Source organism: Actinophytocola algeriensis (assembly GCF_014203735.1).
In the GTDB taxonomy this organism is placed as follows: domain Bacteria; phylum Actinomycetota; class Actinomycetes; order Mycobacteriales; family Pseudonocardiaceae; genus Actinophytocola; species Actinophytocola algeriensis.
The window spans coordinates 1-57,671 of record NZ_JACHJQ010000008.1; the positions used below are offsets into that span (position 1 = coordinate 1).

At 71.1% G+C, this 57,671-nt stretch carries 21 protein-coding genes and 4 pseudogenes (1 of these 25 running past the window's edge); 10 read left to right on the top strand and 15 right to left on the bottom strand.

All coding sequences use genetic code 11. The annotated features are described in order from the left end of the window. Window positions 1-194: 194 nt before the first annotated feature. Together FHR82_RS33820 and FHR82_RS33825 are read right to left on the bottom strand one after the other, a co-directional pair. Window positions 195-700, bottom strand: a pseudogene (locus FHR82_RS33820) (transposase family protein); the annotation flags it as partial. Window positions 701-1,086: 386 nt separating this feature from the next. Beyond that, window positions 1,087-2,046 carry an aldo/keto reductase family protein gene (locus FHR82_RS33825; protein ID WP_184814703.1) on the bottom strand — a complete coding sequence of 320 codons (960 nt, stop codon included), beginning with the start codon at window positions 2,044-2,046 and terminating at the stop codon, window positions 1,087-1,089. A gap of 535 nt (window positions 2,047-2,581) precedes the next feature. On the opposite strand from FHR82_RS33825, the gene FHR82_RS47715 reads away from it, so the two are divergent. Next, entirely contained in the window at window positions 2,582-2,977 is a 396-nt protein-coding gene (locus FHR82_RS47715) for a hypothetical protein (RefSeq protein ID WP_184814704.1), read from the top strand. Here the strand turns inward: FHR82_RS47715 and FHR82_RS33835 are convergent. From FHR82_RS33835 to FHR82_RS33895, 13 genes and pseudogenes are all read right to left on the bottom strand, one after another. Further along, window positions 2,951-4,243: pseudogene (locus FHR82_RS33835) on the bottom strand (IS256 family transposase). The gene FHR82_RS47715 and the pseudogene FHR82_RS33835 sit on opposite strands and share 27 nt — an antisense overlap. Window positions 4,244-4,788: 545 nt before the next feature. Then, the gene (locus tag FHR82_RS33840) at window positions 4,789-5,835 is read right to left on the bottom strand and encodes a type I glyceraldehyde-3-phosphate dehydrogenase (RefSeq protein ID WP_311771405.1); all 1,047 of its coding nucleotides are present in this window, start codon (window positions 5,833-5,835) and stop codon (window positions 4,789-4,791) included. Next, a complete protein-coding gene (locus FHR82_RS33845; protein ID WP_184814706.1) occupies window positions 5,832-6,887 on the bottom strand; it encodes a glycosyltransferase family 4 protein in 1,056 nt (351 codons plus the stop codon). Before FHR82_RS33845 ends, FHR82_RS33840 begins: the two co-directional genes overlap by 4 nt. Then, a complete protein-coding gene (locus FHR82_RS33850) occupies window positions 6,884-7,879 on the bottom strand; it encodes a glucosyl-3-phosphoglycerate synthase (RefSeq protein WP_221464647.1) in 996 nt (331 codons plus the stop codon). The genes FHR82_RS33845 and FHR82_RS33850 overlap by 4 nt, the downstream gene beginning before the upstream one ends. Then, window positions 7,876-9,108: an MFS transporter gene (locus FHR82_RS33855; RefSeq protein ID WP_184814707.1), complete on the bottom strand. Its 1,233-nt coding sequence runs from the start codon at window positions 9,106-9,108 to the stop codon at window positions 7,876-7,878. Before FHR82_RS33855 ends, FHR82_RS33850 begins: the two co-directional genes overlap by 4 nt. Beyond that, window positions 9,098-10,276 carry an LLM class flavin-dependent oxidoreductase gene (locus FHR82_RS33860; RefSeq protein ID WP_184814708.1) on the bottom strand — a complete coding sequence of 393 codons (1,179 nt, stop codon included), beginning with the start codon at window positions 10,274-10,276 and terminating at the stop codon, window positions 9,098-9,100. Before FHR82_RS33860 ends, FHR82_RS33855 begins: the two co-directional genes overlap by 11 nt. Then, complete coding sequence (locus FHR82_RS33865; RefSeq protein ID WP_184814709.1) at window positions 10,277-11,410, bottom strand: acyl-CoA dehydrogenase family protein; 1,134 nt, start codon at window positions 11,408-11,410, stop codon at window positions 10,277-10,279. It abuts the gene before it with no gap. Beyond that, complete coding sequence (locus FHR82_RS33870; protein WP_184814710.1) at window positions 11,407-12,120, bottom strand: dihydrodipicolinate reductase C-terminal domain-containing protein; 714 nt, start codon at window positions 12,118-12,120, stop codon at window positions 11,407-11,409. Before FHR82_RS33870 ends, FHR82_RS33865 begins: the two co-directional genes overlap by 4 nt. Further along, window positions 12,113-12,361 (bottom strand): acyl carrier protein, encoded by a 249-nt coding sequence (locus FHR82_RS33875; RefSeq protein WP_184814711.1) that lies wholly within the window; start codon window positions 12,359-12,361, stop codon window positions 12,113-12,115. The genes FHR82_RS33870 and FHR82_RS33875 overlap by 8 nt, the downstream gene beginning before the upstream one ends. Further along, on the bottom strand, window positions 12,354-13,823 hold the full coding sequence (locus FHR82_RS33880) for a class I adenylate-forming enzyme family protein (protein ID WP_184814712.1): 1,470 nt from the start codon (window positions 13,821-13,823) through the stop codon (window positions 12,354-12,356). Before FHR82_RS33880 ends, FHR82_RS33875 begins: the two co-directional genes overlap by 8 nt. Continuing rightward, a complete protein-coding gene (locus tag FHR82_RS33885) occupies window positions 13,820-15,082 on the bottom strand; it encodes a condensation domain-containing protein (RefSeq protein ID WP_184814713.1) in 1,263 nt (420 codons plus the stop codon). The genes FHR82_RS33880 and FHR82_RS33885 overlap by 4 nt, the downstream gene beginning before the upstream one ends. Beyond that, the gene (locus FHR82_RS33890) at window positions 15,075-16,283 is read right to left on the bottom strand and encodes a nitroreductase family protein (RefSeq protein WP_184814714.1); all 1,209 of its coding nucleotides are present in this window, start codon (window positions 16,281-16,283) and stop codon (window positions 15,075-15,077) included. Before FHR82_RS33890 ends, FHR82_RS33885 begins: the two co-directional genes overlap by 8 nt. A gap of 30 nt (window positions 16,284-16,313) precedes the next feature. Next, window positions 16,314-17,057: a class II aldolase/adducin family protein gene (locus tag FHR82_RS33895; protein ID WP_184814715.1), complete on the bottom strand. Its 744-nt coding sequence runs from the start codon at window positions 17,055-17,057 to the stop codon at window positions 16,314-16,316. 279 nt (window positions 17,058-17,336) lie between these two features. Between FHR82_RS33895 and FHR82_RS33900 the strand changes: the two genes are divergently transcribed. The 9 genes and pseudogenes from FHR82_RS33900 to FHR82_RS45360 form a co-directional block, all read left to right on the top strand. Beyond that, window positions 17,337-19,727: an AfsR/SARP family transcriptional regulator gene (locus FHR82_RS33900; RefSeq protein ID WP_184814716.1), complete on the top strand. Its 2,391-nt coding sequence runs from the start codon at window positions 17,337-17,339 to the stop codon at window positions 19,725-19,727. Window positions 19,728-19,856: 129 nt separating this feature from the next. Continuing rightward, on the top strand, window positions 19,857-21,113 hold the full coding sequence (locus FHR82_RS33905; RefSeq protein ID WP_184814717.1) for a cysteine desulfurase-like protein: 1,257 nt from the start codon (window positions 19,857-19,859) through the stop codon (window positions 21,111-21,113). A gap of 52 nt (window positions 21,114-21,165) precedes the next feature. Beyond that, window positions 21,166-21,924: a thioesterase II family protein gene (locus tag FHR82_RS33910; protein WP_184814718.1), complete on the top strand. Its 759-nt coding sequence runs from the start codon at window positions 21,166-21,168 to the stop codon at window positions 21,922-21,924. Between the two features lie 62 nt (window positions 21,925-21,986). Then, window positions 21,987-27,521: pseudogene (locus FHR82_RS33915) on the top strand (type I polyketide synthase); the annotation flags it as partial. Between the two features lie 55 nt (window positions 27,522-27,576). After that, window positions 27,577-36,501, top strand: coding sequence for a non-ribosomal peptide synthetase/type I polyketide synthase (locus tag FHR82_RS33920; protein WP_311771406.1), 8,925 nt, complete (start codon window positions 27,577-27,579; stop codon window positions 36,499-36,501). 92 nt (window positions 36,502-36,593) lie between these two features. After that, window positions 36,594-36,902 (top strand): helix-turn-helix domain-containing protein, encoded by a 309-nt coding sequence (locus FHR82_RS33925; protein ID WP_311771436.1) that lies wholly within the window; start codon window positions 36,594-36,596, stop codon window positions 36,900-36,902. A gap of 22 nt (window positions 36,903-36,924) precedes the next feature. Further along, window positions 36,925-42,429, top strand: a pseudogene (locus FHR82_RS33930) (type I polyketide synthase); the annotation flags it as partial. A gap of 69 nt (window positions 42,430-42,498) precedes the next feature. Continuing rightward, window positions 42,499-44,700, top strand: a complete 2,202-nt coding sequence (locus tag FHR82_RS46680; protein WP_184814722.1) for an FkbO/Hyg5 family chorismatase — start codon at window positions 42,499-42,501, stop codon at window positions 44,698-44,700. A gap of 36 nt (window positions 44,701-44,736) precedes the next feature. Next, a protein-coding gene (locus tag FHR82_RS45360; protein WP_221464648.1) for a type I polyketide synthase crosses the window boundary here: on the top strand, window positions 44,737-57,671 show its 5' portion. It continues 379 nt past the right edge of the window; only the first 12,935 of its 13,314 coding nucleotides appear in the window; the start codon lies at window positions 44,737-44,739; the stop codon falls past the right edge of the window.

The window sequence follows — 57,671 nt, forward strand, 5'->3', positions numbered from 1 at the left end:
GCACCGGCCACGTGAGACATCACACCTAGAACAGTGCCCAGTCGCGTCGCGACGCTCCCGTACGCAGGGTCTGGACTCTCTTCTCAACCTCGGCCACGGCGCGCGAATCTGTCCCCGCGTTCTGAGACAGCCACGTGACCCATCAGCTCGCGAACCCTCCGCAGAACCGAGTAGGCCGCGGACTCTATCTGGTCTTTGATGCCGGAGTCCCGGTAGACGGTGCAGTCGTTGCGGTTGCCTGGTTGCGGGTCGCCGGTGGCGATCACCAGGCGGGTGTCGGCGTCGATCGCGATCTGCACGTTGGTGGAGTAGCGGTAGTTCTTCGACGGTGCCGCCAGGCGGTGGTCGCGGGTCGGGACGAGGGTGCCGTCCACGATCGCCACCGAGTCGACGCGGCGTTTACGCACTGGTGCCAGTGTCAGCAGCGGCTGACCTTGTCGATCACCCGATGCGCCGCGGAGTGCGACACCCCGAACAGTGCTCCGATCTGCCGCATGGTCAGGTTCGTCCGCCAGTACACCGCGACCAGCAGGACGCGGTCAGCCAGCGGCAACGCCCACTGCCGGCCCGGACGACCGTCCGCGATCTCATCCCCGCCGCGTTGGGCCACCACCCGGACCAGCTTGCGGAACTGGCCTGGTTCCAGCCCGGTGAACGGGGCAATCCACTCCGGCCTCGACGCTGTGATCACCCGCACCACAACAACATGATCAACTATCGACTGAGCACGCCGACACCGGGGTTACGAGACATCGCTGAGCGACGCCGGCGAACTCGGCCCCTTCGAACTCCGTGTCGCCGGTGAACTGGGCTTTGACGAGTACGGCGTTGTGCACGCGGCATCCGTTCAGGTCATCGAGGTGGCTGGTGTTCCTGCCAGCTGGTCAGGGGGATGGTGAGGGAGACCGTGTACTGATCGGGGTCGGCGGGGCCCGCGGAGACCAGGCCGCCGACCGCGCGCGCGTTCGCGCATGCCGATCAGCCCGTACCCTCCCGATCCCGCCGGGCCGGGGCGGGCTCCGGTGTTCACCACGCGGGCGGAGAAGGTGTCCTCGGCGTAGGTCAGGGTGATCGTGACGACCCGGGTTACGGGTCGTACACGACGATCCAGTCGAGCACCTGGTCGATCCGGCGCAACACTTCGGTGTCGAGCCTGACGCCGACGGCCTCGATGTTCTCGCTCAGCTGCTCAGGACGGGACGCGCCGACGATGGCCGCCGCGACGTGTGGGTTCCGCAGCACCCAGGCGATGGCCAACTGCGCAAGGGAAAGCCCGACATCGGCGGCGATCGGCTTGAGCCGCTGCACTCGTTCGAGGACTTCCTCCCGCAGGAACCGGGCCAGTACGTCCTTGCCCTCCGCGCCGGCGGCCCGAGAGCCGGTCGGCAGTGGCCGACCTGGTAGGTACTTGCCGGTCAGCAGACCTTGACCGAGCGGCGCCCAGGCGATCTGGCCCATGCCCTCCCGCTCTGCGGCCGGGATCACCTCGGCTTCGACAACGCGCCAGAACATCGAGTACTGCGGCTGGTTGGAGATCAGCGGAACCCCGAGCTCCCTCGCCAACGCGGCGCCGCGTCGGATCTGGTCGGCATTCCATTCCGAGACCCCGAGGTAGCGCACCTTGCCCGCACGGACCAGGTCGGCGAACGCGACCATCGTCTCCTCGAGCGGCACGGTCTGGTCGTACCGGTGAGCCTGGTACACGTCGATGTAGTCGGTTCGCAGCCGTTCGAGCGAGGCGTGCGCCGACTCGACCACGTGCTTGCGCCCCAAGCCCTGGTCATTGGGGCCGGGCCCGGTCGGCCAGTACAGCTTCGTGAGGATCTCGAGACTTTCCCTGCGCTGTCCGGCGAGTGTCCGCCCGAGCGTTGCCTCGGCCCGCGTGTGCGCGTACACGTCAGCGGTGTCGAACGTCGTGACACCCGCGTCGAGCGCAGCATGCAGGCAGGCCCGCACCTGCTCGTCGTCCACAGTGGAGCCGTGCCAGTTGCCGTACGCGATCGCACTGACGGTCAGACCGCTCCGGCCGAGCCGACGAAATTCCATGGCATTCAGGAACGGAGCACCTGCCCTGTGTTCCCGTCCTCCTCATCCTCGGCGCCGCCCCCGTTGCGCCACCGCGCTGGAGGTTCAGCATGAGACCGACCGCGACCGAGGTCAAGCCGGAGCAGCTGGAGCTGCTCGGTCTGGGGGCGCCCGAACCCCGGAGCCACCTCCGCAGGACTTCGCGATCGGGCTGCCGCGAACCGACCTCGCCGAGTGGGACCGGGTGCCCGGCGAGAGACGGCAGTGGTGAAGCCGAACGGCGCACCGAAGACGGCAACGTTCTCAGTGAGAGTCGTGAGATATCGCGATGAGTGGTGTCCGAGGGGGGATTAGAACACCTGTTCGAGGGCAATCTCCCGGATTCCGGGAGGTTTCTCATGCTTCCATGGTACCAGCGAGGCGCCGCCGGCCGCGACTTCAAGCCGCCCTGTGTCGAGGCGACGGATGGGTGGGGGCTGGCCCGCTGTGTCGGTGTGTCCGGCGTAGGCGCGGGCGACTCCGTATCCGAAGTGTCGTTCGACCCAGGTGAGGTGGTGTGGCGCAGCCAGTGGGTGCAGATGTCCTGTGCGGCGACCCGCAGAAGTCGTTCGCCGGGGCATTTCCAGAGGTGGTCGTAGCGGCGGCTTGTGAGCGGACGCCCGTCGCGGTAACGCAGCAGCGGGTCGGTGGGAGAATGGCGCCGCGGGCTGCGGCGTGGTCGACAGCCGCGCGTCTCTGCGACTGCCAGCCGGCACGCGACACACTGAACACCACCGCCGCCGACTTCGTCTTCACCGTGTCGGGCAGCCTGTACCGGGACGTGTTCAGCGAACGTGGACTGACTCCTCCCGCCGAGTCCTTCACCCGCCACGAGGTGCGCATTCCGGAGAAGAAGTTCAGCGCGGTCGCGTGGATCTCGGGTGTGTCAAACGAGCGGTGTAACTCTGGTTGAAGGGGGACTACTTGCGTCCGGCGGCCAGGCGGCGTCGAAGGTGATCTCGAACGCGTTCAGGGCGGGTTTCCAGCGCATGGTCCAGCGTTTGCGGCCTGCTCCGGTGGGGTCGAGGCTCATGATGGCCGGCCATGTAGACGCATTTGAGCGCGGCTTGCTCGTCGGGGAAGTGCCCACGAGCTTTCACCGCCCGTCGGATGCGGGCGTTCACGGACTCGATCGCGTTGGTGGAGCAGATGACGCGCCGGATCTCGGGGTCGAACGCGAGGAAGGGCACGAACTCGGCCCAGGCCTGGTTCCAGAGCCGGACGATAGCCGGGTAACGGGTGCCCCAAGCCTCGGCGAACTCGTCGAAGCGCTCACGCGCGGCGGCTTCGGTCGGGGCGGTGTAGACGAGTTTGAGGGCCTTGGCGATGGCGTCTCAGTGCTGGCGGCTGGCATAGCGGAAGCTGTTGCGGAGCAGGTGAACGATGCAGGTCTGGGTGATCGTGGCCGGCCAGACGGTGGTGATCGCGTCCGGCAGTCCGGCTAGCCCGTCGCAGACCACCATCAGCACATCGGCGACGCCGCGGTTCTTGAGCTCGGTGAGGACATGCAGCCAATACTTGGCGCCCTCGCCACCATCACCGGCCCAGAGTCCGAGGATGTCTCGGCGGCCTTCGCAGGTCGCCGCCAGCGCGACATAGATGGGCCTGTTGGCGACCTGGCCGTCGCGGATCTTTACGTGGATCGCGTCCACAAAGATCACCGAATACACCGTGTCGAGGGGTCGGTTCTGCCACTCGGCCATGCTCTCGACCACTTTATCGGTGATCGTGGAGATGGTCTGCCGGGACACTTCGGCGCCATAGACCTCAGCCAGGTGCGCGGAGATCTCGCCGGTCGTCAACCCTTTGGCCGCCAGCGAGATCACCATCTCGTCCACACCGGTGAGACGCTTCTGCCGCTTGGCGACGATCTTGGGTTCGAAGCTGGCATCCCGATCGCGGGGCACGTCGACCCGCACAGGGCCGATGTCGGTGAGCACAGTCTTCGCCCAGGTCCCGTTGCGGGAGTTGCCCGTCCCACGGCCAGCCGGGTCGTGTTGTCATAACCGAGGTGGTCAGTGATCTCGCCGTCCAGCGCGGACTCCAGCAGCCGTTTGGTCAACTGCTGGAGCACACCGCCCTCACCGGTCAGCTTTAACCCACCGGCCTTCGCACGGCTCACCAGCTGCTCAACAAGCTGCTCATCCAGACCGTCTAGACCAGCCTCGGGACTGCCCAGGGTTTGGTTGACATCTGAGATGTGAGGGGTGTGGCGGAGCCAGTGAGTGGAGATGCCCTGGGCGGCGACCCAGGGGAGTCGTTCGCCGAGGCGTTTCCACAGGTGGTCGTACCGTCGGCTGGTGAGTGGGTGTCCGTCGCGGTAGCGGAGCAGGGGATAGGCGTGGTCGACCTGAGCGGCGTAGGTGCCGAAGCTGGCGGACATGAAGTCGGGTGGTCGGGTTGGGGATAGGGGTCGAGGTATTTCGTGCGGAGTGTGTGGCCGTCGGGCATTCGCGGTCGAGTTGCTGTGTGGCGAGGCATGTGAAGTAGTCCGTGCTCCTGAGGTGTAGGCGGGCCCCTGGTGACTCATCGATTCCGTTGCGGTCGATCGACAGACCCGTGACCGCGTACGACGGCCCGTTCCAGTGGGCCTGCAGGCACGTCACAAGAAGGCTTCCGGACCGTCCTGCGGGACCGCGTCGGGGTGTTCCAACATCGGTGTCGTTTCGGGCACGCCTTCCACCCACGTCTCCGGCCGTGCCAGGGCATGAGCACTCAGCCACGTCACGACCTCGGCGTGCGGCCACTGGCGGCGAGGGCGCTGGCGGTCTCGGCCAACCGCATCGCATAGCCGTATTCGTTGTCGTACCACGCGGCGACCGACAGCAGCTCACCGTCCTGTGTCTGTGTCAGTGGGAGGTCCACGATGGAGGAGCGTTGCTCGCCGATGATGCGCGCTGACGTCCACTCATCCTCGAGCACACCGAGGATCGAGGACAGTGGCCCTCCCTCGGATGCCGCCCGGAACGCGTCGTTCACCTCGGCCACGGAGACCGGGCGGCTGGGAACGATGTTGAGCTCGACGATGCTGCCGGTGCGAACGGGGACGCGGTAGGCCTTTCCGGTGATCCTGAGGTCGGGCCAGACGAAGCGGAGTGCCTTGGAGGCGCCGGAGGGTGAGGGGATGATGTTCTCCGCCGCGGACCAGGAATCGCGGCGGTCGCGCATCGGTTGGTCGGTCAGCGACTGCGTGTTGGTGTAGGCGTGCACGGTCGAGAACAGCCCCACGTCGATGCCCGCCAGGTCGCGGAGCACCTTGACCACCGGTGCCAGCGCGTTGGTGGTGCAGCTGGCCATGCTCACGATCCGGTGCCGGTCCGAGTCGAACGAGTCGAGGTTGATGCCGGGCAGCAGGACCGCGTCACAGTCGTCGAGGGACTTGCTCGGCGCACTGACCAGGACACGTTTCGCGCCCCGCTCGAGGTGCTGTTCGGCGACGGCGCGGGTGACCGCGCGACCGGTGCAGTCCACCACCAGGTCGATTCCGAGCTCACCCCAGTCCGGCACCGACTCGCTCGAGTTCCGGTAAGCGATCGGCTCGCCGGCCACGACGATGCTGTCGTCCTTCACCTCGACGGGCCGCCAGCGACCGTAGTTGGTGTCGACTTCGAGCAGCGGGGCCAGGCGTTCCACCGGCACGATGTCGCAGATGACCTGGGGACGGATCAGCCCACTCGACAGACTCGCCCGCAGCACCGACCGGCCGATTCGACCGAAACCGTAAATCGCTGTATTCGACAACCGATTCTCTCCCAAAGTGTTGTCATTCACACTACGAACCTGTTCGGTGTCCGCGTCTTCTCCGCAACCTCGCGAACAACGTCCATCAGCAACGGCGCGACCGCCCCTACGGAGAAGTTCCGCACGGCGATCTCCCGGTTGTGGTCGAGGAGCCGGTGGTCCGGCCGAGCCAGCCACGCTCGTAGCTCTCCCACCTCACTCGTCCGGAACCAGCGCAGTCCTCGGGCGGCGAACTCGGCGGCGACGGGGTAGTCCCCGCCGATCAACGGTTTCCGCCACAGCGCGGCCTCGACGAGTGGATTCCCGAACCCCTCGATGGAGGACGGGTACACGATCACGTCGGCGGCCGCGTAGGCCTCCGCCATGGTGAGCCGGCCGAGCCCATGCCGCACCCTGGTCGACGCCGAAGCCAGCACGCGCCGGAGCCGGCCGTCGTAACCGTCCTCCGCCGGGCCGGCCAACCAGTACACACCGCCGAGCTCCTCGGCGATCCGGACCGCCGTCGGCACCTCCTTGCGCGGGATCGCTCTCGTCGGGTGCAACACCAGCAGGTCCGCGTCGTCGAGGCCAAGCTGACGCCGGGCACCGTGCCGGTCGCCGGCCACCGGGTCGGGCTCGAAGAGGTTCGGCACCACGGCGGCACGGATGCCGTGTTCGGCGAAGGCGGCCATCGCTCGGTGACTGTTGACGACGTGGCACCAGCGGTCGTCGTCCGGTGGGAACCCCGGCGGCACCGGCCTGGGGCGGTCCCACGGTATGTCGTGGTGGTGAACGATCACAGCGCGACCGGCGAGGGTGCCGACCAGGTACGGCAGCGCGGGCAGGTCGAGCGGGAGGGTCAGGATGTTGTGCACGATGACCAGGTCGGCGCCGTCGAGGAGCACTTCCCAGCGGCGCGGTGTTCCCGGGTCGGCCGGGCGGGGCCCCAGCAGGTCGATCCGGACGTCGGGCGTGCCGGTCGCCGCGACGACGACCACGTCCATCGCGTGGTCGCGCAACACGGCAGCCCACTTGGCGACCTCGACGGAGACCCCGTCCGGTCCACCGGCGGACCGGGCGACCAGCAGTACGCGTTCCGTCATCGTGTCGCCCCGCTCGTCGTGACCGTGATCATCGGGGGTCGCTCGGCCGCGGCGACGTTCGCCCGCGTCGGCAGGAACACCTCGCCGTCCCTGGCGAACTGCACCAACTCGGCGGGCAGTGCACCGTGCAGCGTCAACCGCCCGTCCTGCGCCGCCCGCGCCAACGCGACCTGGACGATCTCGCCGGCCATGCGGCCGAGCCGGCCGATGCCGCTGTTGCGGTGCTTGCGCTCCACGAGGTCGACCTGGGCCAGCCCGTCCAGGCCGACAGCGCGCAGCGCGTCGACGAGCAGACCCAGCTCGACGCCGTAACCCGTCGAGAAGGGCAGGCGTTCCAGCACCGAGCGGCGCACCGCGTACTCGCCGGCGAGCGGCTGCACGAACCCGGCCAGCTCCGGCCAGAACACGTTGATCAACGGGCGGACGAGGATCTCCGTCACCCGGCCGCCGCCGTGTGGTTCCGTCGATCCGCCGGTCCGAAGTGGACGATTGTAGGCGGCCTTCACGAACTGTACCTTTGGGTCCCGCAGCAGCGGCCCGACCAACCCGGTGACGAAGGCAGGATCGAAGTCGTACAGATCGCTGTCGACGAACACGACGATGTCGCCCGTGGTTGCCGCGACGGAGCGCCACAGCACCTCACCCTTGCCCGGCAGGGGATCGAACCCGGGCAGCACCTCCTCGCGGTGAACCACCCTGGCCCCGGCCGCCCGCGCGACGGCGGCGGTGTCGTCGGTGGAGCCGGAGTCCATCACCACGAGTTCGTCCACCAGGCCGTGCCGGTCGACGAGCTGGTCGCGGATCACCCGGACCAGCGTGCCGACGGTCGCCTGTTCGTCGAGCGCGGGCAACACCACGCTGATCCGCGTGCTTCCCTTCGCCGCCACCAACGTCGGCAGCGGCCAGTCCCGTACGGACGAGGTTCTCCTGCGCAGCCAGGCCAGGATCTCCTGACGCACCGGAGGCTCGACGTCGAGTTCCACGGCGGTCATCCGTGCCCTTCCTTCGCCGGCTCGGGAGTCGTCGACTCCGTGGGGCGGATGACCGTCAGCAGCGTCACGGCCAGCGCCGCCGCGATCGCGAGGACTGTCCAGTTGATCGCGTGCCAACCGAACACGACGAACACGACGCTGGCGCTGAGCGCCGCGAGCACGCCTGTCGCCGCGCCCACCCCCTCCGCCACGGCTTGGACCCGGCCACCGCGGCCGGGGGGATAGCAGCGGACGATGAGGGTCGTGCCGGCGAGGTACAGGAAGTTCCACCCGACACCGTTGAGCGCCAGGGCGAGCAGGAAGTTGACGAACTCCGTCCCCAGCACGCCGCTGACGGCGCCGGCGGCGATGAGCCCGGCACCGATCGCTCCGGTCCGGCCGGGTCCGAGCCGGGCCAGCACCCGGCCGCTGAAGATCGCCGGCGCGAACATGCCGACCAGATGCCACTGGATGGTCGCCGCAATGGAGTGCTCGGTGTGCCCGGCGTGGTGCCCGCCGAGCGGTCCGACCGCCATGACGATCGTCATGAGCGCACCGGCCGCGAGCAGCGACAGCAGCCCGACGATGAACTCCGGGGTTCGGCGGACCTCGGACAGCGGGATCGGCGGCTGTCGTTCGGTCTTCTCCTCCGGCCGTACCCGGCCGGCCCGCAACAGCAGCATCAGCGGGATGTTCGTCAGCGCGAACAGGCCGACCATCAGATACGGCCCCACGTACCGGTCGCCGAGCAGGTCCGTGCTCCAGGTGGCGACGAACGGTCCGGCGAACGCGGAGACCAGGCCGCCGTACAGCACGAAGGCGAGTGCGCGTTCCCGCCCTCCGGCGGACGCCCGGTCCGCGGCCATGTACCTGATGTAGCCGCCGGTCGACCGGTACGCGCCGACGAGCCCGGTGCCGAGGCACAGCAACCAGAACGAGTTCGTCGACACGGCCGCCATCGACAGCAGCGCTCCGACGATCGCGGTGCAGGCGCCGGTGATCATGACGGCCACGTACCCGATCCGCGCCGCGGCGAGCCCGGTACCGACCGAGCACAGCGCGCCGACGATGGAGATCGTGGCCAGCGGGACCGTGGCCATCGCCGGGGTCGGGGCCAGCTCGAGTCCCACAATTCCGGTGAGCGTCAGGTCGATGCTCACGCCGGCGAAGTAGAACGCCTGGCACACGGTCAGGATCCACGTGGACCGGCCGACGCTCGTGCGCGCCGCCGTCCGCTGTTCAGGAGCCAACGGTCGCCGTCTCCTGCTCGGGCCGCATCGCGGTGTCGCGCCCACTCGCGTTCGCCGCGACGAACTGCTCTCGCCGGGCGCCCACCCACTGCCGCGAGACGTCGATGCCGTCGAGCGTGCCCCGCAGCCGCGGCGCGACCTGTCGCGCGAACAGCTCCAGGCTGCGTGCCCTGGCTTCGGCCGGTGCCCAGTCCTGGTAGGAGATCAGCAGGCAACCGAACCCGCCGACGCGGCCTGCCAGCTCGGTGATCGCGCGGACGCAGTCCTCCGGCGAGCCGATGATCAACCCTCCCTCCGCGACCGTGTAGTCGAACGCCTTGTCCTGGGCGACTTCGGAGCTGGGGATCGGCACGCCGAGCGTCCGGTTGTAGAGATCGGTGCGCTGGTGGCGCCAGCCCTCGAGCAACTCGGCCTTCGCCTGCTCCACCGAGTCGCTCACGTGGACCGGTACGACCAACCGCCAGTCGCTCCGGTCGACGGGATGGTCCGCGGCTTCCACAAGGTGTTCCCACTGGCTCGGCAGGCGCTCGGCACCGATGGACTGGCCCGCGCGCACCGCGCCCCACGGCGGCGCGACGTGGGACATCGCGTTGATGCCGAGCCTGCCGGCGAGCCGCATACCGAACGGTGTCGCGGCGCTGGCGACGACGACCTCCACCGGATCCCGGAACGGCCGCAGCTGCAACCGGGCGTCGTGCAGCGAGTACCAGTCGGTCGTGGCGGTGACCTCCTCGCCGCGCAGGAGCCGGCAGATCACCTCCACCGCCTCGGCGAGCCTGGTGCGGGTGGTGGCCGGGTCGATGCCGAGCATGTGCATGTCGGCCTGGTAGGCCCCGGAGCCGACACCGAGGATGAACCGCCCGTCGGTGAGGTGGTCCAGCATCGCGGCGCGTTCCGCGGCCAGGAACGGATTGTGGTACGGGACGCTGAGCACCCCGGTGGCCAGCCTGATCTGACGGGTGTGCCTGGCCACCGCCGCGATGAACAACTCGGGGCTGCTCAACGACGCCCAGCCACCGGAGTGGTGTTCGCCGACCCAGAACTCGTCGAACCCGAGTCCGTCCAGCCGCTCGACCAGCTCCATGTCCTCGCGCAGCAGCAGATAGGGGTCCGTGCCGGGAAGATGGAGCGGTGAGGTGAAGCATCCGAACCGTGTTGGCAGGCGCATTTAGTTCTCTCCCGTGAATTTGTGGAGGCGCGACGCGACGGCGACACGTTGGATCTGGTTGGTTCCCTCGATGATCTGCAGCAGCTTCGCCTCGCGCATCCACCGCTCCACCGGCTCGTCGGTGGTGTACCCGTACGCGCCGAGTACCTGGACGGCATTGGTCGTCACCTTCATGGCCGTGTCGGTCGCGAACAACTTCGCCTGTGCCGCAAGCAGTTCGGTGTCCGGGCCGCCGGCGTCCCGCTCTCGGCAGGCGCGGTGGAGCAACTGGCGGGCCGCCTCGATCTCGACCGACATGTCGGCGAGCAGGAAGGAGATCCCCTGGAATCCCATGATCTCCGAGCTGAACTGCCTGCGTTGCCTGGCATAGGTCACCGCGCGCCGCATGGCCGCCTGCGCCAGCCCGACGGCGCAGGCGGCGATGCCGAGACGGCCCTGGATGAAGAAGCTCTGCGCGACCACCATGCCCCGGTTGACCCGGCCGACGACGCGTACGGCGGGCACCGCGACGTCCGTGAACCGGATCTGTGCCGTCGGCAGCGCACGGACGCCCATCTTCGCCACGCGCGGCATCACCTGTACCCCGTCGGCGCCGGCGTCGACGAGGAAGCAGGTGATGCCGCCGAGCCCGGCGTTGCTCGTGCGGGCGTACACGTTGAGCAGGCCCGCGACACCGGCGTGCCCCACCCAGGACTTCACTCCGTTGAGCACGTAGGCATCGCCGTGTCGCGTCGCCGCCGTCTCGATCAGCGACAGGTCCGATCCGGCGGGGGGTTCGGAGAGGCAGTTCGCGCCGATCAGGTCGCCCGTGGCCAGTTTCGGCAGCACGCGGGCCCGCAGGTCCTCGCTGCCGAACTCGGCGAGACCACACGCGGCGAGCGTCTGCAGGTGAACGGACTCGGCGAGGGCGAGCCAGCACGTGGCCAGCCGTTCGATCGCACCGCAGAACAGGCTGGTCGGCTCGGCGCAGGTGGGCTCACCGACGACCAGGTCCGGCAGCCCGAGGGCGCACGCTCGGCGCACCAGCTCCTCGGGGAAGACCTCGCGCCGCTCGTGGTCGTCCACCAGCGGTGCGGCGTCCCGGACGATCCGCTCGACGCCGGCCATGATCTCGGCGTGGGAGGGCCGGCTCATCGGCGTGCCCCCTCGGCGGCGACTGCCGAGTAGACCTCGTCCATGAGGAGGAGACCGGGGGAGCGGCCGGCCAGGTGCGCCGCGGCGACGAGCAGACCCATGGCGGCGGCGCGCAGGTCGGACACCCCGTGGTGCACGGAGACGGACTCGCCGGGCAGGTCGAACGTCACGACGTGGTCGCTCACCGGCTGGCCCGCCCGGAACGAGGCGACCTCGCCATGGCAGTTCGGCGGGCTGGCCCCGGCCCACGCCGCGGCGAGCGATCGTGCCGACGCGCTCGGCCGGTCGGCCTTGGTCACCGGGTGCCGTTCGAACACCGACATGCGCGGCTGGTTCTCGAACGGAGCGGTCAGCGTCGCGATCGTGCGGACCAGCGCCGTCTGGAGCCAGTGGCCGAACGAGAGATTGTCGGCCAGCAGAACCGGCACCAGCTCGCTGAGTCGCCACAGCCGGTCGTGCGCTGCCGGGGAGATCGTCGACACCGCGTAGACGAGGGCTGCCTGGTGTCGTTGGCAGTGGTCCACCGTGTCGGCGAGCGCACCCGCCGAGCTCGCGTCGACCAGAACGTTCGCCGGCTCGTCGAGCCGCCAGCCGGCCCGGGACGCGGTGACACCGACCGGGACGTTCCGGTGGCGGCACTCGGCCATGATCGCGGTCCCCAGCCGTCCGGTCGAACCGACGACACCGAGGGTGAACCTGGCCTCAGACAACGTTCTGGTCCTTGAGGAACCGTACGATCCCGCTGACCCGGCCGAGGAAGGTGGTGTCCTCCTCGAGGTCGATGTAGACGCCGTACCTCGTCTCCAGCGCATCGATCAGTTGCAGGAACGACAACGACGAGAAACCCTTCTCCAGCAGGTTCGACTGCTCGTCGAGGGCCAGGTCCTTGCCGACGGCGCCGCCGGAGGTCTCCGCGATCAGCTCCGCGATCTCCGTGTCCACATCAGACATCGAGCTCTTCCCCCTTCGTTCCTCCGCGCACACCGGCGGAGAGGATGGCCTTGACCTTGCCGAGCTGGACCTTGCCCGCGCCGCTGCGCGGGAGCTCGTCGACGAACACGATTCGCTCGGGAACCTTGTAGGGAGCGGTCCTCGTCAGGCAGAACCGCCGGAGATCAGTCGCGTCGACCGGACCGCTGCGCACCACGACCGCGCCGAGCACCGGACGGTCTCTTCCGGACACGAGCGCGACCGCACTGTCCGTGACCTCGCTGTGTGCGTTCAGTACGTCGACGACCTCGTCCGCGGCGAACTTCCGGCCGCCGACGTCGAGCGAGTTGTCGACCCGGCCGGCGAGGCGGAGGCGGCCGTCATCGTCCAGGGAGCCCCGGTCGCTCGTCCGGTAGAACCCCGCCCCGTCCACACGCGCCTCGAACTCCCCGGGGTAGTTGAGGTATCTGGTCCCCATGGACGCACTGCGTGCGAGCAGTACCCCGACGCCGTCCTCCCGCTCTCCGGTCCGCAGCGTCACGCCCGGCAGCGGATAGCCCTGCCCGCCACCGGGAGCGGGATCGGCGTTGAACGTCAGCGGGCCGGTCTCGGCGATCCCGTAGTAGTCGGCGATGTGGATCGACCGGCGGGCCAGCGCCGTACTGGTGGCCGGGTCCAGCCGGGCGGCGGAGGACAGCGCGAGCCGCAACGACACTGGCGCGGCCACGTCGTTGCTGCTGGCCGCTATCGCGTCGTATGCGGCGGGAAACGCGACGAGCACGGTGGGGTCGAGCGCGACCAGGTGCCGGGCGACGTTGCCGGGACTCGGCAGACCGGACGGAACGAACACGTCGGCGCCGGCGAGGAGCCCGGGGACGAGCGAGGTGTTGAACGCCAGACCGTTGTAGAGCCCGGCGAAGCACAGCACCCGATCCGCAGGTCCCAACGTGCTCGCCGCCAGCCACGCCCTGCTCGCCGCGAGCACCGCGGCCCCGGAGAACTCGATGCACGCCGGAGACCTCGTCGAACCGGAGCTGAGGCGGCAGATCTCGGTGTCCGGATGCAACGGTGGGCGACGGCGACCGCGATGCTCGGGACGCCATACGGCGGAGCCCGCGCAGTCGGTGACGGTGCCGTGCTCGACCGACAGCGCGGTGGCCGAGTCGTGCAGCGCCGCGTCGACGTCACAGCTGGTGAACAGCTCGGCCAGCTCCGCGGCGCCGAGCAGGGGATCGAGCAGGATCGGCACACCGCCAACCGCGAGAACGGCGAGCAGGTCGGACACGTAGGCCGGCGAGTTCCTGCGGCTGATCGCGACCCGCGGCGGCCCGTCCGTGTCACCGGGCAGCGTGTCGAGCAGCGCCTCGCTCCTGACCTCGGCCGCCGCCAGCACCTGGCGGTAGGTGAGGGTCGTGCCGAGGTTGCCGACCAGGGAATCGGGGTGATCGGTCAGGCCGCGCGTCAGCGCGTCGTGGAGGATCACGGTGCCATCCCTGAGGAAACCGTGCCGGCGGCGTGCCGGGCGAGGCGGTCGGTCACGCCGGTCCCGAGCAGATCGCTCCTGGCGACGAACTCCAGCTCGAGCCCGTCCGGCCGGGATCGCGAGACGACACGAGCCAGACCGAACCCGCGGACCACGTCGTCACCGGCCGGGACGATCTCGGCGGGAGCGCCGCCCACCAGCAGCGGCGGCATGGGGGTCAGGTGGTTGGCGTAGAGGAACCTCGGCGACATCTCGTACGGCCAGTTCCTCGCGCCCGCCAGTTCGGGCACCCGGATCGCCGAGTCCAGCGCGAACGGCGGTGGTGGGCGCCGGAGCAGCGTCAGCAGGCGGCCGTGTGTCCGCCGTGCCCTCGTCGCGAGCGAGGAGTCGTCGACCGGAACCGACAGCATGTGCCAGGCGAAGTACATCCCGACCGACCGCTGCTGTTCCCGCGACCGGCGGCCGGAGACGCCGACCACCATGGGGAACTCGCCCGGCTCGGCGCCGTGCACCTCCGCCAGCCACCTCGTCAGCAGCGCCGGGCCGACACCCGCCGCGGCGGCCCGTCCGTCGAAGGCGAAAGAGGTCCAGGGCAGGACGGCGCGCGACGACTCGACCGCGTAGCCGCCGGTCGTGTCCGGCAGCCGCAGCGGTGGCACCTGATAGGGCGGGAAGGTGCCGGGCGGGGCAGCCGCCCAGGACTCGGCGAGTCGATCCTTCTCCTCGGCCGACGGCGCGTTGTCCAGACAGTGCCGGAAGAACTCCATGTCCACGACGTCCGTGTCCACGTGCCGACCGGCGAGCAGGTCGCTCAGCTCGTCGATGATGACCGCCAGCGACCACCCGTCCGCGCAGATGTGGTCGAGCGCCAGGTGCAGCGTGCGACCGGTTCGTCCACACGCGACGATGACGGCGAACAGCTGCCCGGTGTGCGGCCCCACGCGGGCGCGCAGGCGCGCGACCTCGCCGTCGTCCGGGTCGTCGAGGACCGTGAACCACGCTTCGACCGCCTCGACCGGCAGGATGCGCTGGGTCCAGTAGCCGGGCTGGTCCTGGCGGTAGCACACCCGCAGCGCGGGATGTCTGGCCACGACGGCCCACCACGCGTCCCGGAGGGCGGTCACCGTGGCTCGTTCGCCGACGAACCAGGACTTGACCACCGGGTCCGGCTTCTTGATCCCGTGGTGAGCGCTCGACAGCGTCTCGTTCTGGTCCCACGTGCAGGGGAAGTCCCCGGCCCGATCGAGCGCCTCAACCATGGCTGCCGTTCGGGTTGGTCACGTCGAACTTCTCGCCGTCGGCCTCCCGGCCGATCGCCAGGACGTAGATGATGTCCTCGGTCGTCGCGCACGCCGTGGCCCACAGCCGTGGGTCGAACCCGCCGATACCGGTGACGCCGAGCCCGGCCTGGCTCGCCGCCAGATAGATGATCTCGCCCACCAGCCCGCTCGCCGTGATCAGCCGTTGCGTGCCGACGGACAACGCCTCGGTCGGCGCGTCCTCGACCCTGGCGTGTACGACGACGAACGCGCTGGCGCCAGTCAGGTGCGATTGGCCGAGCAGTGCGCCGGTCAGCCAGCTCTTCTCCGGCAGCGGTCGTCCGACACCGGGATGGCGGGAGAAGACCTGGAACCCGGGGATCGGTACGCCGAGCTCGGGGACGATCCGGTCGCACAGCTCCACGAAGCGGGCGACGAACTCGGCGAGTTCGCCTGCCGCCACGGCGCCGTGGAACGCGGCGGCCGAGTGGCGGGTGGGGATCGCGTCGGCGAGCCGCGTGCGGGCCGGGCTGGGCGGCAGGGCCAGCCGCAGCGGCTCCGGCGGATCCGGAAGCAGGCCTCTGGTGATCTCCTCGATGTCGTTGAGCGGGTTCTGGGGCTCGGGCCCGGTGGCCTGGCGCAACACCCAGCCGTCGGCGGTCCGGCCGGAGTCGTCCGCGTCGAGGACGCCGAAGCCGAGCAGCGCACCGCCGCGGCGGGCCAGCCGGCCGGCGATGGCGTCCGCCGGCCGGTCCGGATCCGGTGTGCCGGACGTCAGCGACAGGTTCAGCATGGCGTGGCCGGCGTCCACGAGGTGGTACAGAAATCCGCGGCGGCCGTACTTGCGCACGGAGAACCACGGCCGACCGACGAGGTAGTAGCGGAACCGGTCGCCGGCCCAGCCTGCCTGGTCACCACTGGGAACGGTCACCCACCGCTGGTGCAGATCCACGTGGCCGACGACGGGTTCGGTCGCCGATGCCGGGCTGACGAACAGCTCGTACGGGTAGCAGCCACCGGCCGACGGCGCGGCCCGCTTGGTCGAGCCCGCACGGTGGCCGACCGCGTACTCCAGCCGGGCGACCACCGTGGCCAACCCCGCGGGCAGCGGCTCGGGCCGGACCGGGCGGTACGTCGGCGGCTGTCTGGCCTCGACCCACCGGATCGGTTCGGTGGCGGTCACGGACGTCGTGCGCGACAACTGCGGAGCTCCCTCCTCGTGGTTCCCTGCTCACCAGCCGGCGGACTCGGGGAACGTCCGCCGCACACGTCGCCGGGTGTGGTCCCAGTACGACCGCACAGACAGGTCCGCGAAGATGAACGCGCGCTTGGCGGCCACGTCCTCGTCGGAGGACGTGCCGAACTCCCGTCGGGTCGCCAGCGCGTCCAGCTGCAACCGGCACGCGCGCTCGAGCATGAGCGCGAACACCACGGCATGCCGGACGCTCTTGCCGACGACGACGCTGCCGTGGTTGACCAGCAGCACAGCCACGCCCGTGTCCAGGCACGATGCGATCTGCCGGGCGACGCCGATGTCCAGGACCGTGTTGCTGGTGAGACCGAACCGGCGCACCTCGGCGCGCAGGAGTGCGCCTTCGTGGCTCAGTGCTGCCAGCTCCGCGTCCAGCGCGCCGAAGACGAGACCTGCCGGGGCGTGGCTGTGCACGATCGCGTTGACGTCGGCCCGCGCCTCGTAGATCGCCTGGTGCAGCGGGGTCTCGGGCGGCGCCAGCCGATCCTGCTCGGCGACGGGGTCCGCCGACGCCGAGACGAAGTCGTGCGGTGTCGCCTCGTCGAAACCGACCAGCGCCCCCTTGATCAGGAAGGTCGGCGCGCCGGGGCGCCGGCACGAGATCTGGCCTTGGTTGAAGTCGTCGTGCCCGCCGAGCGAAAGGGCTCTGGCGCCGATGGCCGCCTGCGTGGCGAGCGGGTCGACGGCTTGGTCGCTCACCGCGGCGTCGGCGTGCGCAGTCATATGTGTGGGTCCTCGTCGTGGTTCGTTTCCCCGTGAGCGGGGGAGACCCGGCTCGATGGCACATCCTGACAGCGGCGGCGCCCAGATTCCGCCCAGGCGATCCGGGCTGCCTGGGCGAGATCTGGGCGGGCGCGAGATCGCCGGGAGTTCTTCCTGGACAAGAGGATCCGCGTGCGGTTGGTTGGCCGGACGTATGTCGTGGCGGCTCGGGGCGTGCTCGTCGCGGGGTGGGTTTCGGTGCCCACGGGACGGTTGGAGGGGGACCGGGTGGAGTTTCACTTGCTCGGACGACTGGAAGTGTGGCAAGGCGGGGAGCGGCTACGGCTCGGCGGGCCGCGTGAGTGCGCGCTGCTCGCCGCCTTGCTGTTGCGAGCCAACGAGATCGCGTCCGTCAGCTATCTCGTGGACGCGGTGTGGGAACGTCCGCCGGCTTCTCCGGAGACGAATGTCAGAACGTATGTCTCCCAGCTGCGCCGCCGGCTCGGTCGCGGATCGCGCGGCCCGTCGAGACTGGTCACCACACAGGGCGGCTACCAGCTCACGGTGCGGCCGGACGAGTTCGACGTTGGCGTCTTCGAGGAAGCACTGGAGCGCGCGGACGCGGCGTTCCACCGCGGCCACTGGGAACGAGCGACTGCCGACTACTCCCGGGCACTCGATCTCTGGCGTGGCGATCCGTTGGGTGACCAACCGGTGGGGGCGCGGCTGCGCGGAGTGTTGGACGGGCTGGCCGAGCGGTGGCTGGTCGCCGTCGAACGCTTCACCCGCGCCAAGTTCGAGCTCGGCGCGCACGACGAGGTGATCCGCCTGATCCGGGAGCTGCTACCGCGGCACTTCCTGCGAGAGGAGCTGTGGCGGCTGCTGCTGCTCGCGCTGTGCGGCAGCAACCGGCCCGCGGAGGCACTGGATGCCTACGCGACCATGCGGCGGCGGTTCGCCGACGAACTGGGTGTCGAGCCGAACGAGCGGTTGCGCCAACTGCACGAGGAGATCCTGCGCGGTGATCATGTCCGCGACGGTTCGGTCGTTCGCACGCGGTCGTCGACCGGCTGGCGACCGCCGGGCGGTCGGGTGTGCCAGCTCCCGGCCGACCTCGGGGACTTCACCGAACGCGCGGCTCCGATGCGGCAGCTGACCGAGGCGATCGGGAACGGGGCCGTCGGCGCACCGCCGGTGGTCGTGGTGTCCGGCGGACCGGGAGTCGGCAAGAGCGCGTTGGTCCTGCACGTGGCTCACCAGCTGGCCGGGCGGTTCCCGGACGGCCAGCTGTACCTGGATCTGCGCGGCACGTCGGAGGCGCCCCGGGAGAGCGCGGTGTTGCTCGCCGAGATGCTCGGCGCGTTGGGATTCACCGGTAGCCAGGTACCGGACGGCGTGGCCGCACGCGCCGGGTTGTTCCGGTCGCTGCTGTCCGATCGGCGGATGCTGGTGGTACTCGACGACGCGGCGGACGCGCGGCAGGTGCGGCCACTTCTGCCTGCCGGCGGCGGTTGCGTGGTGCTGGTGACGAGCAGGCAGCTGCTCACCGACGTCATGCCGGCGTACCACGTGGAGCTGGGCCCGCTACGGGAGGACGAGGCACGCACGCTGTTGACCAGGATCATCGGGCCGGTCAGGGCGGCGGCGGAACCGGTCGAGGTGACCGAGCTCGTGCGCGCCTGTGGTCATCTGCCGTTGGCCATCCGGATCGCCGCCGGGCGACTCGTCGGTCGGCCGGCCTGGCCGCTGCGGCTGCTGACCCGCAGGCTCGCTGACGAGTCGCGCCGCCTCACGGAGCTGAGCCCCGGTGGTCTCGGACTGCGGGCCAGTTTCCAGGCGAGCGTCCGGTCGTTGCCACCCGACGTCGCCAGGGCCTTCCACCTGCTCGGCCTGCTCGGTCCGCACACGCTGCCGAGCTGGGTGGTGGCGCCACTCCTCGACCGCGCACACGAAGAACTGTGCGCGCAGGACGTGGTGGACGCGCTCGTGGACGCCAACCTCCTCGCCCAGTGCGGCGTCGACGACACCGGAACGCCACGCTACCGGCTGCACGACTTGTTGCGTGCCCACGCGGTGGAGGGCGCAGCCGCCATACCCGTCGGCAAGCGGCGCGCCGCGGTCTCGCGGGTCGTGGGGGTGTGGCTCGACCTGGTCCGTCGTGCGGTCGAGGGAATGCCGCCGAGCTCGTTCGACCCGCCACGGTTCGCCGCGCCGCGCGCGGCGCTGCCCCCGGACGTGGCCAGCCGGATGACCGCAGAGCCGCTGCGATGGTTCGACGCGGAACGCGCGGCGCTGGTCGGTGCGGTGGAACTGGCCGTGCGATGGGAGATCGACGAGTTGGCCTGGGAGCTCGCGGCCACTTTGGCGCCCTATTTGGACTTTCGAAGCCGGTACGACGACTGGGATCGTGTCCACCGCCTGGCCGTCCAGGCCGCCCGCCGGACGGCGAACCGGCGCGGTGAGGCCGTGCTGCTCCGCGGGATCGCGCAGGTGCACATCCACCGGGACGAGTACGGCGCGGCCATCCGGTTGCTGAGCAGGTCTCGCGCGCTGTGCCGGCAGATCGGGGACAAGCGCGGGGAGAGCCGTGCGGTCGCCGGGCTCGGCGTCGTGGCCCGGCTCCTCGATCGCCGCGGCGTCGCGCGCGACGAGTACGGCTCCCGGCGCGCCCGGACCGCTCTGCATGGCTGACCCGGCGACCCGGCCGCGGAGCGAGTGGAGGAGAGGGCTTTCCTCCGCCTTTTCTGCCTGTTCTGTTCGGGTTCGAGTGGCGATCATCTACATGGAACGCCATCGATCACATCGATACCCGGAGCGCCCGTGACCGAACTCCACCGGTATGACGTCGAGGCCGTCCGTGCGCAGATCCCTGCGCTCAAGGCAGGATCCGCCCACTTCGACGGTCCTGGGGGTACCCAGATTCCCCAGCCCGTCATCGACGCCATCGCCGACGCGCTGTCCAACCCGTTGTGCAACCGGGGCACGAGCACGGCGGGCGAACGCAACGCCGAGACGATCGTCGCGCAGGCTCGGGGTGCGCTCGCCGACTTCCTCTGTGCCGACCCCGGTGGCATCGTCTTCGGACGCAGCTCCACCCAACTCGCGTACAGCTTCTCCCGGACGCTGGCCAAGACGTGGCGCCCCGGCGACGAGGTGGTCGTCACCCGACTCGACCACGAGTGCAACGTCGGGCCCTGGGTGCAGGCGGCGGCCGATGCGGGGGTCACGGTGCGGTGGGCGGATTTCGACCCCGTCACCGGCGAGCTCGCACCCGGCCACATCCGCGAGGTGCTGTCCGAACGGACCCGTCTGGTGGCGGTGACGGCCGCGTCCAACGTGATCGGCACCCGCCCGGCCATCGCGGAGATCGCCAGGCTCGTCCACGAGGTCGGCGCACTGCTCTACGTCGACGCGGCGCAGTACAGCGCGCACGTCAGCGTCGACTTCGACCAGCTCGGCGCGGACTTCCTCACCTGCTCGTCGTACAAGTTCCTCGGACCTCACCTGGGAATCCTTGCCGCACGCCCGGAACTGCTGCGGACCCTCACACCGGACAAGCTGTCAGCCTCGACCGACTCGGTCCCGGAACGCTTCGAGCTCGGCATCCTGCCCTACGGGGTGCTCGCCGGGGCCCGCGCCGCCGTCGACTTCCTCACGGGGCTCGGTTCGCCGAGTGCGGGCACCAGACGCAGGCGCCTGGTGTCGGCGATGAACAGGATCGAGCGCCACGAGGACGCGCTGCGGGTGCGGATCGAGCACGAGCTGGCCGGCCTCGAATCGGTCACACTGCACTCCCGTGCCGCGCGCCGCACGCCGACGCTCCTGCTGACCGTCGACGGTTGCGACCCTCGGGACGTCCACGGCTACCTGGCCGCCAGAGGGGTCGACGCGGGGGCGGGGACCTTCTACTCGGTGGAGGCTTCGCGCCGGCTGGGGCTGGGCGAACAGGGTGGCCTCCGGATCGGCCTCGCACCGTACAACTCCGAAGAGGACGTCGACCGCCTGCTGGCGGGCCTGACGGACTACGTGCACCGGCACTCCCGCCGGTTCGCGGGGACACCGGTGAGCGCGGGGTGACTCGTTCGCGATGCCGCATCCCCCACCCGAAGCCACGTGAACGGAGCTGTCCATGACCGACAGTGCCGTGGACGACAGGTGGGTCCGTCGTTTCCACACCGCACCCGATCACAGCCCGGCATTGGTCTGCTTTCCGCACGCCGGCGGGTCGGCGAGCTACTACCGCTGGTTGTCCGACGTCCTGAGGCCCACCGTGCGGGTGTTCGCGCTGCAGTACCCCGGCAGGCAGGACCGAATGCACGACCGCAGACTGTCCATGATCGACGAGTTCGCCGACGAGGTGTTCACGGCGCTCGAACCGCTGATGGGCCAACGTCTCGCGTTCTTCGGGCACAGCATGGGCTCGGTGATCGCGTTCGAGGTGGCGACCCGCATGGTGGATCGGCGCGGCGCCGGGCCGACGACGTTGTTCGTCTCGGGCAGGCGCGCCCCCTCGAAGCACCGGGACGACACCGTCCACCTGCTCGACGATGACGGCATCATCGACGAGTTGCGGCGGTTGAGCGGCACCGACGTGCGAGTGCTCGGCAACGAGGACGTACTGCGCATGGTCCTCCCACCGATGCGCAGCGACTACACCGCGGTCGAGAACTACCGCTACCGGCCGGGTCCGAAGCTCGACTGCCCGATCGTGGCGCTGCTGGGCGACGAGGACTCGAGCGTCGACGCCGAGGAGGCCCGTGCCTGGGCCGACCACACGACGGACTCGTTCTCCCTGCACACGTTCTCCGGCGGGCACTTCTACCTTGCCGAGCACCAGAAGGCCGTCGCCGATCTCATCGTCCGGCAGCTGCCATCGCCGAAGAACTGAGCCGGATTCCCGCTGTCGTCACAGTTCCACGAGAGGTGAAACATTCGGTGAGCGCTGAGGAGAAGCTGCGCGGCTACCTCAAGAGGGTGACCGCCGAGCTGCTGGAGACTCGCGAACGCCTGGCGGCCGCGGAAGACGACGAGCCGCTGGCGATCGTCGGCATGGCATGCCGGTTCCCCGGGCGTGTGCGGTCCCCGGAAGACCTGTGGCAGCTGATGTCGCGCGGCGCGAACGTGACCGCGAGCCCTCCGGCGGACCGGAACTGGGATCTCGGCGAGTCACCCGCACCGGGACTGATGGGCCACCGCGGCGGATTCCTCAGCGATGCCACCGAGTTCGACGCCGACTTCTTCGAGATCTCGCCGCGCGAGGCGGTCGCGATGGACCCGCAGCACCGGCTCCTGCTCGAGACCACCTGGGAGGCCGTCGAACGAGCGGGCATCCCGGCCGACGTCCTGCGCGGAAGTGCCACCGGTGTCTACATCGGAATGATGAACGGCGACTACGCGGTCAAGCTGACCGAGTCCCGGCAGGGGACCTCCGCTCTCGACGGCTTCTACATCAACGGCACGACAGGGAGCTTCGCGTCGGGGCGGATCGCCTACACACTCGGTCTGCACGGTCCGGCTGTCACGATCGACACCGCTTGTTCGTCGGCGTTGGTCGCGCTGCACGAGGCAGGCCAGGCGCTGCGCCGAGGCGACTGCGCGATGGCGCTCGTCGGCGGTGCGACCGTCATGTCGACGCCCGCGCTGCTCGTGGAGTTCACCCGCCAGGGCGCGCTGGCGCCGGACGGCCGGTGCAAGCCGTTCGCCGCCGCCGCCGACGGTACCTCCTTCTCCGAGGGCGTCGGCGTGCTCGTCGTGGAACGACTGTCCGACGCGCGTCGTGCCGGCCGCGAGGTGCTGGCGGTCGTGCGCGGCTCGGCGGTGAACCAGGACGGTGCCTCCAACGGCATCACCGCGCCGAACGGCGTCGCCCAGGAGCAGGTCATCCGGCGGGCGTTGGCCAACGCGCGCCTCACACCCGAGGAGATCGACGCGGTCGAGGCGCACGGCACCGGCACCACCCTCGGCGACCCGATCGAAGGCCGGGCCCTGATGGCCACCTACGGCACCCGGCGGGCCGGCGGCCGTCCGCTGCTGTTGGGCTCCGTGAAGTCCAACATCGGGCACACCCAGGCGGCTGCCGGTATCGCGAGCGTCATCAAGATGGTGATGGCGATGCGGAACGGGGTCCTGCCGCCGACCGTCGGCGTGGACGAGCCGACGCGGCACGTCGACTGGTCGGCGGGCACGGTCCGATTGGTGACGGAGGCGACGCCGTGGCCGTCGACCGGGTCGCCGCGCCGTGCCGGCGTCTCGTCGTTCAGTCTGAGCGGCACCAACGCCCACGTTCTGCTCGAGCAGGTGCCCAGCGAGGTCACCGGAGACGAGCACACCGAGGCTGCCGGGCCCGCGTCGCCGTTGCCCGTCGTGCCGTGGACCCTGTCGGCCAGGACTGCCGAGGCGCTGCGGGCACAGGCGACGCGGTTGCTGTCCCACCTCGATCTCGATCCGCCCGCCTCGGACGCCGACATCGGTCTGTCCCTCGCCGCCGGACGCGCGGTGCTGCGGCACCGCGCGGTCGTCGTCGGCGCCGACCGGCAGGCGCTGCGAGCGGGACTGACGGCGCTCTCGGCCGGGCAGTCCGCGCCGAACCTGGTCCACGGTGTCGCCGCAGGCACCCGGCAGCCGGATGTGGTGTTCGTCTTCCCCGGTCAGGGAGCCCAGTGGGCGGGCATGGCGAAACCGCTGCTGGCGTCCTCGCCGGTCTTCGCGGCACGGGTACGGGAGTGCGCGGCGGCGTTCGAGCCCTACCTGGACTGGTCCGTGTCCGACGTGCTGTGGGACCGTCCCGTTGCCGGCGGCCTCGACGACGAGGTCGTCCAGCCTGCCCTGTTCACGATGATGGTGTCGTTGGCCGCGCTGTGGCGTTCCCACGGTGTCGAGCCGGCCGCCGTGCTGGGACACAGCCAGGGCGAGATCGCTGCGGCCTGTGTGGCGGGTGCCCTGTCCCTGCCCGACGCCGCGAGAACGGTGGCGCTGCGGAACCGGGCCATCCACGCGTCCCTGGCCGGCCGAGGCGGAATGGCGTCGGTCCCGTGCCCCGTGGCCGACGTCGAGCGACTGCTCGTCCCGTGGCGTGGCCGGCTCACGGTCGCCGCCGTCACCGGCCCGGCCTCGACGACGGTGTCCGGCGACCTGGACGCGCTGGCAGAGCTGATGGCGGCCTGCGAGGCAGGCGGGACACGAGCGCGGCGCATCCCGGTCGACTACGCGTCGCACTCGGCGCACGTCGACGCGATCGAGACGGAACTGCGCGACATGCTGGCCCCCGTCGAGCCGCGTGAGCTCACCGTCCCGTTCTACTCGACGGTGACCGGCGGCCCGGTCGACGGGCATGACCTCACGGCGAGCTACTGGTTCGAGAACCTGCGCCGCCCGGTGGACTTCGCGGGCGCGGTGGAGTCCCTGCTCGCCGACGGCCACCGGACCTTTGTGGAGTGCAGCGCCCACCCGGTGCTCACCTTCGGCCTGGAGGGTTTCGCTCAGGAGAGGGACGCCGACGTGCTCGTCGTCGGGACACTGCGGCGCGACGATGGTGGCCTCGCTCGGCTGTTCACCTCGTTCGGCGAGCTGCACGCCGGGGGTGGCCGGGTCGACTGGCCCGCCGCCTTCGCGGGCACTGCGGCGCGGCGCGTGCAGGTTCCGACCTACCCCTTCCAGCGCAGGCGGTTCTGGCTGGACGCCCCTGCCACCGTCGCCGGGGACGTACAGGCCGCGGGTGTGCGGTCGGAGGACCACCCGCTGCTGCGTGGCGTGGTCGATGTTGCTGCTGATGCCGGAGCGATCTTCGTGGGGCGGTTGTCCCTCGACAGCCATCCGTGGCTAGCCGACCACGTCGTCGCGGACACGGCGCTAGTACCGGGAGCGGCCTGTGTCGAGCTGGCCGCACACGCGGCTGCCCGGTCGGGGGCGTGCGTTGTCGAGGAGCTGACACTGCACGCGCCGCTCGTGGTTCCGGACGACGGCGAGCTCGCGATCCAACTGAACGTGGGGAGCCGGGACGACACCGGCAGGCGGTCGGTGACCCTGCACTCGCGGGCCGAGGGTGGCTCCGCCGACGAGCCGTGGACCCGCCACGCCGACGGAGTCCTCGCACCGGAGGCAGCCGGCCACCGCGATCCTGGCCTCGGCGGGACCTGGCCCCCGGCGGATGCGGTTCCGGTGCACATCGACGGGATCTACGACCGCCTGGCCGGTCTCGGGTTCCAGTACGGTCCCGCGTTCCAGGGCCTGCGCGCCGCGTGGCGGCGCGGCGACGACCTGTTCGCGGAGGTGGCGCTGCCCGCGGCGATGGCAGGCGAACAGGCGGGGTTCGCCGTGCACCCGGCGCTGTTCGACGCCGCGATGCACGTCGTTCTGGCCGAGCGAGCCACGGGCGAACCGGGGGACAGCCGATTGCGCCTGCCGTTCGCGTGGCGCGGCGTGTCGGTGCGGCCGACCAGGAGCACCACCTTGCGGGTTCGGCTCTCGCGCCGCGGTCAGGACGAGCTCGCGCTGTGGGCCACCGACGACACCGGTGCGCCGGTCGTGACCGTCGAGTCGCTCGCGCTGCGCCCGGTGACCGTCGACCAGCTGCACGCCGCTCGTGGCCGCCATCGCGACTCCCTGTTCCGGCTCGACTGGCCGGTCGTCGCGCTCTCGCCGGGAGAACCGTCGCGGTGCGCTGTGCTGGGTGCGGACCCGATGTGCCCCGGTGGCGGGGACCGGTACGCGGATCCGGCTGCGCTGATCAGAGCCCTGGACTTCGGTGCGTCCGTGCCAGATCTGGTCTTCGCGACGGTGGCCTGGACGCCCCCGGTCGATCCGCCGGACGTCGTCGCGGCGGTGCGGGCCGCGCTCGACGACACGCTCGCCCTCGTACGGAGCTGGCTCGCCGACGAGCGCCTTGACTCCTCCCGTCTGGTGATCCTGACCAGGACCGCCGTCGCCCTGGACGGCGAGGGCGTGCCGGATCTGGCCGGGGCAGCGGTATGGGGCCTGGTCCGCTCGGCCCAGCAGGAACACCCCGGCCGTCTCGTCCTGGTCGACACCGACGGCGCCCCGGAGTCCGACGATGTGCTGCCGGCGGCCATGCCTGCCGGAGAACCGCAGTTGGTGATCCGGGCGGGCAGGGTGCGGGTGCCCCGGCTGGCTCGAGTGGCGGAACCCGCCCTGGCGACGCCGCCGCTGCCGGAGTACGGCACGGTGTTGATCACCGGCGGGCTCGGCACGTTGGGCGGTCTCGTCGCCCGCCACATGGTCGCCGAGCGGAAGGCGACACGGCTGCTCCTCGTCGGTCGCCGCGGCATGGATACACCTGGCGCGTCCGAACTCGTCGCGGAGCTGTCCCGGCTGGGCGCCGTCGTCACGGTGGCCCGGTGCGACGCGGCCGACCGCACCGCGCTCGCGGAGGTACTCGCGGCGGTGTCCCAGGAGCACCCGTTGACGGCGGTGATCCACACCGCGGGGGTGCTCCACGACGGGGTGGTCACCGCGTTGTCGGCAGAGCAGCTGGACCGGGTGTTGCGTCCCAAGGTGGACGCGGCGGTGAACCTGCACGAACTGACCCGCGACTGCGAGCTGTCGGAGTTCGTCCTGTTCTCCTCGCTCGCGGGTGTGCTCGGCCGGGCGGGTCAGGCGAACTACGCGGCGGCCAACTCCTTCCTGGACGCGCTCGCCCAGCACCGCCGCGCGGTGGGTCTGCCGGGACAGTCCCTGGCCTGGGGCCACTGGGCGCAGGCCAGCGGCATGATCGGTGACCTGGCCGAGGCATCCGTCACGCGGGCGGCGGCCGGGACCACCCCGATGCCATCCGAGGAGGCGCTGGCGCTGTTCGACGCCGCACGCGGCACCGACCGCGCCGCGCTCGTGACGGCCCGCCTCGACCTGTCCGCCCTGCGCGCCGCCGAGCAGGTGGCGGGGCTGCCGCCCGCGTTGCGTGCGTTCGGGAAGCGGCCCGCCGGTGGACCGCCCCCGGGCGAAGCCACCGCGACGTGGCGAGACGCGCTCGCCGGGCTGTCCGAGGTCGATCAGCAGAGCAAGCTGATGGACCTGGTCCGGTCGAGTGCGGCGGAGGTACTGGGGCACGCCGACCCCAGCGGCGGGACGATCGAGCCGGACCGCGCGTTCAAGGAACTCGGCTTCGACTCGCTGACCGCCGTCGAACTGCGCAACCGCCTCGGCTCGGTGACCAGCGTGCGGCTGCCCGCGACCCTGGTCTTCGACCACCCGACGCCCGAGGCTCTCGCGGCGTACCTGCGCTCGCGGCTCGGCGGCGACGAGGCAGCGATCGGGCCCGGGGCCCACCCTGTCGACGCCGCCGTCGAGAACCTGCGCGCGGCGGTCGCCGCACGAACACTGGACGACTTCACACGCGACACGCTGGTGACCCAGCTCAAGGATCTGGTTCGCGAGTGGTCCGCGCCCCGCCGGGAAGGCGAGGTGCTGGCGGAGACCGCCAGCGTGGACGAACTCTTCGACCTCCTCGATGAGCAGCTCGAGATCTCCTGACCGGGGCGCCCGATCGCCCGTCCGCCGCACGACGACACACCCTGGGAGCACGGCCGTGGACGCCTCTTCTGATTCGCTGGTCGAGGCGCTGCGGGCGTCTCTGCTCGAGAACGACCGACTCCGGCAGGAGGCGCGGCAGACGACCGCCGCGGCCAGGGAGCCGTTGGCGATCGTCGGGATGGCCTGCAGGCTGCCCGGCGAGGTGCGCGGACCGGACGATCTGTGGCGGCTCGTCACCGACGGCGTGGACGCCGTCGGACCGTTCCCCACAGACCGGGGCTGGGACCTCGACGCGCTGTACCACCCCGAGCCGGGCCACGTGGGGACCTCCTACGTCCGCGAGGGCGGTTTCGTACCCGACGCCGGGGACTTCGACGCGGCCTTCTTCGGCATCTCCCCGAGGGAGGCGTTGCTGATGGACCCCCAGCAGCGGTTGCTGCTGGAGTGTTCCTGGGAGGCGCTGGAACGTGCCGGGGTGGACCCGAAGTCTCTCGCGGGCAGCCGGACCGGGGTGTTCATGGGGCTGATGCACCACGACTACGTCGGCGCGACCAGCTCGGGCAGCATGGCGTCGGGCCGGATCTCCTACACCCTCGGTCTCGAGGGCCCGGCCATGACCGTGGACACCGCCTGCTCGTCGTCGCTGGCCGCGCTGCACTCGGCGGCGGCGGCGCTGCGGCAGGGGGAATGTGCGCTGGCGCTGGTCGGGGGCGCCACCGTGATGGCGACGCCGCACGCGTTCGTCGAGATGTCGCGGCAGCGGCTGCTGGCCCGCGACGGTCGGTGCAAGCCGTTCTCGGCGGCCGCCGACGGCGCCGGGTGGGCGGAAGGCGCGGGTGTCGTCGTCCTGGAACGCCAGTCGGACGCGGTCCGGCTGGGGCACCGGGTCCTGGCGGTCGTGCGTGGTTCCTCGGTGAACCAGGACGGCGCGAGCAGCGGGTTCACCGCGCCCAACGGCCCGGCACAGCAGCGAGTGATCCACCAGGCGCTGGCGCAGGCCGGCCTGTCCGCCTCGGACGTGGACGTCGTCGAGGGCCACGGCACCGGGACCATGCTCGGCGACCCGATCGAGGCGCAGGCGCTGCTGGCCACCTACGGCCAGGGCCGGCCGGCCGGCCGCCCCGTGCTGCTCGGGGCGGTGAAGTCGAACATCGGACACACTCAGGCCGCCGCGGGTGTGGTCGGTGTGATCAAGATGGTGCTCGCCCTGCGGCACGGCGTGGTACCGGGCACCCTGCACCTGGACGACCCCAGCCCGCAGGTCGACTGGTCGGCGGGCGCGGTGGAGCTCGTGGCGCGGACCCGGCCGTGGCCGGAGTCGACGACACCGCGGCGGGCCGCGGTGTCGTCGTTCGGGCTCAGCGGCACCAACGCCCACGTGATCCTGGAGCAGGCGCCGGAACCGCCGGTTCGGACGGACCGGGCCGACCCGGAGGTGACGTCCTGGGTGCTGTCGGCCCGATCCGCGGCGGCCCTGCGTGCACAAGCCGCCCGGCTGACGTCGTTCGTCGAGTCGGACGGGACGGCCGGGATCGCGGACGTGGGCCGTGCCCTCGCCGCGAGGTCGACCTTCGAGCATCGCGCCGTCCTGGTGGGCAGGGACCGCGACGAGTTGCTGGACGGGCTGCGCGCGGTGGCCGAGGACAGAGACGCCGCGGGTGTCCGGCGCGACAGGGCACGGACCACGGGCCGGACGGTGTTCGTGTTCCCCGGCCACGGCTCACAGTGGGTGCGGATGGGTGTCGACCTGCTGGACAGCGAACCGGTCTTCGCCCGTGAGCTCGCGGCGTGCGACGAGGCACTGCGGGAGCACGTGGCCTGGTCGTTGCTGGACGTGCTGCGTGCGATGCCCGGCGCACCGCCGCTGGAGGGGGTCGAGGTCGTACAGCCCGCCCTGTTCGCGATCATGGTGTCGCTGGCCGCGGTCTGGCGGTCCTACGGCGTCGAGCCGGACGCGGTGCTGGGGCACAGCCAGGGCGAGATCGCCGCCGCCCATGTCGCCGGCGCCCTGACCCTGGCTGACGCCACGCGGATCGTCGCACTGCGCAGCCGGGAGATCGCGCGAGTCATGGAAGGGCGCGGCGGGATGGCCGTGGTGTCCGCCGCCGAGCCCGCCGTGTCGGACTACCTCGTGCCCTGGGCCGGGCGGTTGACGGTCGCCTCGGTCAACGGCCCGTCGGCCACGCTCGTGGCAGGTGACGCCGGGGCGGTCGACGAACTGGTCGCCCGGTGCGGGGACGACGGCATCCGGGTACGCAGGGTGGCGGCCGCGTACGCGCCACACTCACCGCACGTGGACGGGATCCGGGACCGACTGCTGTCGGACCTCGCCCCGGTGCGTCCGCTGCGCCCGACGGTGCCGCTGCTCTCGTCCGTGACCGGTGAGTGGCTCGACGCCGCGGCCATGGACACCGACCACTGGTTCCGGATCCTGCGGGCGCGGGTGGAGTTCGCGGCGGCGGTCACCACCCTCACCGACCAGGGCTTCGACTCGTTCGTCGAGGTCAGCCCGCATCCGGTGCTCGTCCCCGACATCCACCGGACCCTCGAGGCGGTCGGACAGCCGTTCTGCGCGGTCGGCACATTGCGCCGCGGCCAGGGCGACGCGGAACGCCTGCTCCTGTCGTTCGGCGAGGCCTTCACCGGCGGGATCGGCGTCGATTGGGGTGCGGTACTCGGTGGCGCCAGCGCGGATGTCGACCTGCCGACCTACGCGTTCCAGCGGCAGCGGTTCTGGCTCGACGCTCCCACGCCGGGGGTCCGGCCCGACGAGGCCGCGTCGCCGCTGCCGGACGAGGACGCCTGGGCGGACGTTCGCCACGGCCTGCTCACGGGAACCGAGGACGAGCGGTACGCCGTCGCGCGGGACCTCGTCCGCACCGTGGTAGCGGGTGTGCTCGGGCACCGTTCGCCCGACGCCATCGCCGACGACAACCCGTTCCTCGGGCTGGGACTCGACTCGATCACCGCCATGGAGGTCCGCAACCGCGTGAGCAGCGCGACCGGACTCGCGTTGCCGGTCAGCACGGTGTTCGACCATGCGACCGTGGCGGCGCTCGCCCGGTTCATCCTGTCGGAGCAGGACTCCCGAGCCGGCGCGGAACCGGACACCGGCGACGAGCTGGACGGTGAGCTGGACGATGGCCGGAGCCTGTCGCGGATCGCCGCACGGCGCGCGTCGGGGGCCGGGGCGGCCGACCCGATCCCGCTGTCCTTCGCACAGCAGCGGCTGTGGTCGCTCAACCAGATGATGCCGGACAGCCCGGCCTACAACGTGGTCATGTCGCTCGCGATGGACGGACCGCTGCAGCCCGCCGCGGTGGGGAATGCCGTCAACGAGATCGTCCGGCGGCACGAGGTCCTGCGCACCACGTTCCCCAGCACCGACGGCAGGGCGCGGCAGGAGATCGCGCCCGGCATCACCGTCCCCACGCCGGTGGTGGACCTGTCCGAACTCCCCGACGAGCAGCGGCAGGCCGAGTTCGAGCGGCTGGTGGGCCTGGAGGCCCGGCGTGTCTTCGACCTCGCGGAAGGGCCGTTGCTGCGGGTGACACTGTTCCGCTTCGGTCCGCTGGCACATCGCATGGTCCTCAACGTGCACCACATCGTCGCAGACGTGTGGTCGGGCGGGGTGCTGGCCAGGGAGATGGCGGCGGCCTATGACGCGTACGCAGGCGGACGGTCGCCCATGCTGCCCGCGCTGCCCGTGCAGTACGCCGACTACGCGTTGTGGGAGCGGAGCTGGTTCGACGACAAGCGGCTGGCGGCCCGGCTAGCGGGTCTGCGGGAACTGGTCGGCGACGGCACGACCGGAGTGCGGCTGCTCACGGACCGGCCACGACCCGACGTCCAGCGTTTCCAGGGTGGCAGCCTGAGCTTCGAGGTCGGCACGGATCTCCTCACCCGGTTGCGCTCGTTCAGCATCGAGCACGGCCGCACGCTCTTCACCACACTGCTGTCCGCGTTCAAGGTCGTGTTCTACCGCTACGCGGGCGACATCGAGGGCACCGGTGACGTGATCGTCGGGACCGCGATGGCCAACCGGCGGCACGATGCCGTACAGGACCTCATCGGCTTCTTCGTGAACACCGTGGTCCTCAGGACCAACCTCGGCGACGACCCCACCGTCGCCGAGGTGCTCAGCCGGGTGAGCGACGTGGTCAAGCAGGCGCACGACCACCAGGACGTGCCCTACGACGCGGTGGTGGCCGAGCTGGCCCCGAACCGGGGGATGACGTCCAACCCGTTGTTCCAGGTCGTCTTCGACATGAAGCGGCACAGCGGCGGTCCTGGGCAGGGCCCGGACTCCTTTGTGGACGTCGTGGAGGTCCACAACGACACCGCCAAGTTCGACGTCGAGGTCTCGGTGCTCGAGCGGCGCGACTCGTTGCTCGTCGATGTCGAGTACAACAGCGACATCTTCGACCACGGCACCGTCGAACGGCTCCTCGAGGGGTACCGGGTGCTGCTCGAGGTGTTCGCGGGTGCACCAGACCGGCGGGTGTCCGAACTCCCCGTGCTGTCACCCGCGCTCGAGCGTCAGGTCGTCGTCGAGTGGAACGACACCGCCCGGGAGTACCCCGCCGAACGGATGCGGTGCCTGCACCGGCTGATCGAGGATCAGGTCGACCGGACGCCGGACGCGGTCGCGCTGACGTTCGAGGGCGAGGAGATGACCTTCGCCGAGCTCGACCGCCGTGCCAACCGCGTGGCCCACCGGTTGCGCGGGCTGGGCGTCGACCGGGACCAGCCGGTCGGCATCTGCGTCGAGCGGTCCATGGAGATGGTGATCGGGCTGTTCGGCATCCTCAAGGCGGGCGGCGCCTATGTGCCGATCGATCCGACGTACCCGGCCCAACGGGTGGCGTTCATGCTCGCCAACGCCGACCCCCGGCTCCTGCTGACGCAGCAGCACCTCATCGACACCATTCCCGCGCACCGCGCCACCACGGTCCCACTGGACCGGGCGGGGGAGTTCGACGACGAGCCGGACACCCGCCCTGGCGACGTCGTCGAACTGGACGACCTCGTGTACATGATCTACACCTCCGGGTCCACCGGGCAGCCGAAGGCCGCGATGATGACCCATCGCGGCGTGGTCAACCGGCTGCTGTGGCAGCAGGACCACTTTGGACTGACCACGGACGACCGGGTGCTGCAGAAGACCCCGTTCAGCTTCGACGTATCGGTGTGGGAGTTCTTCTGGCCCCTGTTGACCGGCGCCCGCATGGTGATCGCACGTCCGGAAGGGCACAAGGATCCCGGCTACCTCTCGTCGATGATCCAGGAGCACGGCGTCACCACGCTGCACTTCGTGCCCTCGATGTTGCGGGCGTTCCTGCAACACCCCGGGATCGAGCAGTGCGAGTCGATCACCCGCGTCATCGCCAGCGGAGAGGAGCTGCCGACGTCGTCGATCCAGTCCCTCTACCAGCGGCTGCCCGGGGCGACGATCTACAACCTCTGGGGCGCGACCGAGTGCTCGGTGGACAGCACCTGCTGGACCTGCCCACGTGACATCGGTGCCACCGCCGTGTCGATCGGCACGCCGATCGCCAACACCGAGATCTACATCCTGGACCGGCATCTCAACCCGGTGCCGATCGGCGCACCCGGCGAGGCCTACATCGGTGGAGTCGGCGTGGCCCGTGGCTACTTCCGCAGGCCCGAGCTGACCGAACAGCGTTTCGTGCCGGATCCGTTCAGCACACGGCCGGGCGCCACGATGTACCGAACCGGTGACCTGGCGCGGTTCCAGGCCGACGGGTCGATGGTGTTCCTCGGGCGAACCGACTTCCAGGTCAAGGTGCGCGGCATGCGCATCGAGCTGGGGGAGGTTGAGGCGGCCCTGGCCGAGCACCCGGCGGTCCGCGACGTCGTGGTGCTGGCCCGCGAGCTCCCGCACGCGGTTGACGACAAGCAACTCGTCGCGTACGTCCTCGCCGAGGACGGGGCAAGTGCTCCGGAGGCGTCGGCCGACGGGCGGGTCGAGGAGTGGCAGGGCCTGTTCGACCAGAGTTACCGGCGCGACGCCGCCTCCGACGAGAGCGACTTCAACATCGTCGGCTGGAACAGCAGCTACACAGACGAACCGCTGTCACACGAGGAGATGCGGGTCTGGCTCGGTTCGACCGTGGCACGAGTGCTGGCGCTGCGGCCGCGGCGCGTGCTCGAGATCGGCTGCGGCACCGGCATGCTGCTGGCCCGGATCGCACCGAGGACCACGTCGTACTGGGCGACCGACTTCTCCTGCACTGCCGTGGACTACGTGCGTGACCACATCGCACCCACCCTGCCGGATGACTGCGGTGTGCGGCTCCTCCACCGCGCCGCCGACGACTTCGCCGGTCTGGAGAACGAGCGGTTCGACGTCGTGGTCGTCAACTCGGTGGCGCAGTACTTCCCGGACGCCGCCTACCTGTGTGAGGTCATCGGCAAGGCGCTGGCGTGCCTCTCACCCGACGGCACGCTGTTCCTCGGCGACCTGAGGAACCTGTCGTTGCTCGACGCCTTCCACGCCGAGGTCGAGCTCGCACGTGCCGAGCCGGGCCTCACCCTCGGCAGGCTGCGTGACCGGGTCCGGCAGCGGACCGCGCACGAGAAGGAGCTGGTGCTCGCGCCGGAGTTCTTCACCGCGCTGCGCGCCGAGTTCCCGGCGATCTCCAGGGTGGAGATGATGCTCAAGCGCGGTGACCACCACAACGAGCTGACCAGGTACCGCTACGACGTCGCGGTGCACGTCGGCGCTCCGGGCGGCGACCCGGCCCGCCCGCGACAGGTGGCCTGGACGTCGATGGACGACGTCCGCCGCGTCCTCTCCGACGACCAGCCGGACGCGCTGGCGGTCGACGGCATCCCCAACGCGCGAATGGCCGCTGTCAACGGCTTCCTGGCCGCGGCGCGGGACGCCCCCGACGACGCGATCGTCGACGATCTACGTCCGGACATCGCCGCTGATGCCGCCGTCGAACCGGAGTCGTGCTGGCGGCTCGCCGAGGATCTGGGCTACCTCGTCGAGATCGGGTGGACGGGCGCGGCGACGGACGGGCGGTACCGCGCGACGTTCCTGCGTCCCGGGACCGGGCAGGTCGCCGACTGGACGGACCCGGCCGAGCCAGGACGCGCCGCCGCGCGCTACGCCAACAACCCCAGGCTGCCCGGGTTGACCCGCTGGCTGAGCAGTGCGGTCGCCGCGTTCCTGCGGGACCGAGTCCCGGAGTTCATGGTGCCCTCGGCCGTTGTCGCGCTCGACGAGTTCCCGACCAGTGCCAACGGGAAGCTGGACCGCGACGCGCTGCCGATGCCACTGCGTGTCCTCGAGTCCAAGGAGGACATGGTCGCCCCGCGCACGCCGCTCGAACGACAGCTCGCGGACATCTGGACCGACGTGCTCGGACTCGAGCAGGTCAGCGTCGACCGCGGCTTCTTCGCGCTCGGCGGGGACTCGCTGCTCGGCATCCAGATGGTCAGCAGGGCCAACGGCCTCGGTATGGCCCTCAACCCCCAGGACGTCTTCCAGAGCCACACCATCGCGGAGCTGGCCGCGCTCGCCGACTCCCGCGGCCCGGTCACGACGTCGACCGCGGTCGAACGGGATCCGCGACTGCTGGACTGGGCGCGGTCCCGCTACCCCGACGCCGAGGACGCCTTCCCGGTGACCGGTATGCAGGAGTGGGCGCTGGAGGCCATCCGGCGGGCGCCGGACTCCGGGGTCTACCTGACCCATCAGCGGTTCCGCTTCTCGGAGAAGGGAATCGACCCGAGCGCGCTGGCGCGGGCGTGGCAGCACACCGTGGACCGGTTCCCGACGTTGCGGGCCGGCTACGTCCGTGACGACGCGGGGGAGTGGGTCCAGGTGATCCACCGCGGGGTGCGGGTACCGGTCGACGCACACGATCTCCGCGCCGCCGCGCCGGTCGAGCAGGAACGTCGTGTCAACGCCTACATCGAGGCGAGGCGGCGGCGCGGCTTCACCGGTCCGCCACCGCAGACACGCCTGGCCCTGTTCCGCCTCGGCGAGGACGACTACGAGTACGTCCACTTCTTCAGCCTGCCCGCGCAGGACGGCTGGAGCTATCAGATGATGGTGCGCAACCTGCTCGACGCCTACGAGGAGTTCGCGGCAGGCCGCGAGCCGGTGGTCGTGGCCCCGTCGTTCGCCTATGGCGACTTCTGTGTCGAGCAGCGGAGCCGGAACACCGAGGAGGCCGAGGCGTTCTGGCGACGGCAGCTGGCGGACGTGGTGCTGCCAGGGCCATCCATCACGTTGCCGGCTGACGAACGACGAGCCGATGTCGCGACGCCGATCCTGCAGGAGCGGGTGATGGTCCCCCGGGAGACCGCGACCGGGCTCGCCGCGCTGGCCCGGCGCAACGACCTCAGCCTCAACAGTCTCCTGCACGGCGCCTGGGTCATCGTGCTCAGTGCCGTCACCGGTTCGCCGGACGTGGTCTGTGGTGCCACGTTCTCCGGGCGCAGCACCACCTCGGTCGATGTCGACCAGGCGTCGGGCCTCATGTTCAACATCCTCCCGGTGCCGACGACAGTGGACCGGGCGGCCACACTGGTGCCGTGGCTCACCGGGCTGCAGTCCACGATCTCGGCCGTCAACGACTACGAGTACATCTCGCCGGCGGCCCTGCACGCGTTGAGCGGAGCCGCGAAGGACGCGCCACTCTTCGAGAGTTACGTCGTCAGCGAGAGCCTCCCGGGCATGTCGTCCAATTTGGACCGTTTCATGTCCGTACTCGGGGCGTTCCCGATCCAGGTACTGGCCCAGACCGAGCACCCGTTGCGGGTCGAGCTCGCGGTCGGCGAGGAGTTCCTGCAGATTTCACTCAACTACCAGGCAGATCACTTCCCGGCGGGTACCGTCGCCCACTGGCTCACCCGGTACGTGCGGGTACTGGCGGACATCGCGGCCGACCCGGACCGCACGGTCGGTGAGTTCGTGCCCGATCTCACCGCGCCGGGCCGGTGATCCCCGTGATCGGCAGCGGATCGTCGCCAGAGCGTCTTGTTAGAGGGTTGTTAGTGTGCCGACCTACGCTCGGCCGGGTGATTTCGCGCACAGTGGACAGCCGCCGAGCAGAGGAGTTGGCCGCAGTTCTGCGGGAGCTCAGAGAACAAGCGGGTATCACCCAGGAGGAGTTGGCCGATCGTTCGGGCCTCAGCATCCGCACGATCTCGGACCTGGAAAGAGGAAGAACGACCACGCCGCAGCGGCGGTCGATCGAGCTGCTCGCCGACGCGCTCTGCGTCGACGGGGATTCGTTGGAGCAGCTACAGCAGGCGGCCAGGAGACGGTCCGTCGCGCAATGTCCGGCGTGCTCGGCCAGGTGGCAGCTGGACGAGCTGGTCCGGCGGGAGAAGCATGGCTGACGAGCACAAGTACGTCGACTACCTCCGCCGCGCGAGCGCCGAGCTGCAGAGTCTGCGCGGGGAGTTGCGGCGGATCCGTGCCCGCGCCGAGGAGCCCATGGCGATCATCGGCATGGGCTGTCGTTACCCCGGTGGCGTCACGTCCCCGGATGAGCTGTGGGCCTTGGTCGCCAACGCGGGGGACGCGGTCACCGAGCTGCCGAGGGACCGCGGCTGGGATCTCGCCCGGCTCCACGATCCTGGCCCAGAGCCTGCCGCGTGGACGAGCTACGTCGGACATGGCGGGTTCCTCACCGATGTCGCGTCGTTCGACGCGGACTTCTTCAACATCAGCCCGCGAGAGGCCCCTTCGGTGGACCCGCAGCACCGGCTGTTGCTGGAATGCTCGGTGGAAGCGGTCGAGCGAGCCGGTATCCCTCTGGACTCCTTGCGTGGCAAGCAGGTCGGGGTGTTCAACGGCATCATGTCCACCGGTGTGCCAGGACAGGTGGCCAGTCTGGCGGCCGGGCGGGTGGCCTACACGTTCGGCTTCGAGGGGCCGGCACTCACGGTCGACACGGCGTGTTCGTCGTCGCTGGTGGCGTTGCACCTGGCGGCCCAGGCGTTGCGGCACGGAGAGTGCGACCTCGCGCTGGTCGGCGGGGCAACGGTGATGGCGACACCGGACATGTTGGTGTACTTCAGCCGCCAGCGCGGGCTGGCGCCCGACGGCCGGTGCAAGTCCTTCGGTGCGACCGCGGACGGCACGGGACTGGCCGAGGGCGCCGGCGTGCTCCTGCTCGAGCTGCTGTCCGACGCGCGTCGCCTCGGGCATCCCGTGCTGGCGCTGGTGCGTGGCTCCGCGGTGAACCAGGACGGGCAGTCGAACGGGATCACGGCACCGAACGGACCGGCGCAGCAGCGGGTGATCCGGGCGGCGATGAGCAGCGCGCGGGTGCTCGCGTCCGATGTGGACGTCGTGGAGGCGCACGGCACGGGCACGCGGCTGGGCGACCCGATCGAGGCGCAGGCGATCATCGCCACGTACGGTGCGGACCGTCCCGAGGACCGGCCGGTGCTGCTGGGATCGCTCAAGTCGAACATCGGGCACACCCAGGCCGCGGCCGGTGTCGCTGGCGTCATCAAGATGGTGCAGGCCATGCACCACGGTGTGGTGCCACCGACGTTGCACGTGGACGCGCCGTCACCGCACGTCGACTGGTCCGCGGGAGCGGCGGAGCTGGTGACCCGCACGGTGTCGTGGCCGGAGACCGGCCGGCCCCGCCGCGCGGCGGTCTCGTCCTTCGGGCTCAGCGGCACCAACGCCCACGTCATCCTCGAGCAGGGCGACGAGCCCGCGGTGCCGGATCCCGTCGACAGGCCGATCGTCACCGGAGTGGCACCCTTGCTGCTGTCCGCGAAGACCGAGGAAGCGTTGCGAGGACAGGCCGAACGCCTGCGGTCCTGGGTGGACCGTGGCGACACGGTCGCTCCGGTCGACATCGCCGCGGCGTTGGCGACCATGCGGCACGCCATGCCGGTCCGGGCTGCCGTGCTCGGCGCGGACCGTGCGGACCTGCTGCGCGGGCTCGACGCGCTGGCGGCCGGCGACGCGGCGGCGAACGTGTTCCAGGTGGCCGCCCGGCCGGACGGCCACCTCGCGGTGATGTTCACCGGCCAGGGCGCGCAGCGCCCGCAAGCCGGCCAGGGCCTCCACGACCGGTTTCCCGTGTTCGCCGAGGCACTCGACGACGTATGCTCCATTGCGGACGAACAGCTCGAGCGGCCACTGAGGACGGTGATGTTCGCTCGTCCGGACACCGCGCACGCCCGCCTGCTGGACCGGACCGACTACACCCAGGCGGCGACGTTCGCTCTGGAAGTGGCGCTCTTCCGGCTGATCGAGAGCTGGGGCGTCCGGCCCGCCTTCCTCATCGGACATTCGGTCGGCGAGCTGACCGCCGCGCACGTCGCCGGGGTGTGGTCGCTCCGCGACGCCGCGAAGGTGGTGGTCGAGCGAGGGCGGCTGATGGCCGCGCTGCCGGACGGCGGGGCGATGGTGGCGGTGGCCGCTGCGGAGGACTGGGTGCGCGGCATGCTGGTCTCGCTCGGCACCGACGTGAGCGTTGCCGCGGTGAACGGCCCGGCCGCCACCGTGATCTCCGGGGACGGGCGGCTCGTCGACGAGGTCGCGGCGGCCTGCCGGGCCGCCGGTGTCCGCACGAAACCGTTGCGCACCTCGCACGCGTTCCACTCCGCGCGCATGGCGCCGGTGCTGGACCCGTTCGCCAGAGTGCTGGAATCGGTGGCGTTCCGCGCACCCCGGACACCGGTGGTGTCGAATGTGACCGGCGCCCTGCTCACCGACGAGCAGGCGTGCTCGCCCGGCTACTGGGTCTCGCAGGTCCGCGAGACCGTGCGGTTCGCCGAGGGGATACGCACCCTGCACGGACGCGGCGTGTCCCGCTTCCTCGAGCTCGGCCCGGACACCGCGCTGACCGTGGCCGCACGCACCACGGTCGAGCAGGTATCGGACTCGCGGTCAGAGCTGTTCACCGCTCTGCTGCGGCGGGGTCGCCAGGACGTCGACGCCGCGCTGTCCGCGCTGGCGTTGCTGCACACCGACGGCGTCGCGGTGGACTGGGAGGCGGTGTTCGGCGGGCGGCCCGCGCGCCGGGTGGAGCTGCCCACCTATGCGTTCCAGGGCAAGCGCTACTGGAGTGCACCAGGCTCGGGTGTGGCCGACGCGGGCGGGCTGGGACTTGACGTCGTCCAGCACCCGTTCCTCCGTGCGGCAGCGGACGTGCCCGGCACACAGGGTCTCCTGATGACCGGCCGGCTGTCGGTCGAGACACATCCCTGGCTGGCGGATCACGCGCCAGGGGGCAACGCGCTGCTGCCGGGTACGGCGCTCGTCGAACTGGCCGCCAGGGCCGGTGCGGACGTGGACTGCCCGGTGGTGCGGGACCTGACCCTGCACACCCCGCTTGCGTTGTCCGGCCGGGCAGCGGCACGGCTGCGGGTCGCGCTGACGGCGCCGGACGAGCACGGCGCCCGCTCGATCACCGTGCACTCCCGACGCGAGGACGCGCTGACGGCGGACCCGTGGCTGCTCCACGCGTCGGGAACGGTGATCCCCCAACAGGTCGTCGTCCCGGAGACCGCGGAGCTCACCGGGGAATGGCCGCCACCCGGCGCCGTCTCGGTGGACCTGGACGGCGCGTACGAGCGGCTCGCCGGGCACGGTCTCGACTACGGACCGGCGTTCCGCGGTGTGCGCGCGGTCTGGCGCCGGGGCGACGACGTGTTCGCCGACGTCGCCCTGCCGGACGATCGGCACGGTGAGTCCGCCGCGTTCGTCCTCCACCCGGCGCTGTGGGACGCGGCGGTGCACGCACTGGCGCTGGCCGGTTTCGACGACGACGACGGCAAGGCGCGGCTGCCCTACTCCTGGCAGGGCGTGTCGGTCCACAACGGTGGTGCGCTCGCACTGCGGGTCAGGCTGTCGTGGACCGGCGAGGAGATGCTGTCGATGACCGCGGCCGACCCGTCGGGAGCGCCGGTGGTGACGGTGGAAACACTTCGCCTGCGGGCCGTGTCCACCGCGCGGCTGTCCACACCGGTCTCGGCGGGAGAGGCACTGTTCCACGTCGAGTGGCAGCCTGCCCCCCGCGACGGTTCCCCGTCGCTCACTGGCGGATGGGCCGTGATCGGGCCGGACGACGCACGGCTGACGGGCGCGCTCCGGCAGTCGTGGGGCGACGGCCACTGGTATCCGGACCTCGCCGCCATGACGCGGTCGCAGGAGTCTGACGTGCCCGCGCCGGCTGTGGTGGTGCTGGTACAACCGCCGACAACCGAGGTCGGGGCAGGCGTTCCTGCCGCCGTCCGCGCCGCGGTGTCACGCATGCTGTCGTTCCTGCGTTCCTGGCTGGCCGACGAGCGGCAGACGGCGTCCCGGCTGGTGGTCGTGACGCGTGGCGCGGTGACGGGCGACGCACGCGACGTCGCGGCCGCCGCCGTCTGGGGACTGCTGCGCAGTGCACAGACCGAACACCCGGGTCGCATCGTCGTGGTCGACCTCGACGGCACCGAGGCATCGGACCGCGCACTGTCCGCGATCACCCGCATCGACGAGCCCCAGCTGGCGATCCGCGAGGGCGAACTGCTGGTTCCCCGGCTGGCCAGGCTGACGGTGCCGGAACCGGTTGTGCCGTCGTTGGCGGCCAACGGAACCGTGATGATCACCGGCGCCACGGGCAGTCTCGGCGCCGCGATGGCAGGCCACCTGGTCACCGAGCACGGCGTGCGCAGGCTGCTGCTGGTGAGCCGCCGCGGTCCCGCCGCCGAGGGCGCCGCCGAACTGGTGGCGGAACTCGGTGCACTCGGCGCGGAGGCGTCCGTCGTCGCGTGCGACGTGTCCGACCGCGCCGAGCTGGCCACGCTGTTGTCCGGTGTTCCGGCGGACCGGCCGCTGACCGGCATCGTGCACGCGGCCGGTGCCCTGGCCGACGGGATGATCGAGTCGCTCTCCGAGGAACGCCTGGACACGGTGTTGCGGCCCAAGGTGGACGCTGCCTGGCACCTCCACGAACTGACCGAGGGACTGGACCTGCGACTGTTCGCGGTGTTCTCGTCCCTGTCCGGCACCCTCGGCGGTGCCGGACAGGCGAACTACGCGGCGGCGAACGCCTTCCTCGACGCGCTCGCCGCGCACCGCCGGGCGCTCGGCCTGCCCGCCCAGTCACTGGCGTGGGGTGCGTGGGAGACCGACGACGGCATGGCAGGCAGGTCGGCCGAGTCCGACCGCGAACGCGTGGCGCGCAGCGGGTTGCTCGCCCTGCCCGCGAAGGAAGCGCTCGCGCTCTTCGATCTCGGATGGGCCGCCGACGAACCCGTCGTCGTCCCCGCGCGGCTGGATGTCACGACCCTCCGGCGGACCTTTCCCGTTGCCGAGCAGGTGCCGCCGCTGCTGCGCGGCCTCATCCGGTCGCCGAGGTCGACGACGGCGGGCACCGCGGACCGGTCGGCCGCACTCCGCGCCCAGCTGGCGGAGCTGTCCGAACAGGGGCAACGACGCGAGCTCCTTCGCGTCGTGCGCGAACATGTGGCCGCCGTGCTCGGACACCCGGCACCCGGGGCGGTGACGCCGGACCGGGGTTTCCTCGACCTCGGCCTCGACTCGCTGACCGGCGTCGAGCTGCGCAACCGGCTGGATCTCGTGACCGGGCTCCGGCTGCCGTCGACCCTGATCTTCGACTACCCGACCTCGCTGGCCGTGGCGGAGCACCTGTGGCGACAGCTGTTCCCGCCCTCGGCCTCGCGGGCCGGACCCGGCGCCGACGACGCCGGGATCCGGCTGGCACTGACGACGATCCCGGTCGCGCGCCTGCGGGCGGCCGGTGTCCTCGACACGTTGCTCCGGCTCGCCGAGGAGCCGGGCACGACCGACCCGGCCACCCCGGCCACGCAGTCTACACAGGACTCGATCAGGAAGATGGCGGCCGAGGACCTGGTGCGGCTGGCGCTCGGCCGCGGCGGTTCGTGACGGCTGCCGAGCACACATTCACCGACCGGTCTGCGTCCAGGCCGGTACGAGCAACCGAGGGTGAGCCCGATGACAAGCACGCACGCGCCCCGCCCCTCGTTCAGGAACCTGAAGGAGGTTGCCCAGGTGGCCCCGGGCCGGCACATCCTGGGCGTCGCGAACTTCACCACGGGCAGCGCGGACCCGAGCGTCGACGAGGGCTACCCGTCGGTCGCGATCCACATGACCGGCTCGGTGGAGGACGGGTTCGCCGAGGTGTGGACCTCGGACCGGCCTGTCCGGGCCGGACAGGCCGGCTCGATGTCCTACGCGCACGACGGGGAGTTCCTGTTCTGCACCGGCCGGATCCCGGAGACGGCCGACTACGTCGAGGCCACGGAAGCGGCTTACACCGAGGTACTGGCGCTGACCGGCTCGCTGGGGTATCGACAGCTGGTCCGCATCTGGCACTACATCAGCCGGTTGAACGAAGAGACCGCCGAAGGGCTGGAAACCTACCGGGCATTCTGTCTCGGCAGGGCGCGGGTCCTCGAGCGGTACGGGATGACCGACGACATGCCCGCGGCGACGGTCATCGGTTCGCACGGCGGCGGGATCGTGTTCTACTTCCTCGCCAGCAGGGGCGGGACTCAGATCAACGTCGACAACCCCCGCCAGGTACCGCCTTATCACTACCCGCGCCGCTACGGCGTGAAGTCCCCCAACTTCGCCCGCGCGACCTACGTGCGATCGGACGACGGCGCGACGCAGATCTACGTTTCCGGCACAGCGAGCATCCTCGGGCACCGAACGATGAACGCCGGCGACGTCGAAGGCCAGTGCCGACTGGCGCTGGACAACATCGCTTACCTGATCGGCGAGGGCAACCTCTCCGCACACGGCATCCAGCCGGGCCGCACGCTCGACGACCTGCGCACCGTCAAGGTGTACGTGCGCCGCCGTTCGGACATCGAACGGGTCCAGCGGATCTGCCGGACGGCGTTCTCCCGATCGGCGGATGTCGTGTTCCTGCACGCCGACATCTGCAGGCACGACCTCCTCGTCGAGATCGAGGGCATCGTCCCGGGCGAGCGTGCGGTCGAGCGCCGGTCCCTTCCCGGTCCGGTCGCGACGCAGGAGTGGTCGGCGCTTCCCGCGGCCCAGCAACCGGACTGGCATGCGCATCCGGCCTACGAGCGCGTCCGGAGCACGCTCTCGGCCGCCCCACCCCTCGTGTCGCCCGACGAGCTGGGTGCCCTGCGCACGGCGCTCGCCGCGGTCGCGGCGGGTTCCGCGCGGGTGCTGCAGATGGGTGACTGCGCGGAGAGCTTCTACGAGAGCACCCCCGACCAGGTTGCGCTCAAGATCGCCGCGATGGAACGGCTGGCCGAGCGGTTCGCGGCCAGAGCGGGCCTGCCGGTGGTGAAGATCGGCAGGCTCGGCGGGCAGTACGCGAAGCCGAGGTCGCACGCGGTCGAGGTCGTCGACGGTGTCGAGCTCCCGGCCTTTCGCGGTCACATGGTCAACGCCGAGACCCCGTCCGCCGAGGCGAGGAGGCCGCATCCCGCACGGATGCTCTGGGCCTACCACCTCAGCGACGACGTGCAGCGGCTCCTGCGCACGCACCGGAACGGCTCCGCCCACGCCGCGGTGCCCCCGGGACCGTGGTCGAGTCACGACGCTCTGGTCATGGACTACATCGGTCCGCTGGTGCGGAACGACCCGGCGACCGGCGCCCGGTTTCTCGCCAGCACGCACTTCCCGTGGGTCGGCGAACGGACCGGCGGCATCGGCGAGGCCCACGTGCTGCTGCTGAGCCTCGTGAGCAACCCGGTGGCGTGCAAGGTCGGGCCCCGGTCGACCCCCGAGAGCGTGCTGGCGCTGTGTGCGTTGCTCGACCCGGAGCGGGAACCGGGACGTCTCACGTTGATCGCGCGGATGGGCCGCGACGCGATCGGCACCGTGCTGCCACCGATCCTGCGTGCCGTGCGCGCAGCGCGCCACCCCGTGGTATGGCTGAGCGATCCCATGCACGGCAACACGGTCCGACTGCCGTCCGGCGCCAAGACGCGGTATCTCGACGACATGGTCGCGGAGGCGGCCACGTTCCGGAACATCGTCGAAGGCCACGGCAACCATGTCGGCGGCCTGCACCTGGAGACCGCGGCGTACGACGTGGCCGAGTGCGCGGGCGGACCGGCGCCCGGCGACGGCGAACTGGGCAACCCCTCGCTGTGCGACCCGCGGCTGACCATCGCGCAGGCCGCGGCACTCATCGACCGGGTCTTCTGAGTCGTGACCGGACCTACCCCAGAGGGATGTGGTGAAGTGCTGCGCGCAGATCTGATCCGGCCGTTGCCCGAGTTGCTGCGTGCACACGCGGAGCAACGGGGGGAGAAGATCGCGTTCTCCGACGGGCGGCGGGACGTCAGCTATGCGGCGCTCGAGCAGCGGACCGGTTGGCTGGCCGGACAGCTGGCCGCGCTCGGGCTGGCCCGGGGTGACCGCGCCGCCATGTGCCTCGGGAACAGCGTCGAGATGGTGGAGAGCTACCTGGCCCTCGCCAGGGCAGGCGCGATCGGGGTCCCGGTCAACCCGAGGACCAGTGACGCGGAGCTGAACCATCTGATCGAGGACAGCCAGGCCCGCCTGGTGATCACCGACCCGGCCCGCCTCGAGCAGGTGGCCCCGGTGCTCGCACGACGTCCTGGCACGGTGCTCGTGGTCACCGGCGACGTCGTGGCGCCGGACGCCATCTCGTACGAGGCCGTGGCGGGCACCGACCCCGGGACGCCGGCCAGGGACGACCTCGGGCTCGACGACCCGGCCTTCATGCTCTACACCTCGGGCACCACGGGCAGGCCGAAGGGTGTCCTGTCGACCACCCGCAACTCGCTCTGGACGATCGCGGCCTGCTACGCCCCGATCCTGGGGCTCTGCGCGGACGACCGCGTCCTCTGGCCGTTGCCGCTGTCCCACTGCCTCGGCCACCACCTCGGCGTGCTCGGCGTGACCGCGGTCGGTGCGAGTGCCCACCTCATGGCGGGGTTCTCAGCGGGTGAAGCACTCGAACTGCTGGGGGAGCGGCCTTTCACGTTCCTCGCCGCGGTACCGGCGATGTACCACCAGCTGGTGCTCGCGGCGCGCGAGCGAGACGAGGTGCGGACCACGTTGCGGAGGTGTCTCACCGCGGGCGCGGTCGCGCCGGAGTCGCTGCGTGCCGCCGTCCGGGACACATTGGGCGTGGCTCTGCTCGACAGCTACGGCACCACCGAGACCTGCGGGCCGATCACCACGAACTGGCCCGACGGTGACCGGGTGCCCGGCTCGTGCGGTCCGCCGTTGCCGGGTCTGCGTGTCCGCGTGGTCGACCCGAAGACCGGGGTGGACGTTCCGACGGGGGAGGAGGGCGAGGTCTGGGTCCAGGGGCCGAACATGATGCTCGGCTACTACGACGGGGCCGACGGCACGGTCGAGCCGCCCGCGGGCGGCTGGCACCGGACGGGCGACCTCGCGCACCGTGACGGGGCAGGCCATCTCACCATCACCGGGCGGATCAAGGAGCTGATCATCCGCGGTGGTGAGAACATCCACCCCGGCGAGGTCGAGGAGGTGCTGCTCGGCGTGCCGGGCGTGCTGGACGCGGCCGTCGCGGGCAAGCCGCACGAGGTGCTGGGACAGGTCCCCATCGCGTTGGTGGTACCCGGCCCGGACGGGCTGGATCCTGACCGGTTGTTCGCCGTGTGCCGCGAAAGGCTGTCGTATCACAAGGTTCCCGCCGAGGTGCACGTGACGGCACAGGTCCCGAGGACGCCATCCGGCAAGATCATTCGGGGCGAGCTGCCCGGTCTGCCTCGCCGGCTGCTCGCCACGGGCAGTGGCACGCACGAGTCGCTGTTCCGGTTGGAGTGGACACCGCTGCGCGACACCGGCGACGCGCCGGAGTCGCTCGACTGGGCCGTGCTCGGCGCCGAGCACAGCAGTGGCAGCGTCGCGTCTCACCCCGACCCGTGGGCGTCGTACGATCAGGCGCGTTCGTGGTTGGCCGACCGGGATCACGACGGCACGGTGCTCGTCGTGGTGACCAGGGATGCCGTTGACGGGGTGTTCCAGGCAGCCCATCACGACGGGCACCAGCTCAGGCAACAGGCGTGGACGCGGTTGCGGTCGTTACAGTTCGATCACCCCGGGCGGCTCGTCCTGGTCGACATCGACAGCGCGACGATTCCGCGTGCGCGGCTCGCCGCGCTGGTGGCGTCGGGGGAGCCCCGGCTCCTCGTGCGCGACGGGATCACGTTGACCCCACGGCTGGGCAAGGCCAGGATGCCCGGCAGGAACAACCCCAGGATCGGACCGGACGCGGCGGTGGTCCTGACGGGGGCGTCCAGTGTCGTCGGCGCGGCGGTGGCCGGTCAGCTGGTGACCGGCTACGGCGTACGACGGCTGCTCCTGGTCGGTGCGGTCACGGACGGTGTCCGGGAGCAGGCCAGGACGCTGACCGAGCTCGGCGCCGACGTGCGGGTCGTGCCCGGTGAGCTCACGGACGGCCGGACCGCGGCAGCGGTGGACACCGAGGCGGCGGGCCCGATCGGCGCCGTCGTCCACGTCGCGGGCACCGGCGAACCCACCACTGTGGACGACCTGCGTGCGGTGTACGAGATGGCAGGCGGCACGGAACTGCCCGTCCTGGTGGTGATCTCCGCTCTCTCGTCGACACTGGGAGCGGCCGAACCGGAGCGGGTGGCGGCGGCTGCCTCCGCTGCCGCCCTGGTACGCCGCCATCTCGACCGCGGCGGTGCCGGAACTCACCTTGCCACGGTCCGGTGGGAGGACGGGAGCGACGACGCCATCCCGGTCCGGGATGGACTGGCGTTGTTCGATGCCGCGCTCGCGGCGGATGACGCCTGTCTGTTCGCCCTCGGTGCGGCGAACGCCGAATCGGCCCCGATGCTGCCCAGGACGACCGAGGACGAGTCGGTGCGCTGGACGACCGCGGACGAGTCGGTGCGCGTGGAGCTGGCGCGCCGCCTCGCCGGGATGGCGGAGAGCGAACGGGACGCGGACATCATGGGCCGCGTTCGCGCCGCAGTGGCGGACGTGCTGGGTGACGCGGCACCCGAGGGCCTCGACGTGGCCCGCGCCTTCCGGGAACTGGGGCTCACGTCCATCACGGCGGTGCGGCTGCGCAACCGGCTCGCCGAGGCGACCGGTCTGCCACTGCCCGCGACAGTGGCGTTCGACTACCCGACGCCGGCAGCGCTGGCACACCACCTCCGGCGCCGGCTGACCGGCGAACCGGACGCCCGCGTCGCGACAGCGCCACCGGCTGGGCCGGTCGCCGACGAGCCGGTGGCGATCGTCGCGATGGCCTGCCGTTACCCGGGCGGCGTCCGCACACCGGAGGACCTGTGGCGGCTGGTGGCCGACGGTGTGGACGCGATCACGCCATTCCCCGACAACCGTGACTGGGACCTGACCGCCCTGTTCGACGCCGATCCCGACGCGGCGGGCACCTCCCACACGCGGCACGGAGGTTTCCTGCCCGACGCGGGAGAGTTCGATCCGGCCTTCTTCGGCATCTCGCCCGGCGAGGCTCTGGTGATGGACCCGCAGCAGCGACTGTTGCTGGAGGTGTCGTGGGAGGCGTGCGAGCGGGCGGGTATCGATCCGCTCTCGTTGGCGGGCACCCGCACCGGGGTGTTCACCGGTCTGATGCACCACGACTACGCGGAGCGGTTCAGCGGGGTGTCCCCGGAGCTGCACGGCTATCTGGGCACGGCCGCGGCGGGCAGCGTCGCTTCGGGCCGGGTGGCGTACGCGCTGGGCCTCGAGGGGCCCGCGGTGACCGTGGACACGGCGTGTTCGTCGTCGTTGGTTGCGTTGCACTGGGCGGCTCAGGCGTTGCGGCAGGGTGAGTGCGATCTTGCGCTGGCCGGCGGTGTGGCACTCATGGCCTCCCCCCAGGTGTTCATCGACTTCTCCCGCCAGCGCGCGCTGTCCGCCGACGGACGATGCCGTGCGTTCGGTGCGGACGCGGACGGCACCGGTTGGTCGGAGGGCGTCGGGGTCGTCCTGGTGGAGCGGCTGTCGGACGCCGTGCGCAATGGGCGTCGGATCTTGGCGGTGGTGCGTGGTAGTGCGGTGAACTCGGACGGTGCGTCGAACGGGTTGACGGCACCGAATGGTCCGTCGCAGCGGCGGGTGATCCGGCAGGCGTTGGCCAGTGCCGGGTTGTCCCCATCGGATGTCGATGTGGTGGAGGCGCATGGCACGGGGACGACGTTGGGTGATCCGATCGAGGCACAGGCGTTGCTGGCCACCTACGGCCAGGACCGCGCGCGGCCGGTGTTGCTGGGTTCGTTGAAGTCGAACATCGGGCACACGCAGGCTGCCGCCGGCATTGGCGGCGTCATCAAGATGGTGATGGCCCTGCGTCACCGTGTGGTGCCCAAGACCTTGCACGCGGCTGAACCGTCGCCGCACGTGGACTGGTCGTCGGGTGCCGTCGAGCTGGTGGCGGAGAACGTGGACTGGCCGTCGGTGGACAGAGCGCGCCGGTTTGGCGTGTCGTCGTTCGGGATCAGTGGGACGAACGCGCACGTGATCGTCGAGGAGGCGCCCACGTCCCCGCTGCCGTTGCCTGCCACCGACGTGGTGGTTCCGGCGGTGGTGCCGTGGGTGGTGTCGGCGAAGTCGGAGGCGGCGCTGGACGGGCAGCTGGCACGGCTGCGTTCCTTTGTGGACACTGCGGAGCCGTCGCCGGTCGATGTGGGTTGGTCGTTGCTGGATCGATCCGTGTTCGCGCATCGGGCAGTTTTGCTGGCGTCGGCGGATGGTGTGGTCGAGGCGGCGCGCGGAGTGGCTGCGGGCGGCGGGCTGGGAATGTTGTTCCCGGGTCAGGGCGCGCAGCGAGCAGGGATGGGCCGCGAGTTGCATGCGCGGTTCCCGGTGTTCGCGCGGTCGTTCGACGAGGTGGTGGACCGGTTCGATGGTCTGCGGGCGGTGATGTGGGGTCAGGATGCCGCGTTGCTGGACCGGACGGAGTGGGCGCAGCCCGCGTTGTTCGCGCTCGAGGTCGCCCTCTATCACCTCGTCGAGTCGTGTGGTGTCGTGCCGGACTACGTGGCCGGGCACTCGATCGGTGAGATCGGCGCCGCCCATGTGGCAGGTGTGTTGTCCCTGCCGGACGCGTGTGTGCTGGTCGCGGCGCGGGCGAGGTTGATGCAGGCACTGCCCCCGGGAGGGGCGATGGTCGCCCTCCAGGCCACCGAGGCCGAGGTGCTGCCGCTCCTGACCGAAGGGGTCGCGATCGCGGCGGTCAACGGACCGCACTCGGTTGTGGTGTCCGGTGTGGAGGACGAGGTCGCGGCGGTCGTCGCACGGTTGGGTGGACGCAGGGCGTCCCGGCTACGGGTGTCCCATGCGTTCCACTCGCCGTTGGTGACCCCGATGCTGGACGAGTTCCGTGCTGTGGTGTCGGAGTTGTCGTTCGCTCAGCCGCGAATTCCGTTGGTGTCGAACGTGACCGGTGCGGTATCGGATCCCGGCCTGGTCGCTTCGCCCGGGTACTGGGTGCGGCACGCGCGCGAGGCAGTGCGGTTCGCGGACGGTGTGACCGCGATGGTCGACGGTGGCGTGACCGCACTGCTCGAGCTCGGCCCCGACGGTGTCCTGTCCGCCATGGCCACGCAGACAGCACCGGAGGCGGTGGCGATCCCGGCGCTTCGCAAGGATCGCGGTGAGGAGGCGGCGTTGCTCGCCGCACTCGGCCAGCTCCATGTGGGAGGTTCGCCGGTCCGGTGGCAAGCGCTGTTCGACGGTACCTGCCCGGCCCGGGTCGATGTTCCGACGTATGCCTTCCAGCGAGACTGGTTCTGGTTGACATCCGGTGCTTCTGCCGCCGGTGACCTGCGCGCCGCGAGCCTGGCGGCCACCGGTCACCCGTTGCTGGGCGCCGCGGTGGAACTGGCCGCTGACGGCAGGAGCCTGTTCACCTCCATCTTGTCGGTGCGGTCGCATCCCTGGCTCGCCGAACACACCGTGCGGGACCGGATCCTGGTGCCCGGCGCGGCGTTCGTCGAGCTGGCGATCCGTGCGGGCGACGAGGTCGGCTGCCCGACGGTCGCGGAGCTGACACTGCAGACCCCGCTGGTGCTGCCCGACGAGGGCGGCGTCCGACTGCAGCTGACGGTCGACGCACCGGATCGGGACGGCCGCCGCGGGTTCAGCGTCTTCGCCCAGGACGAGCGCGGCACGAGCGGGTGGACACGGCACGCCGTGGGAGTGCTGTCACCGGAAACAGCTGCCGCCGGGTCCGGGCTCACGGAATGGCCGCCGCCCGGCGCGGAACTGGTCGAGGTGGCCGGGCTGTACGAGCGGCTGCGGGCCCAGGGCTACGGGTACGGTCCCCGCTTCCAGGGGCTGCGGGCGGCATGGCGACGCGGCGACGAGTTGTTCGCCGAGGTCGCCCTGCCGGAGAACACCGACACCACCTCGTTCGGCATCCACCCCGCGCTGCTCGACGCGGCACTGCACATCACCCACCTCGGCAGCCCGGGCGCCGACCTCCGCCTGCCGTTCTCCTGGACCGGGGTGACCCTGACGGCCACCGCCGCCGCGGCGCTCCGGGTCCGCGTGACGAGCCTGGCCGAGGACACCGTGTCGATCCGGATGGCCGATCCGACCGGTGCGCCGGTGGCCTCGGTGACCTCCCTGGTCCTGCGGAACGGCACGGCGGAGCAGGTCCGCGGTGCGGGTACGGCGGTGCGGGCGGCCCTGCACGAGGTCGAGTGGACTCCGGTGACCACGACCGGCGACGTCGTGACCGGTTGGGCGGTCCTCGACACGCGACCCGGGACGGACGTCCGTGCCGCACTCGCCGCGATCGGCACGGCACCTGAGGTCGTCGTGGTGCACTGCGTGCCGCGCGAGGCAACCGACGCCGGTACCGCCAGGGACGTCACCGCCCACGCGCTCGACCTGATGCACGCGTGGCTGGCCGACGAGCGGTTCGGCTCATCCCGGCTCGTGTTCGTCACCCAGCGCGCGATGGCCACCGCACCGGACGACGACGTGCGGGACCTGCCGCACGCCGCGGTCTGGGGTCTGGTGCGCTCGGCACAGACAGAACACCCGAACCAGTTCGTCCTGGTCGATGCCGAGTCAGGTGCCGACCGAGCGCTCCTCGCCGCCGCCATCGGAAGCGGTGAGCCACAACTGGTGGTGCGGGACGGTGCGGTGCTGTCGCCTCGCCTGGTCGCCATGCGCCGCCCGGTGGCCGAGCCGGCGACCATCGACCCGGACGGCACGGTGCTCGTCACCGGCGCCACCGGGGCACTCGGCCGGGTCGTCGCCCGGCATCTCGTGCACGCGCACGGCACCCGGCACCTACTGCTGACGAGCCGCAGGGGCGTCGCGGCCGATGGCGCCGAGGAACTGGTCGCCGAACTGGAGTCGCTTGGTGCCACCGTGGCACTGGTAACCTGTGACATCGCGGACCGCGCGGCACTGACGGCCGTTCTCGCGACCGTGTCGCCCCAGCACCCGCTCACCGCCGTGGTGCACAGCGCGGGTGTCCTCGACGACGGCGTGCTCGAGGCACAGACCCCGGAGCGCCTGACCACGGTCATGCGTCCCAAGGTCGACGCCGCGCTCAACCTGCACGAGCTGACCCGCGACAGCCGGCTCGACGCCTTCGTCCTGTTCTCGTCCGTCGCGGGCACCCTGGGCGGCGCGGGCCAGGCCGGCTACGCGGCCGCCAACGTCTTCCTCGACGCGCTGGCACACCACCGGCGTGCCGCCGGTCTACCCGCGACCTCGGTGGCGTGGGGCCCGTGGGCGGACGGCGGCATGGCAGGCGGGCTCGACGACGTCGACCGCCTGCGGATGCGGCGTTCGGGTCTGACCGAACTGTCCATAGCGGACGGTGTGACGCTGTTCGACGCGGCCCTGGTGTGCGACCGCGCCGCAGTGGTCGCGGCGCGGCTGGACACCGCGTCGATCCGCGCCGACGCCGGGAAGGTGCCGACGATGTTGGGCGGCGTGGTGGGCACGCCCGCACGCCGTGTCGCGAACGCGGAAGCGGCGGAAGAGTCCGTGTCGGCGCGGCGCGTACTCGCGTTGCCGTCGAAGGAGCAGCCCGCGGCCATGCGGGCGCTGGTCGCGGCCGAGGTGGCGACCGTACTGGGGCGTAACGGCATCGCGCAGGCCGAGACCGAGCTGTCGTTCCGCGACCTCGGGTTCGACTCGCTCACCGCCGTCGAACTGCGCCACCGGCTCGCCGCGGTAACCGGCCTCCGGCTGTCGGCGGCGGTGGCCTTCGACCACCCGAACCTCGTCGCGCTGGCGGACCACCTGCACACCGAGTTGCTCGGCAGCCCCGCGCGGGCACAACCGGCCGGCGTCACCACGCCGCAGGCCGAACCGATCGCGATCGTGGCGATGAGCTGCCGTTACCCGGGCGGGATCGACTCGCCGGAGGACCTGTGGCGCCTCGTGTCCGATGGCGCCGACGTCACCTCCGAGTTCCCTGACCGCGGCTGGGACCTGTCCGCGTTGTTCGACCCGGACCAGGAACGGCCTGGCACGTCGCACACCCGGCGCGGCGGCTTCCTGCGTGCACCGGGGGAGTTCGACGCGGCCTTCTTCGGCATGGGGCCACGGGAGGCAGTGGCCGCGGATCCGCAACAGCGGTTGCTGCTGGAGGTGTCGTGGGAGGTGCTCGAGCGGGCGGGCATCGACCCCGCGTCCCTGCGGGGAAGCCGGACCGGTGTGTTCGCCGGTGTGATGCACCACGACTACGCGTCTCGCCTCGGGAAGGTCCCCCCGGACCTGGAGGGCTACCTGGGCATCGGGAACGCGGGCAGCGTCGCCTCGGGCCGGGTGGCCTACACGTTCGGGTTCGAGGGTCCGGCACTCACCGTCGACACGGCGTGTTCGTCGTCGCTGGTGGCGTTGCACCTGGCGGCTCAGGCGTTGCGGCAGGGTGAGTGCGATCTCGCGCTGGCCGGCGGTGCGACTGTGATGGCCTCACCGGAGACGTTCGTCGAGTTCTCCCGCCAGCGCGCGCTGTCCCCGGACGGACAGTGCCGAGCCTTCGCCGACGCCGCGAACGGCGTGGGCTGGTCCGAGGGCGTCGGGATCGTCCTGGTGGAGCGGCTGTCGGACGCCGTGCGTAACGGGCGCCGGATCCTTGCGGTCATGCACGGCAGCGCGGTGAACTCGGACGGCGCGTCGAACGGGTTGACGGCGCCGAACGGTCCGTCGCAGCAGCGGGTGATCCGGCAGGCGCTGGCAAGCGCCGGGTTGTCCCCATCGGATGTCGATGTGGTGGAGGCGCATGGCACCGGGACCACCTTGGGTGATCCGATCGAGGCACAGGCATTGCTGGCCACCTACGGCCAGAACCGCGCGTGGCCGTTGTTGCTGGGTTCGGTCAAGTCCAACCTGGGGCACACGCAGGCGGCCGCAGGTGTCGCCGGGTTGATCAAGATGGTGATGGCCCTGCACCACGGCGTCGTGCCGAAAACCCTGCACGTGGACGCGCCGTCGTCTCGTGTGGACTGGTCGTCGGGTGCCGTGGAGCTGGTGGCGGAGAACGTCGACTGGCCGTCGGTGGGCAGGCCGCGCCGGTTCGGGGTGTCGTCGTTCGGGATCAGCGGGACGAACGCGCACGTGATCGTCGAGGAGGCGCCCGCTACCGCCGACGAGCCCGCTGTGACGGGCCCGCGGGCCGCCGTGGTGCCCTGGGTCGTGTCGGCGAAGTCGGAGGCGGCGCTGGACGGGCAGCTGGCACGACTGCGTTCCTTTGTGGACAGTACGGAGCCGTCGCGGGTCGATGTGGGTTGGTCGTTGCTGGATCGTTCTGTGTTCGCGTATCGGGCGGTGTTGCTGGCGTCGGCGGGCGGTGTGGTCGAGGCGGCGCGCGGCGTCGCCGGGGACAGCGGGCTGGGCGTGCTGTTCCCGGGGCAGGGTGTGCAGCGGTTGGGAATGGGGCGCGAGCTGTGCGCGCGGTTCCCGGTGTTCGCGCGGGCGTTCGACGAGGTGGTAAACCGGTTCGAGGGTCTGCGGACGGTGATGTGGGGTCAGGACGGCGAGTTGCTGGACCGGACGGAGTGGGCGCAGCCCGCGTTGTTCGCGCTCGAGGTGGCGTTGTTCCGGCTGGTCGAGTCACTGAGTGTGGTGCCGGAGTATGTGGCTGGGCATTCGGTAGGTGAGATCGCGGCCGCGCACGTGGCGGGTGTGCTGACTCTCGACGATGCGTGTGTGCTGGTCGCGGCGCGGGCGAGGTTGATGCAGGCGTTGCCGTCGGGCGGCGCGATGGTGGCGGTGCGCGCCACCGAGGCCGAGGTGCTGCCGCTGTTGACCGAAGGCGCTTCGATCGCGGCGGTCAACGGGCCGGATTCGGTTGTGGTGTCCGGCGTGGAGGACGAGGTCGCGGCGGTCGTTACGCGCCTGGCAGCGCGGACGTCGTCCCGGTTGCGGGTCTCGCACGCGTTCCACTCCCCGTTGATGGAACCGATGCTGGACGAGTTCCGCGCTGTGGTGTCTGGGTTGTCGTTCGCTCCGCCGCGAATTCCGCTGGTGTCGGCCATGACGGGTGCGGTCGCGGCCCCCGAGCTGGTGTGTTCACCCGGGTACTGGGTGCGGCAGGTGCGTGAGACCGTCCGGTTCGGCGACGCTGTGATCACCATGGTCACGGCTGGCGTCACCACGCTCCTGGAGCTCGGACCGAACGGAACCCTGTCGGGGACGGCGGCTGAGTCGGCGCCCCAAGCACTCGCGGTGCCGACCCTTCGCAAGGACTGGGACGAGGAGACCGCTGCGCTGACCGCACTGGCCCGCCTCCACGCCACCGGTGTGCCCATTGACTGGCGCGCGGTGTTCGACGGGGCGGCGGCCTGCCGGATCGACCTGCCCACCTACGCCTTCCAACGCGAACCGTACTGGCTGGCGCCCGAGCAGACGGGTACCGGTGACGTGCGCTCGGCGGGGCTGGACGCCACCGGTCATGCCCTGCTCGGCGCCGGTGTGTCACTGGCCGCGTCGGACGGCCACCTGTTCACCGCCCGGCTGTCCACCGGCACCCAGCCCTGGCTGGTGGACCACCGGGTCGGCGGCACCGTCGTCCTGCCGGGCGCGGCCATCGTGGAATGCGCCCTGCGGGCGGGTGCCGAGGTCGGCAGCACGACGCTGACCGAGCTCACCACCGTGTCCCCGGTCGCCCTGCCGGAGACCGGGACGCTCCAGCTCCAGTTCTCGATCGATGCTCCTGACCAGGACGGTGCGCGGAAGCTGGTCGTGCACGCTCGTGCCGACGCTGTCGCGGACTGGACCACGCATGCCACAGGTGTGCTCGGGACACCTCCGGTCGACGAGGTCGAGAACCTCCGGGACTGGCCGCCGCCGGGAAGTGACCCGGTCGACGTCGGCGCCCTCTACGAACGCCTCGCCGAGGGCGGGCTGGAGTACGGGCCGGCGTTCCAGGGCATTCGGGCGGCGTGGCGGCGCGGCCAGGAGGTGTTCACCGAGATCGAATCCGGCGCCGCGCTCAGCACCGCCGGGTTCGGGCTGCACCCCGCGCTGTTCGACGCGGCCGTGCACTCCGCCGCCCTGGCCGGGGATCCGGCCCAGCCCAAGGTGCCCTTCTCCTGGCACGGCGTCAACCTGCGGGGTGTCGTGACCCCGACGTTGCGAACGCGCGTCACTCCTCAGGGGACGGACACGGTCGCGATCCTGGTGGCCGACGACGAGGGAGAACCGGTCGCTACCGTCGACTCGCTCCTGCTACGTCGCCCGACAGGCATGGGCACAGCCGTAGGTGATGGTCTCTATCGTCCGGTCTGGACGGAGATCGTGGCCGCCGGTGCCGGCCAGGCAGGCGGCGACTGGGCGGCGGTGGGTGGCGCGGCCAAGCTCCTGGGCCCCGGCGCGGACTGTTTCGACGACCTGCCCCGGCTCATCGCCGCCGTGGACGCGGGCGCATCCGTCCCGGCGCTCGTGTTCGCATCGATCAGCGCCCGGCCCGGTCTCGAGTTGGCGGTGGCGGCCCGCGTCGCCACCGCCGAGGTGCTCGAACTGGTACAGACCTGGCTCAGCGACAGGCGCTTCGGGGACACCCGACTGGTGTTGCTCACCCACGGCGCGGTCTCGAACCCGGCCGATCCCGGAAGTGTCGCCGTCGCGGCGGCGCGCGGGCTCGTGCGGTCGGCGCAGGCAGAACACCCGGGCCGGTTCCTGTTGCTCGACCTCGACGGCGCCACGCCCGCCAGAGAGCTGCTGGCGCGGGTCGTCGCGCTCGACGAGCCGCAGGTCGCGCTCCGGGACGGAGTCGTGCTCGCCCAGCGTCTCGTCAGGGCACCGTCATCCGGGCAGGCACCGGACTGGGGCGAGACCGTGCTGATCACCGGCGGCACCGGGACACTGGGCAGCCTCGTCGCCCGGTGGCTCGTCACGGCGCACGGCGTCCGGCGCATCGTCCTGGCCGGCCGCCGGGGCCTCGCCGCGCCCGGCGCCGACCGGCTCGTCGCCGAGCTGGTGGACCTGGGCGCCGACACGGTCGCCGTCGCTGTCGACCTCGCCGACCGCACCGCCGTGGCGGCGCTGCTTGCCGACCACCCCGGGGCCACGGTCGTGCACACCGCGGGGGTGCTGGCCGACGGTCTCATCGAGTCACTGACCCCGGCCGACATCGACACCGTCTTCGGACCGAAGGTCGATGCCGCCGTACACCTGCATGAGCTCGCCCGGGGTGCGTTCGTGATGTTCTCGTCCATCGCCGGGGTGCTCGGCACAGCCGGTCAGGGCAACTACGCCGCGGCGAACGCGTTCCTGGACGCGTTGGCCGAGCACCGCTCCGCGACCGCACTGCCTGCGACGTCCGTCGCGTGGGGCCTGTGGGAGGAGGCCAGCGGGATGACCGGAGAGCTGGCCGGCCAGGACCGTCGCCGGATGGCCTCGGCGGGTGTGCTCCCCATGCCGACCGCGCAGGCCCTCGCCCTGCTCGACGCCGCCGTGGCCGCCGATGAGCCCACGCCTGCCGCGGTCCGTCTCCACCGGGACACGCTCCGTACCAACGCCGACGAGGGTCGGCTGCCCGCGCAGCTACGTGGACTGGTCCCGCCGATATGGCGCCGGGCCGCGGCTTCGGGCGCCGGAGCGCAGGATCTCGTGCGGCGGGTTCGCGACCTGCCCGCGGCGCAGCGCGAGCAGGTGGTCGTGTCGGCCGTCCGCGCGGAGGCGGCCGCGGTGCTCGGACACGCCGG

What these genes read in the sequence shown, in the direction of transcription:
- FHR82_RS33825 (WP_184814703.1), bottom strand. Translation starts at nt 2,046, where the DNA reads ATGGAATTTCGTCGGCTCGGCCGGAGCGGTCTGACCGTCAGTGCGATC.
- FHR82_RS33845 (WP_184814706.1), bottom strand. Translation starts at nt 6,887, where the DNA reads ATGACGGAACGCGTACTGCTGGTCGCCCGGTCCGCCGGTGGACCGGAC.
- FHR82_RS33850 (WP_221464647.1), bottom strand. Translation starts at nt 7,879, where the DNA reads ATGACCGCCGTGGAACTCGACGTCGAGCCTCCGGTGCGTCAGGAGATC.
- FHR82_RS33860 (WP_184814708.1), bottom strand. Translation starts at nt 10,276, where the DNA reads ATGCGCCTGCCAACACGGTTCGGATGCTTCACCTCACCGCTCCATCTT.
- FHR82_RS33865 (WP_184814709.1), bottom strand. Translation starts at nt 11,410, where the DNA reads ATGAGCCGGCCCTCCCACGCCGAGATCATGGCCGGCGTCGAGCGGATC.
- FHR82_RS33875 (WP_184814711.1), bottom strand. Translation starts at nt 12,361, where the DNA reads ATGTCTGATGTGGACACGGAGATCGCGGAGCTGATCGCGGAGACCTCC.
- FHR82_RS33885 (WP_184814713.1), bottom strand. Translation starts at nt 15,082, where the DNA reads ATGGTTGAGGCGCTCGATCGGGCCGGGGACTTCCCCTGCACGTGGGAC.
- FHR82_RS33895 (WP_184814715.1), bottom strand. Translation starts at nt 17,057, where the DNA reads ATGACTGCGCACGCCGACGCCGCGGTGAGCGACCAAGCCGTCGACCCG.
- FHR82_RS33910 (WP_184814718.1), top strand. Translation starts at nt 21,166, where the DNA reads ATGACCGACAGTGCCGTGGACGACAGGTGGGTCCGTCGTTTCCACACC.
- FHR82_RS46680 (WP_184814722.1), top strand. Translation starts at nt 42,499, where the DNA reads ATGACAAGCACGCACGCGCCCCGCCCCTCGTTCAGGAACCTGAAGGAG.